Genomic DNA, 41,817 nt, shown 5'->3' with positions numbered 1-41,817 from the left:
CCATCACAAACATGACAGCAGTGAAGAAAATGTAATCTCGTCCGCTGCTCCAACGCTCTTAGAAGTTCTTCAGGAAATTACCGCCAGAATCAGGAGTTTTCTATGAATGAACTAAAAGGAATCAGTATCAATAAACTGATTCAATATCTTTCCACCAACACTTTAGCCGAATTTAATGCCTATACTAGATTTAAGGAAATGGCAGCTAATGGCAACCCAGAAGAAGGATTGAAAATCTTGGCTAAATTTGATAATTAATATACAGTATAAAGCATTAATTATCATCAAAAAATCGCCAAACTAGAAGCGTAGGTGAAGGGATTTATGGTCTGCGTCGCGCTTTAGTTATTGCTGGAGCAGAAAGCCAACTAATTAGCCTTTGGAAAGTATCTGATGACGCGACTAAAGATTTAATGGTCGCCTATTATGGACGCTTACAAAAAGGAGAAGGACGCAGTGAAGCTTTACGACAAATTCAATTAGGAATGCTCAAGGGTGAGAAGCAAAAACATCCTTTTTATTGGTCAAGTTTTATTCCTTCTGGTGATGCAACTTCGATGCAATTTGACTGATTAAGGGTTAGGAGTTAAACTTAGTAGTAAAATTATTGGTAAGTAAGTAGGTAGGCACAATTATTTGTAGGATGGGTTAGCGGTAGCGTAACCCATGCGGGCGTTGGGTTTCATGCTTCAACCCAACCTACGTTTATTTTATATTTAATTCCACCCACCTACTTACCTAAGCAAAATTAATTACACATCCAAACCGTCAGCAGTTACTCCGTCAGCTTTTTGCTGTGATCAGTAAACAGTGAACTAAAAACTCAAATCTGATCCCGTCTCCCGTCTCCCGTCTCCTGTCTCCTGTCTCCTGTCTCGACTGGGAAATTAATTTTGCACGACTACTTATCACAAACAATTACTAGGAGAGTCACACAATGGCAACATTTACAGAAAACGACCTCAAAGAATTAAAAGACTTTATTGTAGGACAATTCAAAGAAGTTAATGACAAAATAGACAAGTCATCTGAACAACTTAATGGCAAAATAGACAGATTATCTGAACAACTTAATAGCAAAATAGACAAGCTATCTGAAGAAGTGAATAACTTAAGAGTTGACATAGCAAATATTAAAGGAGAATTAACAGGCGTGAATAAACGACTAGATAACTTGGAATTTACTAATCGAATCATCTTTGTTGCTATTGTTGCTGCACTAATGGCAGGATTAGTTAAGTTATTTTTACCAAACCTTCCTACTAATCCTTAACTGTGATTCAAAAAGAAAACGGGTTTTTTCAAAAAACCCGTTTCCTGAAATCGAATTCAAAATAAGAAATAGCGTTGGGCCATGGGTAAAACCGTAGCGGGTTCACAGATTAATAATTCCCCGTCAGCACGCACCTCGTAGGTTTCGGGATTAACTTCCATGCGCGGTAAAGCGTCATTAAGCTTCATACTAGCCTTACTGATATTGCGCGTATTCGACACGGCTACGGCGGTTTTTTTCAGCTTTAACTTCTCAGGAATGCCCGCTTTCATAGCATATTTAGAAACAAATGTCAAGGAAGTTTTGGCGATCGCAATGAAAAAAGCTCCCCACTTCCCCAACAGTGAATAATAGGTTCCCATCTCAGGGATCTGTGTTACCATGCGGGGTAAATTCAAGCGATCTCCAGACACCTATGAGCAAGGTTCTCGTGTTGAATGCCTCCTACGAACCGCTAAATATTACCAGTTGGCGGCGTGCGATCGTTTTATTGTTGAAAGGAAAAGCTGAATCCCTAGAACATAACGGAAAAGTTGTTTGTCGTGACTTACCCCTACCCTCCGTTATCCGTCTTAGGCAATACGTCCGTGTTCCCTACAAGGAAATTCCTTTAACCCGTCGTAATATTCTTGAACGAGATCATCACACCTGTCAATACTGTCTCTACCGAGGTGAACAATTAACCATCGATCATGTGATTCCCCGTTCTCGCGGAGGGGGTGATACCTGGGAGAATTTAGTGGCGGCTTGTGTGCGTTGTAATGTGCATAAAGGCAATCGTACACCAAAAGAGGCCAATATGTCCCTGCACGCCCAACCCCGTCGTCCCTACAGCAGTCTCCACTTTGAGCTATTAAAGCACACCAGGGGCAATCACAATCACGAATGGCGTAAATATGTCATCGGTATTTAGGGTGAAAAGGGCATGGTGAAACCAAGACCAAAATTGATTCCCATGCCATTATTATTAGTCTGGGTGCGAGGATTGGCAACTCCCGTGCCTAGATAAACCGCACAACCAGGACAGGGGGAATTGACTCGGTAGCGCACCGCCATGGGATCATTGGGATCGGTGATAGTTACTCCCTGATGGTTTAAATCTTTAATTAGATTGGTGACGGGTTTGAAAAAATCGGCGCTGGGGGGTTGACTTGGTTGCAGTTCTAGGGTTTGTTCTTGGGAAGCAAGAACGATTTCCGAAGCGATAATTAGCAGCACAGAGGTAGTTAAGCCAAATAAACCCAGATTATTTTTGATCTTCATCTTTTTTATCACCGAGAGATTGTTAATTTCTTCTGGTGATAATTCTAGCGTTTCCTCACCGGAAAGGAACCTAATCAGTAAAAAAATTTACTAATTTCTACCATACTTATAATAAGCGGCACAAGCACCTTCACTAGAAACCATACAAGTACCGATGGGATGTTCGGGAGTACAAGCAGTCCCAAATACTTTACATTCCCAGGGTTTTAAAACACCTTTAAGAATTTCGCCACACTGACAAGCTTTGTGATCTTTAACGCGCTGATTGGGTAGGGTAAATTTTTTCTCCGCATCAAAATTACTGTACTCATCTCGCAGTTTTAACCCTCCTTGTGCAATTTCTCCTAAACCTCGCCATTCAAACTGATCCCGCAGTTCAAAAACTTGGTCGATTGCCGATAAAGCGACTCTATTTCCTTGATTTTGTACCACTCGATCGTACTGATTTTCGATCTCACATCTCTGCTCATCTAATTGTTTTAATACCATCCAAATTGATTGGAGAATATCCAAGGGTTCAAACCCAGAAACTACCACAGGTTTATGATATTCTTGGGCAATAACTTGATAGGGTTCTGTGCCAATTACCATGCTAACATGACCGGGACCAACAAAACCGTCTAACTGTAGATACGGGTTATCTAACAAAGCTTTCAGAGCGGGAATAATCACCACATGATTAGAAAATAAACTAAAATTAGTGATACCATCTCTTTGGGCTTCTAAAACGGTTAAAGCTGTGCTAGGAACGGTTGTTTCAAAACCTAATGCTAGAAATATTACTTCTTTATCGAGATTTTCTCTGGCAATTTTTAAGGCATCGCGAGGAGAATAAACCATGCGAATATCATCACCTTTTGCTCGCGCTTGCAGCAGACTCAAATGGGAACCGGGGACACGCATAGTATCGCCAAAAGTTGTCAGAATTACGTTCGGTTGTTGTGCGAGAAAAATGGCATCATCTAAACGACCTCGCGGCATTACACAAACGGGACATCCAGGACCATGAATTAATTCGATAGTTTCCGGAAGTATGGCCTCGATACCGTATCTAAAAATTGAGTGGGTATGACCTCCACAAACCTCCATAATTTTAGTAACTTTTTCCCGCTTTTCAGAGATTCTTATCGATAATTGTTCAATTTGTTGAATTAATGCTGCCGCTTTAACGGGATCACGAAATTCATCAACGTATTTCATAACAAGCTTTCTCTCTATAAGTGGTTGGACAAAAGTAAAGTTAATTGTGGAGCCGGTCGTCGGTCGTCAGTAATAATTAATTGCCGTAATTTACATTTCTTAAGATAGACAACAGAATTAATTTGTGGCTAACTAATTAAGAACATTAATTATGATTAAATTCTTCCTCTAATTCCAATAATTGTGTTAATAAATTTAAGGTTTCTTGCGCCTCATCTTCATCGATTCGATTCATGGCAAAACCCACATGAACTAATACCCAATCCCCTACACAAGTATTAGCGGGATGGTCTTCATCAACAATACAAGCGATATTTACTTCTCTTTTTACACCCCCCACATCGACGAGAGCCAGATGATGGTTTTCATCAATAATTGCCGTAATTTGTCCCGGTATGCCTAAACACATAGTTTTTACCTTAAATCTAGTTTTTGTTAATTATGGGCTGATTTTTTGGCTAGAGATTGCAGTAATATCAACCGAGAATCAGGTCATACTTCATCCCTCTAAGAAACGCTATACAGTCAAAGGTTATCCTTTTTACTTTTTCCTTTCCCCTTTCCCCTTTTTACTCGGTCTTAGCTGCCATTCTGGACCATTGCCCTCAAGAACAGCTTTTTTTCCCGTATCTTTTTTAAGATTTCCCCCGTCCCGCACCGTGGACGCTATCCCAGCAGGGGTAAAACTTTTGTATTAGGGACTACATCAATGATAAGAAATTATTCAATCAATCGATCGGGTGACATTCTAGGCTATGATTTCCCTGACTATAGTTATTTCTCTACATTAAGGAAAATCTACGATGACAACCTTTCCCATCGATTTGAGCGCCTATAAACCCATCAGTCTCGACCCCAGTAACCCCACCCTCACCGACGACCAAAGAAGCGCCCTAAAAGCCAATATCCAACTCTGTCGCGATGCTATCATCTTTTTTACTGCCACGGGTGCGGCCCGGGGTGTGGGTGGACACACCGGCGGCCCCTACGATACCGTCCCGGAAGTGGTGATTCTCGATGCTCTTTTCCGCGGTCAACCTAGTCAATTTGTACCAATTTTCTTCGATGAAGCGGGACACCGCGTCGGTACTCAATATCTCATGTCTGCGTTAGAAGGTTCTTTACCCCCAGAACAATTAATGCACTACCGCGAGGCTAATTCTAAACTCCCCGGACACCCGGAATTAGGATTAACCCCCGGCGTAAAATTTAGTTCTGGCCGTTTAGGACATATGTGGCCCTACGTTAACGGTGTCGCTTTAGCTAACCCCGGAAAAACCGTTTTTTGTTTAGGTTCCGATGGTTCTCAACAGGAAGGCAATGACGCAGAAGCTGCCCGTTTAGCCGTGGCTCAACACATCAATGTTAAGCTGATTATTGATGATAATGATGTGACGATTGCTGGTAATCCTTCCAAATATTTACCCGGTTATGATGTGGCCAAAACTCTCGTTGGCCATGGTCTAAAAGTGTTAGTGGGAGATGGGGAAGATATCGATAGTTTGTATCGCAATATCTGTGAAGCAATTAATACTCCTGGCCCGATTGCGATTATTAATAAACGTCCCATGTGTCCCGGTATTGAAGGTTTAGAAGGTTCTAACCACGGTCATGATGTGATTTCTGTACCCTTGGCTTTGAAATATTTAGAGGCAAAAGGACACAGTGCCGCCGTGGAATATCTCAACAGTATTAAGAAGCCTTCTAATGACTATAAATTCCTCGGTTCTGGGGATAAATGGGGTTCTAACCGCAACGTTTTCGGTGAAGCAGTAGTCAGTCTTTTAGGCAAAATGAGCGAGGAAGAACGCAAGGCTAAGGTATTAGTAGTAGATAGCGATTTAGAGGGTTCCTGCGGTCTGAAAATTATCCACGATAAACATCCCGAAGTGTTTATTCCTTCCGGTATTATGGAACGGGGCAATCTTTCGGCAGCCGCTGGTTTTGGTATGGAAAAAGGTAAACAGGGAATTTTCGCCACCTTTGCCGCTTTTCTAGAAATGTGTATTTCTGAAATCACCATGGCCCGCTTGAATTATTCTAATCTTTTATGTCATTTTTCCCATTCTGGTATCGATGACATGGCGGATAATACCTGTCACTTTGGTTTGAATAATTTCTTTGCCGATAATGGACTGGATGACGGTTACGAAACCCGTCTTTATTTCCCGGCCGATGCGGCACAAATGACCGCTTGTGTTGAGGCAACTTTCCATCAACCCGGTTTACGTTTTATCTTCTCGACTCGTTCTAAAACTCCCAATATTCTTGATACTAACGGTAATAATTTCTTTGGCGATGGTTATACCTTTGTCCCCGGAAAAGATGAAGTAATTCGAGAAGGCACTGCCGGTTATATCATCAGCTTTGGCGATGGTTTATACCGCGCTTTAGATGCAGTGGAACGCTTAAAACAAGAAGGTATTGACGTGGGTTTAATTAATAAACCGACTCTCAATGTGGTGGATGAAGAAATTATCGCTAAAGTTGGTAATTCTCCCTTTGTTTTAGTGGTAGAAGCATTTAACCGTCGTACGGGTTTAGGTAGCCGTTATGGTTCTTGGTTACTCGAACGCGGTTTAACTCCTAAATACGCCTATATCGGTACTCACCATGAAGGTTGTGGCGGTTTATGGGAACAATTCCCCCACCAAGGTATTGACCCAGTTGGTATCATTAGTAAAGTTAAATCTTTAATCGCTTAGAGAGTATTTTAGGGGGGAATTAATCAGTCATCAGTTATCAGTAAACAGTCATCAGAACGTAGGTTGGGTTGAAGCATGAAACCCAACGCCTGCATCGGTTACGCTACCGCTAACCCATCCTACAAATAATTGTGCCTCCCTACTTAGGTTTTAGATTCGGCCCTTGTAAACAGTCATCAGTAATCAGTAATCACTGGACATCTTTAATAATTAAGATTTTAGCTTGGTTGAGAGATTGAACATTTGTACTAAAATTTCCCCGAAGCAGTTTAAATCCATTACAGCTGATCAACTTTAGCGGCTTAAATCGCACCATTGAGGGGAAATCCCCCTTAACTAGGTACGGTAAGCCCCTAGAAGCCAACAAACCGGTCAATCTAGAATAGTCTCAAGGGTATAAAAGTAATCTCTTATAGAAAATGCAGCCAACCAATCCACAACAATTTACAGAAAAAGCTTGGGAGGCAATCGTCAAAACGCCGGACATTGCCAAACAGAACAGCCAGCAACAAATCGAAAGCGAACATCTAATGAAAGCCCTACTGGAACAGGAGGGATTAGCGGGCAGTGTCTTTAGTAAAGCTAATATTAGTCTAGCCCGTTTGCGGGATCGAACCGATGATTTTATCCGTCGTCAACCGAAAATCTCTAACCCCGGCGACTCGATTTATTTAGGTCGTAGTTTAGATAGTTTACTCGATCGAGCAGAAAATTATCGCCGAGAATTTGGAGATGACTTTATCTCGATCGAGCATTTGATTTTAGGTTACGCTAAAGATGATCGCTTCGGTAAAAATATTTTTCAAGAATTCGGACTTACCGAAAACAAACTCAAGGAAATTATTCAACAAGTCAGAGGTAGTCAAAAAGTGACCGATCAGAATCCAGAAGGCAAATATGAGGCCCTAGCAAAATACGGACGGGATCTCACCCAATTGGCACGGGAAGGTAAATTAGACCCCGTAATTGGACGGGATGACGAAATCCGTCGCACCATTCAGATCCTCTCGCGTCGGACTAAAAATAACCCAGTTTTAATCGGGGAACCGGGAGTAGGAAAAACAGCCATTGTCGAAGGATTAGCCCAGCGGATTATTAACCGTGATGTGCCAGAATCTCTGTTAGATCGGACTCTCATTTCTCTCGATTTAGGTGGCTTAATTGCGGGAGCAAAATATCGCGGAGAATTTGAGGAAAGATTAAAAGCTGTCCTCAAGGAAGTCACCGATTCCCAAGGCAATATCATCATGTTTATTGATGAAATTCATACCGTTGTCGGTGCGGGAGCCACTCAAGGGGCAATGGATGCGGGCAATTTATTAAAACCAATGTTAGCCCGGGGTGAATTGCGTTGTATCGGAGCCACTACCCTCGATGAATACCGCAAATATATCGAAAAAGATGCGGCATTAGAAAGACGCTTCCAAGAGGTTTTAGTGGATGAACCAAATGTGGTCGATACTATTTCGATTCTTCGCGGTCTCAAAGAACGTTATGAGGTGCATCATGGGGTGAAAATTGCCGATAATGCTTTAGTGGCAGCGGCACTGCTTTCTAATCGTTATATTAGCGATCGCTTTTTGCCAGACAAGGCCATTGATTTAGTTGATGAAGCGGCGGCAAAATTGAAGATGGAAATCACTTCTAAACCAGAAGAACTCGATGAAATTGATCGCAAAATTCTCCAGTTAGAAATGGAAAAACTTTCCCTACAACGGGAATACGATCCAGCTTCGCGAGAACGGTTAGAAAAGTTAGAAAAAGAACTGGCTAACCTCAAGGAAGAACAATCGGGATTAAATGCCCAATGGCAAGGGGAAAAAGAGATTATCGATAAAGTTCGTGGGGTTAAAGAAGCGATCGAACAAGTTAATCTGGAAATTCAACAGGCCGAACGAGATTATGATTATAATCGCGCCGCGGAATTAAAGTTCGGAAAATTAACCGATCTGCAGCGGCAAATGTCCGCCCTAGAAACTCAATTGGCCGACAAACAAACCACCGGTAAAAGTTTATTAAGGGAAGAAGTTCTCGAATCGGATATCGCCGAAATTATCTCGAAATGGACGGGAATTCCTCTCAATAAATTAATCGAATCGGAAAAAGAAAAACTCCTCAATCTGGAAGAGGAATTACACGAAAGTGTCATCGGTCAAGAGGAAGCGGTGACAGCCGTGGCCGAAGCGATTCAACGTTCCCGCGCCGGTTTATCGGATCCCAACCGTCCCACGGCCAGCTTTATTTTCCTCGGTCCGACGGGTGTTGGCAAGACAGAATTGGCGAAAGCTTTAGCGCGCAATCTCTTTGACACGGAAGAGGCTCTAGTTCGCATCGATATGTCGGAATACATGGAAAAACACAGCGTTTCCCGTCTCATGGGTGCGCCTCCGGGATACGTCGGCTACGATGAAGGGGGACAACTAACCGAGGCAATCCGGCGTCGTCCCTACTCTGTCATCCTCTTTGATGAGATTGAAAAAGCCCATCCCGACGTTTTTAACGTTATGTTACAAATCCTTGACGATGGGCGCTTAACCGACTCTCAAGGTCATCTGGTTGATTTCAAAAATACCATCATTATTATGACCAGTAATATCGGTTCTCAATACATTTTAGACGTGGCTGGTGATGAGTCTCGTTACGAGGAAATGCAGGCGCGGGTGATGGAAGCAATGCGGAATAGTTTCCGTCCCGAATTCCTCAATCGTATCGATGAAACGATCATTTTCCATAGTTTACAAAAAGCGCAACTGCGATCGATTGTCAAACTACAGGTAGCCAATCTCAGTGATCGCTTGATGGAACAAAAATTAGCCCTGAAACTTGCCGATATTGCCCTCGATTATCTAGCAGAAATTGGTTATGACCCAGTGTACGGTGCGCGACCCTTAAAACGGGCAGTACAAAGATATGTGGAAACTCCGATCGCTAAGGCAATTCTGCGCGGCGAATTCAAAGGGGGAGACACGATTTTTGTCGATGTGGCCGATGAAAGATTGACCTTTAAACGGTTAGCTTCCCCGGTAGTAACTGCTTAATTAAGTAGGGTTTGCTGAAAAAGTTTTTCGGTGGTGGCAGGGTGTGGGGTGTGGGGTGTGGGGTGTGGGGTTTTACTCATTTTCAGGTGGTCAATTACCTAATTTTCAGGAAAAAAGTCCAGGGATTTTCCCCCCAATCACTCCAAAGTTCGGCACTTTTTGAGGTCAAAAAAGTCTAAAAACCTTATCCAACAAGGTTTTTAGATTTATTCAGCAGACCCTAAGTAAGGGTGGGCCATGCTCACCCTTTGATTATTATAGAAGCAGGGTATTTTTGCTTGAATCTATGACTGTAACACTGCTCGCACCACCGGCTGAAATAATTCACCTGTCCGGGATTAGCTGGGAAACCTACGAAACGCTGCTAGAAGAAATGAGCGATCGCCGTCTGCGGCTGACCTACAATCGTGGCAATTTAGAAATCATGGCTCCTTCGACCGGACACGAATTTAGTAAAACCCTCATCGGTCGCTTTGTCGAAACCCTAGCGGAAGAATCAACAGTCCCGATTTATCCCCTCGGTTCTACCACCTTTAAACGCCCTCAATTAAGCGGTGCAGAACCGGATTAATGTTTTTACATTGATAATATTGAGGCGGTTCGGGGGAAAAAGCGACTGGACTTAAATGAAGACCCTGCACCGGATTTAGTCATAGAAATTGATGTCACCAGCAGTTCTCAAAATCGCCTTCAGGTTTATGCAGATCTAGGCGTGGCAGAGGTTTGGGTTTATAATGGGGAATCTCTGGTTATCCAACAATTACAAAATGGCAGTTATATCACCTCCCCAACCAGTCAATTTTTTATAAATATTCCTATTTCAGAGATTGCTATATTTTTACAACAAGCTGGCCAGACAGATTACCTAGAGTTAGTAAAAGCATTTCGGAATTGGGTAAGAAGTCAGCTGAAAAAATAAATCTGAACCGGAGTCTCAAAAATGGAAATTAACAAGTTTCCCCTTTTGGGTCGTCGGTCGTCAACACCAAATCAGGTTACACCTCATCGACCCGAAGGTTAATGCGGATGGAGGGACTCGAACCCACACATCGAAAAGATACTAGAACCTAAATCTAGCGCGTCTACCAATTCCGCCACATCCGCAAATATGTCAGCTTATTCCATCATAGCATAAGATACTATAGGAAAGATAAAATTTTTTATTCTTAATAATTTTATGCTCTTAGGTTTTGTCTTTCAGTCCCCCGGTCCGATCCTCTGGGAGATCGGACCGATTTCGGTGCGCTGGTATGGATTTCTCATCGCTATGGCGGTATTATTGGGTGTCACCCTCTCCCAGTACCTCGCCCAAAAAAGAGCGATCGATCCCGATTTAATCGCCGATTTGGCCATTTGGTTAGTAGTGGGGGCCATACCTGCGGCCCGTCTGTACTATGTTCTCTTTCAGTGGCAAGAATACGCGCAAAATCCTGCTGATATTATCGCCATTTGGAAGGGAGGTATCGCCATTCACGGGGCAATTATCGGGGGTTTGCTGGCAGCCCTAATCTTTGCCCGCATTAATCGGGTTTCTCTTTGGCAATTACTTGATCTGGTGGCCCCTTCAGTTATTCTCGGTCAAGCGATCGGACGTTGGGGTAACTTTTTTAATTCGGAAGCTTTTGGCAGTCCGACTAATTTACCTTGGAAGTTGTTTATTCCTCCGGCTAGTCGTCCTTTAGAATATATCGCCGTCGATTATTTTCACCCCACCTTTCTCTACGAATCTCTCTGGAATCTGGCAGTTTTTGCCCTACTCATCTATCTATTTTTCTGGGGTTTAAAACACCCTAGTAAATTAAAAATTGGCACCCTTACCCTAGTCTATTTTATCGCCTACAGTCTAGGTAGATTCTGGATCGAGGGGCTACGCACCGATAGTTTAATGTTTGGGCTTTTGAAAATGGCGCAAATAATTAGTTTAGGAGCGATCGCTATCGGTATTTTCGGTTTATTCTGGTTATATAAACTGCAGCGTCCTTTACCGGATGTGGTGGCGACCGTCAGTTATAATCAAAAGTTACCCTAGCTAACCCTGACAATGGATCTAGTAACGATTTTTCAACAGGTTTTAAACGGTTTATCGATCGGTAGTGTCTATGCTATTTTTGCCCTCGGTTACACTTTGATTTTTTCCATTTTAGGGATTATCAATTTTGCCCATGGCGCAATTTTTACCCTCGGTGCCTATTTTACCTACGCTCTAGCGGGGGGAGTTTTCGGTTTTAATGGTTTATTGGCTAATGCCAAATTACCCTTTTCCTTACCCTTTTTTTTGGCACTCTTGCTAGGCTGTATCCTTTCAGGTTTCACCTCGGTTCTTCTGGAAAGATTGGCCTTTAAACCCCTCCGGGTACGGGGTTCCGATTCTCTCTTAACTCTGGTTTCTAGCCTAGGGGCAGCCGTGGTGATTGTCAATGTCATTCAATACTTATTCGGGGCAGAAATTTATACTTTTCCCGATGGTATTTATGGCAATCTTCCCCCCGCAATTAATTTCGGTACAGCCGATCGCCCCGTGGCAATTCGCACAATTCAGATTATTATTTTTCTGGTTTCAGCAGTTATGGTGGCTTTGCTAACTTATTGGGTTAATTTCACCAAAATGGGCAAAGCTTTACAAGCGGTAGCTGAAGATGTCACCACGGCCAGTTTGTTGGGTATCAATCCCGAAAAATTTATCGTGATTACCTTTTTTATCAGTGGTGCCTTGGCAGGTTTAGCAGGAACTTTAGTCGGTTCTAGTGTTAGTATCGCTGGCCCCTATTTCGGTATTGCTTTCGGATTAAAAGGTTTAGGAGTGATTGTTTTAGGGGGATTGGGAAGTATCCCCGGAGCAGTAATCGGTGGTTTATTATTGGGTATTGCCGAAGCTTTTGTTCCCGCAGAATATTCCGGTTATCGAGAGGCGATCGCTTTTGCTATTCTCTTTATTATGTTGTTAGTTCGTCCCCAGGGTTTACTAGGCAGAAAGTTAATTCAAAAAGTCTAAGTCGGTTTAATTGGCCCGGAGAAAAACTGTTTTTCCCGACAAGGAAGATTGATAGGCAGCGTATGCCACTTCTAGGGCATAAAGACTGGCTTGGGGAGTAACATAAAGAGGAACCCGATCGAACAGATAATCTAGCACCATGGCGGTATCTTTGGCAAAAAGACCGCGACGGGTTTCCACTTCTAAAGCTTGGCTACCTTCACTATTAATTAACTGCCCTGTTTCCCCTTCAAAAATTAAGCTGCCCCCCTCGCCATGAATAGTGAAAGTTCGCTCATTTTGCCAAAAAACTTCGCCTTTACCGTAGGTAACTTCAGCAATTAAGCCATTTTTAAATAATAACTGCGCCTCACACAAACAGGCCAGAAAATAATCGGATTCCGGGGCATTCCAATAACGACAATGACAGGATACGGACTCCACTTCTCCAAATAAATTAGTAAAGCGATGGATACGAGAAAGGGCAGCGATCAAAGGAAAACCGAATAAATCCCGATGAAATGTCCAGCGCCGGGGTGCCGGTCTGCCGGGGGCGATCGTGGTATAACGGGCTAGGTGGATATTGCCGAGGCTGGCTAAATACTGCTGTTGGGTTTGATGCAGTCCCCCCAAAAGTTCAATATGTTCGACGTGCAGTAATTTGTTCTCGGTTTCGGCTAGGGTGATTAATTCTGCTGCCGCTGCCGGGTGAAAAGCTAGGGGATACTCGACGATAACGTGCTTACCGAATTTTAAGGCAGTACGGGCGATCGAGGCATGGGCCTGATTAACGTTGGCAACGACAATCAGATCGAGATCGGGATGGCTGGCCAGGCTTACTGCCGAATCTAGGGTAGAAATTTGGTATTTTTGCGAGAAATTAGCGATCGATTCGGCACTATTACCGCTAACATACAAAAGCTGGGCGCGATCATCCGCTTGCAAGCTTTCAGCGCGACGTTGAGCGGCGAACCCTGTCCCAACTATACCAATTTTCAGGGGATGATTAGAAGTCATCGGGGGCATTCTGGCGACATTAATTATCGGGAAGTGGGGTGCGGGGTGTGGGGTGCGGGGAGATAGGGAGATAGGGGAATTTCAACTAATACCCCAAAACCCTAAAACCCCAACTCTCAACTCCTGAGTACTTTCTACAGCAATTCTGCCTTTCCTAGCTTTATCTTGGCAATTAACTGATCTATTATCTCAAAAATAGCACTCTAAAAGATGTGGGAGGGTGAATTCATTCATATTTTTAATGGGCAACGCCAATTTTTTGCTCCTGTTTAGGCCCCAGATCTTCTAAACCGCGATCGGTTGTCGGGGAGCATGACGACTAGGGGAAACCACCACGGGAGTTGGCGACACTGTACAGGTTAATTCTAGAGACTGTTCTAAACTAACCACCCGATTGAGTTGTTGCCATTCAGTACTAAAAGGAGGCATCGCTAGAGCGCAGGCTTTCCAATGAGCTTCGACGGGAACATCTAGTTGTTGACAAGTGCCACCGCGCCGACCTTGGGTTTGATAGTATCGGCAGTATCGACAGGAAGAGGTAAGAAAGTTTGCGGCTTGCATGGGTTGGCTTTAAAAGGAAGATGATTATAGGGAACTCAAGGGATGACTCTCTTTTCGCTCTGTGTAATATTGTCCTACCCTGTGCCAAGGGTATTTTCCTGACTACCACAGCTAGAACTGATATGCCATATAGTTTTTAGTGATCCCCAAAAAAAATTTTGTTTTTAGAATCTTTTAATAGTTACTTTGCAAAAAGCAGCACTGTCTCAAAACAGAGGAGTTAAACTCAGTTGTGGCCGAGGTTATTGGGTCTAGTATCAGCAATAACAGAACGGGGATCAAGCCTTAGCTCGATAGAATTGATGAATACAGGTTCAATTAAGACAGAAAAGATCGGCCAATTGATTCCTGACTCAAAACCACTCTTTCCACAATACTATAAAAAAATTGCATCTTTTACCCCGCCCGACTGGGCAAAACAAAAAGCACAACATTGCCAACGCTCAAGCTCTCCGGAGGGAGTGGGAGACTGACAACGAGGGCAAATTGGCCAGGATCGGGTTCTATGACGTATTTTCTGGCTCCAAGTCTCTAAAATGTCCGGTTGCTGGGGATTTTCTGGCGGTTTTTCTGGGGTGACATAGCTAGGATGATCTCTGAGGGAATTAGGCGCGATCGCTTCTAGCGGAATTAACTGACTATCCTGCTGCCAACGGGCAGCAGAAAAGCGGATATCGCTCAAGGGAGTCTCTAACTGACTATTAAGCCGTTTTAATAAGCTATAGCGTTGTAAAGACAATTCCTGTGCTAAAGCGGCGCTATTGGTAGCCACCGATAAAACCCCGCGACTCAGGGAAAAAGGCCGGGTTTGCTCAAGCAGACGGGGATTAATAATTTTTGGCCACAATTGCAGCACTTGATCATAGTGGCGATATTCTTCCCAACCCGCCTGTTGAGTAATAACCGCCAAAATTTTGTCAAGAGAATGTAAAGACATCTGGAAAATCTAGGGAATACCACGGTACACTAGGACGAAAAAACCCCCTAACTTTTCAGCATAACCTTTAATACCCTCATGAAATCCGATCGATCCCCATCCCCCCAAGATTCCCCTCTCTCGATCGTTCATCAACCCAGTTCAGCCATCGATCCCGCTCGGGAACCAGAATACCTAGAAGCTGCTGTCATTAACGTCTATCCCCAAGCTGAAGATCTCTTTTTTACCCCTTGGGGTATCCGGGCAATGGTGATCTTTTTAATTGCTAATAGTCTCCTCAGTCTCAATCAATGGTTAACCAATACTACCCCCACCCCGAGGAAAACTGAGAATTCCCCCCTCGAGCAGCGCCAAAATAACTCCCGCCACCTCGATCGATTGATAGCGATCGCTCGTCCGGTACAGAAAACTCCTCAAACCAGTCCGATCGTTAATATTCCCGCTCCTCCGGTTAAAACTAGCCCGATCGCTAACATTCCCGCCCCACCAGTGGTTCAGAGTCCCCCCACCGCTATCAATCTGACTAATGCCCTCTTACCCCCGAATCCGCCACCATCCCCAATGCCGGCCCATCAATTACCCGTCAGTAAGATCAAGCAATCTTTACCCGTCGCCCCCCCGAACCCCAGCACCCCGCCCGTATCTTCCCTAGTTTCTGCACCACCGCCACCACCGCCCCAAGTCACCCCCGCCCCCTCGACCGCGATCATTAACGAACGAATGTTGGAGGAATTGCGTCAAAGAGAAGAATCACCCGCTAATTTACCCTTTTTTCAACGGGAAAAAGCCCGTCGCTTGGCCAATCAAAACCGACAGGAGGCGGTGGAGTTAATGAAACAGTTACCGCCAGAATTACAAGCATCCCCTTCTCCCAGTAGTCCGGCACCTTCAGAAACAGCCGATCCCTCCCAGTCCCCCGTCCCTAGTTCTATCATTATTGATAGGAGCGGCACTTCGGTAAACTATTAGGGTTGGTATCGGGAGGACGGCAATGGGTTTGTTAGATCGCATGGGTCAAGCAATTCGCGCCCAAGTCAATAGTCTGATTCAGGAAAATCAAGATCCAGAAAAACTGCTGGAAAAGGCGATCTTGGCGATGGAAGGGGAATTGATGCAAATGCGACAAGCCCTGGCGGCAGCCGTCGCTACCCAGAAACGTACCGAGCGCCAACGACAACAACAGGAAAAAGCGGCCCAAACTTGGCACGAACGCGCCCAATTAGCCCTACATCACGGTAACGAGGAACTCGCCCGCCAAGCTCTCAGCCAATGGCAAACCTATCAAAGTCAGATCGCCCCCCTACAAACCTCCCTGCAACAACAGACGGCTATTATACAAAAGTTAAAGAAAGAACTCTTGACAATTGAACGCAAATATGCTGAGATGAAAGCACAAAAAAGCCTTTATGTGGCCAGATTGCGATCGGCGAGTGCCAGTCAAAAAGCCCAAGAAATTATGGGCAGTTTGAACAGCAGTCAGATGGGAACTATTTTCGAGAAATTAGAAGCAAAAGTCCTAGAAGCCGAATCCCAAGCCGATTTAATCGGGTATAAAGACCCCTTAGAGCGACAATTCCAAGATTTGGAGGGACAAAAACAAATTGAAGCGGAATTACTCAAGTTAAAACAAGAAAACTTGGATGGGTGATGTGGGAAGTGGGGTGTGGGGTGTGGGGTGTAGGGTCTGGGGTGTGGGGTGTGGGGAGAAAAAAGCTGTCTCCTGACTCTTGACTCCTAACTCCTATCCCCTATCCTAGCTCTCGTGGTTTATATTGGATAATAAGCCGTTAGGCAAGATAGGAAATTTTAAGAACAGTTAACTGATTTAGTACACACCGAGAGGAACAAGAGCGTCATGGGTTTATTCGATCGCCTTAGCCGAGTTGTCCGAGCTAACCTCAATGATATGGTGAGCAAGGCTGAAGATCCAGAAAAAATGCTGGAACAAGCTGTCAGTGATATGCAAGAGGATCTAGTACAGGTACGTCAAGCGGTCGCTAGAGCGATCGCCGAACAGCGACAAACGGAACAAAAATACAGCAAAGACCAGTCAGAAGCCAATAAATGGGAACAAAGAGCCAAATTAGCCCTTGCTAAAGGGGATGAAACTCTCGCCAGGGAAGCTCTTAAACGCAAGAAAGATTTCACGGAAACCGCCGCCATTCTCAAAAATCAACTGGATCAGCAAACGGTACAGGTAGATAGTCTGAGAAAAAACTTGATTGCGCTCGAAAGTAAGATTTCTGAGGCAAAAACCAAGAAAAATATGTTAGTAGCTCGCTCCAGAGCCGCAAAAGCTAACGAAGAACTCCAAAAAACCCTCGGCAGTATCAATACCAGTAGTTCCGTGGGTGCTTTTGAGCGCATGGAAGCAAAAGTTATCGAGTTAGAAGCCACTAGTCAAGCTTACGGTGAATTGGGTGGCATCGGCATCGAAAATCAATTCGCTGCACTAGAATCGGGTAGCGATGTGGATGATGAATTAGCACTGCTAAAAGCACAAATGTCCGGGGGAGCATTACCTGGTACAGCTTCTAGTCAACCCACTTTACCCCAAGCAACCACCGTCAGGGATTCGGCAGTGGATGCGGAATTAGAGGAATTGCGATCGAAGTTAAAAGAACTGTAAAACTTTGAGAGCGTCGAGACGTACTATCTACGGTACGTCTCTATTTATTGAGTTTGTTGTTGAGATAGGGAATATTAATTGCTAGTCATAAAGAAAAAACATCCCCCATCTTTTGCGGGTAAAGTGGCGATCAACTGTCATTGATCGCCCCTAACCTGAATTTTCACTCGCTTAAGGGTTTGGTTGATCTGGGTCAGAAAGTCGGTGTTTGTTGGCTTCTTCAATGGCTCTCCTTACTTTTTCTCCTCTTCTTTCCGCTTCTCTTACCTGTTGCTCTAATTCTGGAAAGCTATTTTGAGAAGAAATGCTGATAACATTTCGACCTGCTTCTACGGCTAAAAATCCCAGTCCCAAAATCAAGGCAATTCGGACGATAATGCTGTCAATTTTTCGTTTTTCGTTGTCGTTCATAGTTTTAGGCAAATTCTAAAGTATTGACTAAAAATTTAATCAGAGCAATCTTTTCTGGATCGGGCAATTGAGCGGCGACTCGGAATAATATCCGCTGCTTTTGCCTTCTCTAATTCTAAAACCGATTCTACATCTTCTAATTGGGCGGTTAATTCTGCGAGGCTAATATTCAAAAATTTAGCAATTTTGCCAATATTCTCGCGTTATGGGCAAGAATACCTGCGAAAACAGGTTCCCAATGCCTGAGTCGGTAGAGCCATCGCTCTGGCTAATTCCGATCTGAAAGAGTGGTTAGCTGCGTTGGTACGGCTAAAAGCACAAATGTTACTGGGTAACACTGCCCATCCACCCACCGTCAGGGATTCAGCAGTAGATGCAGAATTAGCGGAATTGCGATCGAAGTTAAAAGAACTGTAAAACTTTGAGATTGTCGAGACCTATTACAGCCTTTCTCATCAATATGAAGTATAACCTAAATTGGTATCTACGACTGAAAACTGACTACTGTTAAACTTTCCAGCGTTTCCCAGAACAAAAACTTTGTACCTCATCATTAGAAAAAAATTCCCAAACAATGGCGCTCAAAACCCTTTAATTCTGAAGATAATCCTAAGATTCAGCCCGAAAAAGAGCCAGAAAGGTGAGGATAGCTAGGATGGAAGTGAAAAGCAATTTTGACTCGAAATTATCCCAGGGGATTGATCGCATTTAACGAAACCCTTACCCTAACACCATAAGACAAGAGAAGGACTTATTAAGGAGAAACCCAGCCATGAAAATCGGCGTAATCAAAGAAAGTGACCAAGGCGAGGCGCGGGTGGCGCTAGTGCCGGATACCGTCGCCCGTTTAGTCAAGGCGGGATTTGAGGTAATTGTCGAAAATGGGGCGGGAATTAGCGCTAACTTTGCCGATAGTGCCTATAGTGCCGTGGGAGCCGCCCTGAGCGAAAACAGCGAATATATCTATGAAACTGCCGATATTATTCTCAAAGTCGTCCCTCCTAGCGATAGCGAGATCGATCGCCTGAAAAATGGTGGTATTCTCATCGGCTTTCTCGATCCCCTGCGGCAACCCCGGCGCATTGCCAAATTAGCCGAGCGCGGGATCACCGCTTTGAGCATGGAATTAATTCCCCGCAGTAGTCGCGCCCAGAGCATGGATGCCCTCTCCTCTCAGGCTAACCTCGCCGGTTACAAAGCGGTACTCCTCGCCGCCGTGCAGCTGCCGAAAATGTTCCCGATGATGACTACCGCCGCCGGGACGATCGCCCCAGCCAAAGTGCTGGTATTGGGGGCAGGAGTTGCCGGATTGCAAGCTTGCGCCACCGCCCGCCGTTTGGGGGCAGTGGTGGAGGCTTTTGATATTCGTCCCCAAGTCAAAGAAGAAGTGCAGAGTGTCGGGGCGAAATTTATTGAAATGCCCCTAGAAGAAGATACCGTCGCCGATAACGGTTATGCCAAAGAGGTTTCCCTTAGCACACAGGAGCGCATTTGTCAAGCCCTAACGGAACCAATTAAGCGGGCTGATGTGGTGATCACCACCGCCCAAGTACCGGGGAAACAGGCCCCGCTGCTAGTCACCAAAGAAATGATCGCCACCATGAAAGCGGGGTCGGTAATCGTTGATTTAGCGGCGGAACAGGGCGGAAATTGCGCCTACACCCAACCGGGACGAGAAATCATCGTTAATGGGGTAAAAATCGTCGGAGCCGTTAATCTTCCTGCCACAGTGGCCACCAATGCCAGCCAGATGTACGCCAAAAACCTGCAAATGCTGCTACAGCTTCTAGTCAGCAAAGAGGGCAGTTTAAACCTCGATTTTGCCGATGACATCATTGATAGTGCCTGTGTCACCCACGCCGGCGAAATCCGCAACCAACGCATTAAATCCGCCCTCAGTGAACAGTTATCCGCTTTTTAGCTATCAGGAGGCAGGAGGCAAAAGGCAAAAGGCAGAAGGCAGAAGGCAGAAGGCGCAGCTTTATTCTCCCCACACCCCACACCCCACACCCCACACCCCACACCCCACACCCCACACCCCACACCCTATCCCCTTTTTACTTAACCAATGACTGCCCAACTTTTAACCGCTTTAGTGGTATTTGTCCTCGCTTCCTTTGTCGGTTTCGAGGTAATCAATAAAGTCCCTCCCACTCTCCATACACCCCTGATGTCGGGAGCGAATGCAATTTCAGGTATCGCCGTTGTCGGTGCGCTCCTCATCGCCGGAGGCACGGATTGGCACCAATTAACCGTAATTTTAGGGTTAATTGCCGTTATTTTGGCGATGGTTAACGTGGTCGGTGGTTTTGTCGTTACCGATCGCATGCTGCAAATGTTCAAGAAAAAAGAGGCTAAATCATGAATAATGCCCTTACCACAGGGATCGAGTTGTCCTATCTACTTGCCGCCATTTTATTTATCATCGGTCTTAAACAATTATCTTCCCCCGCTACCGCCCGTCAAGGCAATTTTCTGGCTGCCATCGGGATGCTAATCGCCATTATTGCCACCTTAATCAATCAAGAAATCCTCAGCTATGGTTTAATCGCCGTGGCGTTAGTGATTGGCTCGATTATCGGCCTAGTTTCGGCGCAAAAAGTCCCGATGACAGCTATGCCCCAAATGGTGGGGATTTTTAACGGTTTAGGCGGTGCTGCCAGTGCTTTAATTGCCATTGGCGAATACTGGCGTTTACTGCAAAGTGGTGAAAATATTGCCTTTGACTCGATACTGATCGCTATTTTGGGTATATTGATCGGCGGTGTCACTTTTACCGGTAGTGTCCTCGCTTTTGCCAAATTACAGGAATTAATCAGTGGCGCGCCCGTAACTTTTCCTTTCCAACAACCCTTTAACATTCTCTTGCTACTCACCTTTTTAGGGGGTAGTGTCTATCTCTTTTTTGATCCCACCTCGATCGATGTTTTCCTGACCTTGGTGGCACTTTCCTTAATTTTCGGGGCTTTATTCGTGCTTCCCATCGGCGGCGGCGATATGCCCGTGGTTATCTCGCTCTTAAACTCTTTTTCGGGACTTGCCGCCAGCGTAGTCGGTTTTATCCTGATGAATAGTATGTTGATCATCGCCGGTGCTTTGGTGGGTGCGTCGGGGATTATCCTGACTCAGATCATGTGTAAAGCCATGAATAGATCCCTGGCTAGTGTACTATTTGGGGCATTTGGTACAGGTGCTAGTGCCGGGGGCGAAGCGAGCGCCACTTCTAGCCTTGATAAATCGGTTCATGCGATCGATTCAGAAGAAGGGGCAATGATGCTCGGTTATGCGCGTTCTGTGGTGATTGTACCCGGTTACGGCATGGCGGTGGCTCAAGCACAACACGCAGTGCGAGAATTGGCTGAACAGTTGGAAAAAAATGGCGTTGAGGTTAAATATGCTATTCACCCCGTGGCGGGAAGAATGCCAGGACACATGAATGTATTACTGGCCGAAGCTAATGTTCCCTATCCGCAACTCTACGATATGGATGATATTAATCCTGAGTTTGAGCGCGTCGATGTGGCCTTAATTATTGGGGCGAATGATGTGGTTAATCCCGCTGCCCGTCACGATAAAGCTAGTCCCATTTATGGAATGCCAATCCTCGACGTGGATAAGGCACAGCACACGATCGTGATTAAGCGCAGTATGCGATCGGGTTTTGCCGGGGTAGAAAACGAATTATTCTACAATCCCAAAACCTTTATGCTCTTTGGTAGCGCTCAAGATGTGGTTGCACAATTAGTATCACAAGTCAAGGATTTGTCATAATTCTTGACAAATAGGACGGGGTGAAAACCCCGTCTTTTTTTATCTGATTTTCCAGAGTTTAAAGATAATCCAGAACTAATTCCCCTTTGGTGACTTTTTCGGTAATTAAAGTTCTGACTAACTCTAATTCTTCTAGGGTCACTTTACCATCAGATCTCATAGCTAGGGCGATTCTTTCCCTTTCCCCTTGAGTGATCACGCCATCAACACTAGCCTGTTCGATAATAGCTCGCAACTTTTCTAGTTCCTGTTGTTCTTCGGCGGTTAATTCTACTTGATTAGGACGAGATATTTCCATAAAAATTTCTCCTTGAGTGATCAACACAAACTTGGTAATTTTTTCTAAGTAGTAGAACCCCTGGCAGTTATCCCCAGTCAGCATCAGCAATCAGGGACAATGATTTTAGCAAGAGCTAGACCTTGATTCTTGACAGGGAGCCACTAAACCTCAACAGATGATCGATGATAACTGATAGAGCTTACAGTATAGTGATTAATAGAAGCAATTTGCAAAGAATTATCGAGATAAAGAATGGATATTCGATCGACTGACACCTCGCTCCTTACTTGGACAGGAGATACTTTAGCCCTAGGTTTACCAGAAGGAGCCATCGAGATTGCAGGAGAATTGGCAGAATTAAACGATAAACTAGGGGGAAACCTAGGGGATCTCATCTCCGAGACGGAATTCGAAGGAAAATTAGGCAGCAGTGCGGCGACTCGTCTAGGTGGTGGTCCGATTCGCAAATTAATCCTGGTGGGATTGGGAAAAACTGCCGATTTCGACCTGCAAACCCTGCGTCTAGCGGCTGCTGCGATCGCTCGTCTGGCCAAACAACAAAAAAGCCAAGCTCTGGCCATCAGTTTACCGGTAGTTGGTGATCAGTCCGCCACCGCCGGAGCAATCACGGAAGGACTACTACTGGCCAATCATCAGGATACCCGCTTCAAGTCCACTAAGGAGGAAAAAGGAGCCAAATTAGCAACCGTCGAGTTATTGGGTTTAGGAGAGCAAACATCTGCGATCGCCAAAGCCGAGCAAATCTGTTCCGGGGTGATTCTGGCCAGAGAATTAGTCAATGCTCCCGCTAACACCGTTACCCCCCTGACCATGGCAGAAACCGCCGAGCAAATTGCCGCCGAATACGGATTAAGTCTCAAAATTCTGGAACAGGAAGAATGCGAAAGCTTGGGTATGGGAGCCTTCCTAGGAGTGGCCAAAGCCTCGGATATTCCCCCGAAATTCCTTCATTTAATCTATAAACCCCAAGGAACCCCGAAACGTAAACTAGCAATCGTCGGCAAAAGTTTAACCTTTGATTCCGGCGGTTTGAATATTAAAGGGGCCGGCAGTGGCATCGAAACCATGAAAATGGATATGGGGGGTGGTGCCGCCACCCTAGGCGCAGCCAAGGCGATCGCCCAATTACAGCCAGAAGTGGAAGTACACTTTATCTGTCCGGCTACAGAAAATATGATTAGTGGTCGCGCTATGCACCCTGGGGACATTTTAACCGCTTCTAATGGCAAAACTATTGAAGTCAATAACACCGATGCCGAGGGACGATTAACCCTGGCCGATGGCTTGGTTTTTGCGGAAAAATTAGAGGTGGATGCGATCGTAGATCTAGCCACTTTAACCGGGGCCTGTGTCATCGCTTTGGGGGACGATATCGCCGGTTTATGGAGTAGCGATGAGAGTCTCACTGTTCAACTCCAAGAGGCCGCTAAATTAGCCGGCGAAAAATTCTGGCCAATGCCCCTAGAAGAAAAATATTTCGAGGGGATGAAGTCTCAAATTGCCGATATGAAAAACACCGGCCCGCGCCCCGGCGGTTCCATTACAGCCGCTTTATTTTTGAAGCAATTCATTAATAATACTCCCTGGCTCCACCTAGATATCGCAGGACCGGTCTGGTCCGATAAAGAAAATGGCGTTAATAATTCCGGGGCCACCGGTTTTCCCGTCCGCACTCTAGTTAATTGGGTAATGGCCAATAATTAAGTTATCGGTAAGCAGTAAGCGGTATTAGGTGAGGAGTATTTTCACTGTTTACTGTTTACCGATCCCTGAAAAATCTGCCCCACCCCTCACCCCTATCTCAAGGTCGCGAGAGGACTCCCGTTAAACTGCGTAGCGGTTAACGGGAGATGAATCGCGACCAGAATGAAACTAACGCAGTAGCCTTTCCACTTTTGGGGAGTTTTGGTTCTCGACGTATTTTTTTAGTTGTTCGACAGTAACGTCGCCACAACTAGCCACGAAATAAGCTCCCGCCCAAAAATAGGGTTTGTTGTCGAAATACTTTGCCGCCAAATCCGGAAATTCTTGTCTAATTAAGCGACTACTAACTGTTTTAAGGTTAGCGATTAGTTTGGTCCATGATTGTAATTAGTTGATATACTAGGCAGTAAGTGTTACAATTTAACTATACATCACATCACGAAACTAACGACAGTGATAACGCTTACCTACCAGTACAAACTAAAGGTAAACAAGAAACAGGAACGAGAGATTGTCCACATTCTTGATGTTTGTAAGAGCGTTTATAATTACGCGCTCTCGGAACGGAAAGATTGGTTAAACTCTCGAAAGTGTCTTGCGGATCGCTGTTCGCTAGTTTCTGAGTACATAATTCCTGCGGATCAACCCTATCCAAATTACTTCGTTCAAGCTAAAAATCTAACGGAAGCTAAAAAAGTTTACCCGATATTAAAGACGGTTAACGCTCAAGTCTTACAGCAAGTTTTAAAAACTGTAGATAAAGCGTTTGACCAGATAAAATCGAAAGGCTTCGGCTTTCCTAGATTTAAGAAAAAGATGCGGAGTTTTGTTTTCCCCGCGCTCTCGAAAAATTTTCTAGGTGACGAATACTTAAATTTTCCACAATTGGGAAAAATTCGGATTAGGAAATCTAGGGAGTACCCGTCTGGGTTTGAGCCTAAACAAGCTCGAATTATCCAAAAAGCGTCGGGATTTTACGTTTTGGTTTCTTTCCAATCTACGGAATTAGTTCCCGATATGACAGTAGGGAAGACCTGTTTAGGAATTGACGCGGGAATTGAGAGTTTTGTCGCTACTTCACGGGGAGATTTAATCAAAGCCCCTCGATTTTTGTTGAAAGTACAGAGTAAGCTTAAATTGCTACAAAGACGCTTGAAACATCAAGTCAAAGGCTCGAACAATTGGTTGAAACTCCAAGATAAGATGGCGAGATTACACGAAAAAGTGTCTAATACTCGTAGAGATTGGCATTTTAAGTTAGCTCATTACTTTTGTGATCTTGCTGATAATATTTTCGTTGAAGATATTAACTTCGTTTCTTGGTCTAGAGGGATCGTTAGAAAACAATCTCTAGATTCGGGCATCGGTAGTTTTATTAACGAGATACTACCGTTTGTTGTTTGGAAACGGGGAAAATAAGTAGCTGGTTATAATTAAATTAAAAATGAATTTTAGGTTCGATCCCCCCTGCCCCCCTTGATAAGGGGGGTGCCGATAGGTGGGGGGATCTGATAACTTTTAACGCCTACCTACTTAGGGTTAGCTGAATAAATCTTAAAACCTTGTTGGGTAAGACTTTTAGACCTTTTGTCAATCAAAAAGTACCGGATATGGGAGTGATCGGGGGAAATTTAGGCACTTTTTCCCTGAAAATTAGGTAATTGGCCACCTCAAAACTGGTAAAACCCCACACCCCACACCCCACACCCCACACCCTGCCACCACCGAAAAACTTTTTCAGCAAACCCTACTTATTATCTTAAAGTCGATAAAAACGGAACTTCCCAGGATTGTCCTAATTGTGGTGCGATTACCGGCAAAAAAGCGTTATCGGAAAGAGTCCACCGGTGTGATTCTTGCGGCCACATTGAACCAAGAGATACGGCATCAGCGAAGGTAATCGAGAACCGAGGAAAAAATGCGGTCGGACTGACCGTGTTAGAAAACGCTCGCGGAGGCGATTTGACGGGGGGCGTTCAGTTAAACCTGTTTGATCTAGTCAAGAGCAGATGAACCAAGAATCCCCCGCTAAACCGCGCGAGCGGTTTAGCGGGGGAGAGTCAAGCTTCCACTAAACGAAAAGCCGCACCCAAACCGACAGCGATCTCATCGGGAGAAATTCTGCCATCATGGTTAATATCGATCGCATCAAATACCGCATCGGTTCCCGCCCATTCTTCCCGGGTGATGAAACCATCCCCATCATGATCATAGACTCGGAAAATATCTTCGGCGGCGTGTTCTAGGGTTGACTGACCTTCCAACTGGGTTAAACGTTGAATCAGCAATTGTTCTAATAATTCTAAAGCTTTGGTAAAACCTTGAATACCTTCCGTTAGTTTTTCGGAAGCCATGGCATCTTCGGCGTGCATTTTCTCAAAAGTAGCTTGATCCATGGCAATTTTGAGAATATCAAGGGTTGCGGCCTGTGCTGGATCGAGCTTACGGGGTAAATCGGCTTCTGTCTCTTGCAATTGTTCGAGCAGTTTCGGAGAAATGGTTAAAAGATCACAACCAGCTAACTCGCAAATTTCACCGATATTGCGGAAACTTGCCCCCATAACTTCGGTTTTATAGCCAAACTTTTTATAGTAGTTATAGATCTGGGTAACGGATTGGACTCCGGGATCTTCAGCGCCAACGTAGTCTTTACCGGTTTCTTTTTTATACCAATCGAGAATCCGACCGACAAAGGGAGAAATTAAGGTTACTCCCGCCTCCGCACAGGCGATCGCCTGATGGAAACCGAATAATAGGGTTAAATTACAGTGAATTCCCTCTTTTTCGAGGACTTCTGCGGCTTTAATCCCTTCCCAAGTCGAGGCAATTTTAATTAAGACTCTTTCTCTAGAGATACCCGCTTTTTCATACTGGGAAATTAGATAACGGGCCTTGTCGATGGTAGCTTGGGTATCGTAGGAAAGACGAGCATCCACTTCGGTCGAGACGCGGCCGGGGACGATTTGCAGGATTTGCAGACCAAAACCGATCGCTAGGCGATCAAAAGCCAATTTGGCCACATCTTCCGGGGTGGCCTGCTTTCCCAATTCTTTTCTGGCCGCTTGCAGGGTTTGATCGACAATCGGCCGATATGGGGGCATTTGGGCCGCGGCCGTAATCAGGGAGGGGTTAGTGGTGGTATCCTGGGGTGTAAAAGCTTCGATCGCTTGGATATCGCCAGTATCGGCAACAACCACTGTAAATTCCCGTAATTGTTCTAGTAGGGTTTTAGCCATAACTTCTCCAGATGCGTGTTAACGCAAGACTTTATCTGGATCTTAGCGATTCGATCGAGAGGAAGGGGAAAATTCCCGATTGATTTAATTCCCACCCACAGACCTTGGCAAAGTGGGGATAAGCGCAGCAATCTTTTGGCCACTCCTTGCCCAAAGTCCTCTATTTGTGATAGTATTAGTGATTGTGTCGATTTAATAAAAGGGAGTTTATGCCCAAGCTAAAAACGCGAAAGGCGGCGGCCAAACGATTCGAGGCCACGGGAAGCGGCAAAAAAATCAAACGTCGCAAAGCCTTCAAAAATCATCTACTCGATCATAAAAGTGCCGAACGCAAGCGCCGTCGTTTGTCCCAGATTACCTTGGTACACGAGCGCGACGAGAAGGAAGTGCGCTTAATGTTGCCCTATTTGTAAATTTTCCAGAAAAATTGTCTAAAGGATCATCATGTCTAGAGTAAAACGGGGGAATGTCGCCCGCAAGCGACGCAAAAAAGTTCTCAAATTAGCCAAAGGTTTTCGCGGTTCTCACTCGCGCTTATTCCGTACCGCTAACCAACAGGTAATGAAGGCCTTGCGGAATGCCTATAGAGACCGTCGCAAACGTAAACGCGATTTTCGTCGTCTTTGGATTACCCGCATTAATGCCGCTGCTCGTCAACAGGGCATCAGTTACAGCCAACTGACCGGACAATTAAAGAAAGCTAATATCCTCCTCAATCGGAAAATGTTGGCCCAATTAGCTGTCCTCGATCCCGTCGCTTTTGCTAAAGTGGTAGAACTAGCCAAAGGATAATTTAGCCCCGAGCATGACGGAAACTTGGCAAACGATTCAATTCCCCAGTTCAGAAAGTGCGATCGCTTTAGCGGGTCATCAAGAAGCTAACCTCAAATTGATAGCCAGGCAAACTGGGGCGAATTTAGTCCTCAGAGGCATGGAATTGCGGATTGCGGGGCAACCGACCCCGGTGGAGCGTGCCACAGCGATTGTGCGCTCCTTAAGTATTTTATGGCAAGAGGCCAAGTTAATCGCCGAAGCCGATATTATGACCGCTATCCATGCCCTCGATACGGGGCGTTCTAGCGAGTATAAAGAACTACAGCAGGATATTCTCGCTCGTACCCGTCGCGGGGAGCTAATTCGGGCAAAAACCTTCCGTCAGCGTCAATATATCCAAGCGATTCAAAGTCACGATATCACCTTTTGTATTGGACCTGCTGGCACGGGGAAAACCTTTTTAGCCGCCGTTTTGGCCGTACAAGCTCTATTAGAAGATAAAGTAGAACGGATTATCCTCACCCGGCCGGCCGTGGAAGCGGGGGAAAAATTAGGCTTTCTCCCGGGGGATTTACAGCAAAAAGTCGATCCTTTTTTGCGTCCCCTCTACGATGCTTTATACGAATTTATCGAAGCGGCCAAAATTCCCGACCTGATGGAACGGGGTAAAATCGAAATCGCACCCTTAGCTTATATGCGGGGACGAACCCTAGCTAATGCTTTTGTGATCGTTGATGAGGCCCAAAATACCACCCCAGCACAGTTAAAAATGGTCTTAACTCGCTTGGGATTCGGTTCGCGCATGGTAGTAACCGGAGATGTCACCCAAACCGATTTACCGCAACAACAGGAATCGGGGTTAATTGCCGCTCAAAAAATCCTCAAATCAGTAGAAGGGATTGCTTTTTGTTACCTATCCCGGGCCGATGTGGTGCGTCATCCCTTAGTACAAAAAATCGTCTCAGCCTACGAACAGCACGAAAAATAACCGATTGTTGAGATAGTCGCTCTTGTACTCTTGCGAGAGAGTATAGAATTAGGGTCTGTTGAAAAAGTTTGTTGGTGGGGGCAGGGTGTGGGGTGTAGGGTGTAGGGTGTAGGGTTTTACCCATTTTCAGGCGGTCAATTACCTAATTTTCAGGGAAAAAGTGCCTAAATTTCCCCCCGATCACTCCCATATCCGGTACTTTTTGATTGACAAAAGGTCTAAAAGTCTTATCCAACAAGGTTTTTAGCTTTATTCAGCAAGCCCGAATTAGGTTAATTTAACGCGATGTGCAACTAAAAACGACAGAATCAGGGTTCCAGAGGATACTTTATCTCTGCTGATTTCTGAAAGCCTTGTTGTAAATCAAGACTAAAAATATAGTTGCACACCGAGTTTAATTTAGCTTTTTCCCCTTAAACTAAAACCGACAAAGACGTAGTTTAAAGCGTTTCGGTATCCCCAAACCTCAAGGAATTGATAACGCTGCCATCCTTTCACCGAGCCAGTCTGAAAAGCTCTTAGGGTGTATAGTTGATTAGCCCAGTTGTGATCGTTTGGTGTAGCATGGTGAACACAGTGCGCCCCTAGGCTAACTGGAAGGATGATTAGCCGAATAAAGACTGCTCCCACTAATTCCGTGGACCATTTTAACCACTCTAACCAGTGGTCCGAGTGCGGAGGATAAGCACCCAAATATAGGGCAAAAGATTTACCAATTACCTGAGATTTAGCTCCCTCATTCTCATCGGCTTCATAGGCCCAATTATGCTCCGGTAGCTGTTGCAAGAGTGCGGCCGCATAGGTTCCGAGTTGGGTAAATACCGCCCAGAGTAAGCAGATTAAACAAGAATGGGTTAAACCCGCACAAATAGAGGCCAAGAAAAGCACAATCAGGGTAGCTATTTGATAGTTAATGGGGGCTTTAAGGAGATTAGTCAGACGAGCAAGGAAGGTTTCTCCGTAAAACTTGGGAGAGAGTAATAACTTGCCCAAATTTTGCCAATAGAAGGCCTCTTCTTGGCCAAATTCAAAACCTAACTCTTCTACTAGGTAGGGGGTATTCCCCTTGTCATTCATGGTAGCTAGGTTTTTCGGCGGGTGGTGAATTAATAGGTGATCTTTTTTGAACAATGGAAAGGGCTTTTTCCCGGTAATTAAGGTAAGTAAACAACCTAAAAGATGGTTATAAGTGGGATATTGAGGGAAAAAAGCATTATGGGCGCAAAAGTGGGCTATTTCCTGCAATTGAGCCGCTCCAGCTACGGATAACACCCATACTAGGGGTATTAATTGCCAGTGGCTAAGAGCGATCGCTAATCCTCCTATATACTGGAGTATGCCATAGAGTAATTCTAAGGAGGGCGTGCTTTTCCAGAGAGGGGGGGTAAGGTAGTAGCCTGTTAGCCAGTCAAAGAAAGCTTGTACGAGACGATTATCGCTGAGTTGGAGCATCCCTAGGCGTGGATTATCCCTTAAAGCCGATGCTTGTGTTGGGGTGGGTTTTTTCAGTATCATGGCAGTAGAAAATAAGTTGTACTGTCCTGAAAATGGTTAAATAACCAAATTCAGGCGGTTTTATTAGCTGTGCAGCTGTTCGATTTCTCGGTAGTGCTGGACTAATTGCCCATCACTAAAAAACGGCTTTGGAGAGATTTCTATCTCGATGGCGAGATTAATTACCCAAGCTTCTTTGGGTACATACCCCAAGCGATTTTTTAGCCTCTGGGTTAGTGATTTAATCTGATCAGTTGATAAATACATAGGCTTAATTCCTCTGTTTTTTTTCATAATAAACTTGCAAAATAGAGGAATAGGTAGCATTTTGATCGTCTTTTTTAAAATCTCCAAGGATCTTTTTGCGTGCTTTTCAGTGGCTAAAATGATCTTTTTAGCTTTCTCAAGGATCTTTTTGTTACAAACCGATCTTTTTGTTACAAACCGTTGCTAGTGCCTAGACAGACTTAAGTAGCTGGTTATAATTAAATTAAAAATGGATTTTAGGTTCGATCCCCCCTGCCCCCCTTGATAAGGGGGGTGCCGATCCCCCCTTAGTCCCCCCTTTAATCCCCCCTTGTTAAGGGGGGCATCTGACAATTTTTAACGCCTAGACAGACTTATTGGCTCTTGCTTGGGAGTCCTGTGTGTGATAGGATTAGCTTTGAGTTACTTATCACTACAACTGTCTAAATTATGACTAAGGAAGAGTTGAAGGAAGAGTTTGTGGATAATGTCCGAGAATTGTTGCGCGAGGGAAAACAGAACCCAACTCTAAGTGAATTAGAATTAAAAGGTATTAAAGGATGTTATGAGGGATTAAATTATCGAAAAATTTTCAGTGATAGTGGTTACACTAATGAACATTGTAGAAGAAAAATGTCAGAAGATTTTTTTGAGAAAATCACCAACGCCTTTAATCATGTAACAGGAGAAAATAGAGAAAAAATACATAAAAACCAATTCGTCCCACTGATTACAGAATATATTAACTTAAAAAATAAATCGCAAATCATTAATAAGATTAACGTAGAGAATAATGATAAGATTAAAATCTTTGAAAAGTTAAATAATGAATTAAAGATAAAAAGACCGATGACTGCTGCTATAATCAAATCCTATTTATCTGATGATCCTAAAATACAAAATAGTAACCTTAAGGAATTGATTGAGAAGATTAAAGATTATGAAGAAAGTTTTTTGTTTAGCTTACTACATAACTTAGCTTATGATCAACGCCTTGATGATCCATTAATTCAATTAATTTTTGAGCAAACGGTCAATGATTTAAAAATGCAGACAAATATTAGTGACCTTGATTATGAGCAATTAACAAGCACACAATTGGAGCGGATTGAATTACCGAAGGAAGGGTTAGAAGCCTATTTAATTATAAAGGTGGACAGTAGCAAAAACATTCGGTATAAGAATATTACGACTATTGAAAATATCGAAAAACATCTAATACGAGCTTGGTTTTGGCGATTAAATCCTAACAACATTCAAAACAAAGATATTAAGCATATACCCCTGTATGATCATAACCATACTTTAACCCATATTATTAATGACTGTCGAGAACGGAGTGAAGAAATAACGTCCGTTGAGTTCTTCGCCGATGAAAAGCTATTATCTAGTGATTTTGAATCTTGGGAGTATAAAAGTGAATTTAAACCAAATACTAAACTAAAAGAAAATTACTTTGTTAATAGTCGTCTTTCAGCAAGGTCTTGTATAGACAAAACTTCTGACCCATACAAAAAATGGATAAAAAAATGGGAGAAATTACAAAATGAAGCAATAATCGTAGAAGACATACAAGATAATGACTGTAAACATCACTGCCGCCGACAAGAAAATTTAACCCTATGGATTAATCTTTGTGATTGTCAACAAAGTCATGAAGAAATGCTTATAGAAATAGCATCAGAAGGCATACCTTTAGCCCTTTGGTCACGCCGTTATAATTTATCGCCAACTCACAAAGATGAAATTAATGCCCTAGTTAGCAATCAACCCATCACCGAACTGCCAAAACTAATACATAAGGCAAGAAATCCACCTGAAAAACAGGAATCCCAATCTGACTATTTCGGGCATCATTTATCATTACTTCTAGAAGACCCTAATCGGATGCCCCCCTTCCACTACTTAACATCTCAGCACCTAGGTTAACTAACTATGAGTTCATGGAAAATCTTTCAAGGCAATCATGAAAAACGCTCAAGGGATAAGATTCCCTGGCCAAAAATCCCACCTTGGCGAAGCTTCGCCACCAACAAATCCGAGGAGCGGGGAAAACAACTCATAGTTAACCCTAAAACCATCGAAACCGTAAACGCAGCCATTCACCTACGCCGGCCTATTTTAGTCACAGGGAAACCGGGTACAGGGAAAACCTCCCTAGCCTACGCAATCGCCTACGAATTAGACTTAGGAGAAGTATTAGTCTGGCCAATTAATACCCGCACCACCCTACAAGAGGGATTATACTACTACGACGCGATCGCACGTTTGCAAGATTACCAACTAGAAGAAAAAAAAGACATAGGGCAGTATATCCGCTTGGGTCCCTTGGGGACAGCCCTCTGTCCGAGAAATTATCCCCGGGTACTGCTTATCGATGAGATAGATAAAAGTGACATCGACTTACCCAACGACCTCTTAAACCTTTTTGAAGAGGGAAGATTTGAAATCACCGAACTTTCCCGACTCGCGAAAGATACCGAAAACGAACCAATACCAGTACAAACCCATGACGGTGAATGGGAATCCATCCCCCAAGGTAAGGTAAGCTGCCAACAGTTCCCCATAGTGATTATGACGAGCAACGGCGAGAGGGATTTTCCCCTACCCTTTAAACGTAGATGTCTGCTCTTAGAAATTCCCGACCCCACCCCAGAGGAACTAAAAAAGATAGTAAAAAGCCATTTTGATTATAAAGAAGCCAGTCCCGAAAGTAAAAAAATAGAAGCAGCGATCGCAGAATATGTTAAAAAACGAGAAAAAGGGGAACTAGCAACGGACCAGCTTTTAAACGCCGTCTTTATGAGCATGGGCGAAAATAAACCCACAGGTGCAGAATTAAAGTCCCTTACCAACCTACTATTTACCTATCTCACCGACACAGGCAATACATGACCCAAACCCTTCCCACACCAGAACTGATTGATAAATTTATCACCTTTGTCAAGGGCAGGGGATGGGACCTAGACAGTTACCAGATAGCTGATAGTTTATGGTGGTATGTTCTCACCCAAGAAGAGGAAGGAAAACCCCAAACCCCTACAGAGCCTAGGGAAGAAAAGAAAGAAACCCCTCCCGCTAAAACCCCCCCCCAGGAGAGGAACAACGAAACCCAAGAGCCAGCAGCCCCATCCGATGAAGTTCCCTTAATACGCGAGACAGAAGCACAAAAACAGCCTGAGAAGATAGGCGCAGACACCCTACCCATTAGCATCCCCGATGCCAAATTCTGGCGAGAAACCCTAAAATTAGGGCGGGCAGTGCGTCCCCTCATCCAAAAGATAGACTCAGCCACCCAAAGACAAATAAACCTAAACAGCACCGTACAGAAATCGGCCGAGTATAGCATCGGCAAGAAAGATGGCAGTTTAGCCCTAATACCCGTTTACCAAGCCAAAAAAGTCCGTTCCCTAGAGGTAGTTTTACTGATTGAAGAATGGGCCTCCATGGTCTTTTGGAAAGAAATGGCCGGGGAAATCCGCGATTGGCTAGAACAAATCGGGGCCTTTCGGGATGTCAAACTCTACCGCATCGGATGGGACGAAGACAGGCAAAATTTAGCCATCCGTACCTACTCTAACGATACTTGCTCAATTCACCCAAAAGATCTCATCCATCCTCGCGGCGAAAGACTTATCCTCTTCTACAGTGATTGTACTTCCCCAGACTGGTATCAAGGACGCTATAACCAAGCTCTTCAGGACTGGGGAAAACACCAAATCGTCACCCTGCTTTCTCCCTTCCCCGAAGCAATGTGGGAAAGAACCGCCCTTAGTCGAGGTTGGTTCGTCTCCCTAGTCAACCAAACCCCCCGAAAACCTTCACAAAACTGGAGATTTACCTCTATCCCCCTGCTGCTACAAATTGAGAAGGAAGAGGAAAATCAACATATTCTCAGAGAAACAATCCAAAAAACCTACTTTCCCCTACCCACCATCTCCCTAACCCCTTCATCCTTAAAAGCTTGGGCGCTCGTTGTCAGTGGTGACAGCAACGCCACCTGTGCGGGGGTACTACTAGAAAAATCCCCCCAAAACAGAGAAATACCCGCAACTATTTCTCCGAAGATGTCTAGGAAACAAGCTCTAGAACTATTCGCCAGTACCGCCTCACCTCTAGCTTGGGAATTACTGAAAAAATTAGCCGCAGCCCCGGTAAATCTTCCCATCATCCGTCTTATCCAAAGCCAACTTTTAAGCGCCTCTAACCCCCTAAACATAGCAGAAGTCATCCTTAGCGGTTTTCTCAAAGTCTATCTAGGAGGGGAACCAGTGAAGTGGGACAAAGGAGGTAAATTTAACTTTCATACTCCCCCCAACAGCCTAGATTTTGAATTTGATGATGAGGTGAGAGAGCTTCTGCTCACTGAACTAGGGAATAGCCGCGCCTTAGAGGTAATTTTTGTCCTCTCGGAATACATCGCCCAAAAACTTAACCTGAGTACCACCACCTTTTTTGGTCTTATTCTTACCAATCCCCAAGTTCTCCTCGGCAAAGAAGCAGCTAATCTAGTTCGCGCCTTTGCCAAGGTGTCTGCTAAGGTTTTCCAAAAGCTAGGGGAAGCAAAGTACCAAGAAATTAGCCAAAAGCTGCAATCTATGGTTGACTCACCTCCACCCCCACCGGTTGAGGAAAAGTGGCTGAGGAAATATAAAACCGTAACCATAGCTAAGGTAAAAGAGCTTACGCGAGGAGAGGAAATATTGTTTCAACTGCTCAAGGATAGACTTAAGGATTTCAGCGTAGAAGATGGGGAACTGTATCAGCGTCTTCGTTTAACCCCTGAGCAGCTTAAAATTTTGGCAAGCGAAGAAATAACCGCCGAGACAATGCCAGTCCAGTTTAGGGAAGTCTTGGATAACACAGAAGAAGAAATCATCACCCAGAAATTTAACCTAACCCTGTTCAAGTCTGAAACCGTCTTTGTGGATGAGAGGGGACAAATTACCGCTAAAGAACCCGTGAGAGCCTTCTACTTTGAAGAAAATCCCCCCAGCTTAAAAATGCTCTATATTCCTTCGGGGGAGTTTTGGATGGGAACCGAAGCGGAGGAAATAGCGCGGCTACTGAAAAAATACAATGGGGATTGGTTCCAACGAGAATCCCCCAGACATTTAGTAAAAATCGCTCCGTTTTACCTAAGTCAAACTCCGATTACCCAAGCTCAATGGTTATATATTGCCCAAAGGGAAGATTTAAAAGTAGAGCGAGATTTAAACCCAGAGCCATCGCGGTTTAAAGGCAGCACAAACCCCGTTGAAAAAGTATCTTGGTTAGATGCCGTAGAATTTTGCCAAAGGCTCTCTAAAATGACCAAGAAACAGTATCGGCTGCCCAGTGAGGCGGAATGGGAGTATGCTTGTCGTGCTGGAACCACCACCCCCTTCCACTTCGGAGCAACCCTCACCTCAAATTTAGCTAACTACGATGCTACTAGGAAAGGCTTTGCTGAGCAACCAGCAGGAGAATATCGCCAGCAAACCACCCCAGTGGGGCAATTTCCCCCCAATGGTTTTGGTTTGTATGATATGCACGGCAATGTCTGGGAGTGGTGTCAGGATGACTTCTGGGAAAATTATCAAGGCGCACCTAGGAATGGTAGTGCTTGGCAAGAAAAGAGCAAAAAACAGCAAAATCAGGCAAATAAAGCTCTGCGGGGCGGTTCTTGGTACAACTATCCAGATTACTGCCGTTCTGCTTACCGCAACTTCAGCAGCCGCTGCGTCAGCTTCTACGACTTCGGTTTTCGGGTGGTGTGCGGTGCTGGGAGGACTTTGTAACCCTTTTTCTCTTTTTTCCCTTTTTTCCCTTTTTCTCTTTTTCGATTTTTTTGAACAAATGTACTATATGAGGTTGGCTGATCAGTAGCTGGTTATAATTAAATTGAAGACGGGTTTTAGGTTTTCCCCTTATCAAGGTAGGGTTGATTCATGAATCAACCCTACAATCAAACCTAGAATCAACCCTACAATCAAACCTAGAATCAAACCTATCAACCCTACAATCAACCCTACAATCAATTAATCCTAGGATTCATCATGTACCAAATCACTCTTTCCCTACCCGATGAAACCGCTCTCGCTTTACATCTCACCCCAGAACAACTAGCACAGGAAATCTCTCTTCTTGCTGCCATTAAACTTTATGAATTGGGAAAACTTTCCTCTGGCACTGCTGCCAACTTAGCAGGTATTCCGCGAGTTGTTTTTCTCTCTAAACTTGCAGACTATGGAGTTGATACCTTCCGACTCAAGGAAGCAGAATTAATCGAGGATCTGGCTAATGCCTAACGTCATGCCGATACATCACCGATTCAATACCTCTATCAGACTAACTTACTTGACTTACTACCGAACTTTTACGGACAGATAATTATTCCTTTTTCAGTAGCTCAAGAGTTAGCCGTTGGAAAAGCTTCTGGAATCTCTTTACCTGATATAACCTCCTTAAGTTGGATAATTATTCAACAAGCAAAATCAGTTTCTCTTTTACCCCTTGTCACTGATTTAGGAAAAGGAGAAAGAGAAGTATTAGCTTTAGCAATAGAAATTACCGATTCTCTCGCTTTACTTGATGATGGTTTGGCGAGACGATATGCAAATTTATTAGGAATAAAACTCACTGGCACAATGGGAATATTATTAAAGGCTAAACAAAATGGTTATATACACCGTATTGAGCCAATTCTTAATCAACTAGAATTGCTGAAGTTTCGCTTAGATGCCACTACTCGTACTTCTGTGTTAAAATTAGCTGGTGAAGGATAGAGTATAAAATCAATTTTTAATTTAATTATAATCACTTACTTAGGGCTTGCTGAAAAAGTACGGGCGAAGCATTCGGATAGAAAATCTACGGTTTCACCGATAGGTTATTACCCGAATGCTTCGCCCCTACAGGACGCGGGCCGATACAGAACACTAAAACCCTTACCTCGTCTATATTTCACATTTATTCAGCAAACCCTACTTATGCCTACAATAATCATCCAAAAGACCCAAAAACGTCTTTTAATCTATAGAGAAAAACTCACCGATGACCTAGACATAGAATTAGTCAAAATACCATCGGGAACCTTTACAATGGGTTCTTCAGAACAAGAAAGTGGTAATACAAGTGAAAAGCCGCAACACAACGTCACCCTGAAAAACTTCTTGATGGGTATTTATCCCATTACCCAAGCTCAATGGTTATATATTGCCCAAAGAGAAGATTTAAAAGTAGAGCAAGATTTAGAACCAGAGCCATCGCATTTTAAAGGCAGCACAAACCCCGTTGAAATGGTAAGTTGGTTAGATGCCGTAGAATTTTGCCAAAGGCTCTCTAAATTAAGTAAAAGAAAATATAGGCTACCAACGGAAGCTGAGTGGGAGTACGCTTGTCGAGCGCAAACCAAACCCTTAAATCTCCACAAAGGAGAAACCTACCCCCCCTACCACTTTGGGGAAATTCTTACCCCAGATTTAGCCAACTATTATAATAACAATCTCCAAAAAACCACCCCTGTTGGGCAATTCTACGCCAACGACTTTGGTTTATATGATATGCACGGAAATGTCTGGGAGTGGTGTCAAGATGATTGGCGCGAAAACTATGAGGAGATAAAAAAGAGCAAAAAACAGCAAAATCAGGCATATAAAGCTCTGCGGGGCGGTTCCTGGGGCAGCAATCCTTATGACTGCCGTTCCGCGATTCGCAGCATCAGCTTCCGCCGCGTCGACCGCGACGACTATATCGGTTTTCGGGTAGTCTGCGTATTCGGGAGGACTTTGTAACCCTTTTTCTCTTTTTTCCCTTTTTACCCTTTTTCGATTTTTTTGAGCAGATGTACTATATGTGTACTATAAAGGATTGAGAGAATTATCATGAGTAGAAAAAGGGTTTCTCCGAGAAACCCTTTTTCTGTGGGGTATAAATTGCTTGTTGAGACGAGACAAGAGGCAACAGTAAAGGGATTGGGGGAAGTTCAACTAATCTAAGAATAAGCGGTTTAAATGCGTCTTAGCTTACATCAACAGCTGCTCAGTTATTAGTATTCTCCCCCATCATTTTTTTTCTGGTCTAAAAGATGATTATAGATCACACTTTTGAGAGATTGCCAAAAAGGAACTAATAAAATATTCAGAAGTAAGAAAATAGTAGTCAGACCATAGGGAAACATCGCCATTTGTTGTAAAAAAAGAGGATTTTCCGTGAGCGTTTGCCAGTCCTCCGAAGAATTGAACCAAAAGGGAATTGAAGCCAAAGCTACTGACAGAATATAAACTGGAATAATTAATAAACTGGCAATAAATATCACTCCCACAATTCTCCAAGCCGAGTTTTTAGTTAAATGCCAACCTCTCTTGATTGCTTGCCAACTGCCTAAATTATCTTCAATTACTAAGGGCAATTCGGCAATGCAAATGCGAGCAGATAACCAAAGAAAGAAAACAGGAAGACAGAAAGAAGCCAGTAAAATAAGCAATACACCAAGGATGGGGATAAAACTGACTAGCACCAGAGACAGCGTTATCGGCAAGATTATTGCCGCTCCCAACAAACCGAGCAAAACCTGCATCCACCACAAGCGCCACATTTTCGGCTTAACTTTTTTTTCCGCTTGTCCGGCAGTTTCTGGCTGATAAATAATGTCTTGAAAAGCTAATCGTGAGATAACCGCATTATTGAAAAGAGACTTAGCAGCCGAGAAAATTTGTACTGGGAAAAGAAATAAACGTAAACCAATATCGCTGCCTTCTTCGGGGGTAATTGTTTGATAAAGTAATTGACTGAGAATTAATTGCAAAATTAAGGGAAGAAGCGACCACAAACAGGCGCGGACAGCAAAGAATACATAAGTTGGGAAGCGATCACGATAAAGACGGAAGGCAGTATTAATGGTATTTCCAATAGTTAAAGGCTCGATGGAATTGTTAGTCACGGTGGGACTCCTTACAGAATGCCACCACTATATTAGGTTAGGTAACGAATCACAGCTAAAAAACTTCCAATTTAATCAATATTTCCAGCTAAGACAACAATTTTGCTAAAGTGGTAGAATTTGGCCAACGATTCAATTCCCCAGTGGAGAAAGGGCGATCGCATTAATGGTCTTAACTCCCTTGGAATTCGGTTCGCGCATGGTAGTAACCGGAGATGTCACCCAAACCGATTCACCGCAACAACAAGAATCGGGGTTAATTGCCGCTCAAAAAATCCTAAAATCAGTAGAAGGGATCGCTTTTTCTTACCTATCGCGGGCCGATGTGGTGCGTCATCCCTTGGTACAAAAAATCGTCTCAGCCTAGGAACAGCACGAAAAATAACAGATTATGGATATTAAAAATGGTTTCGTCGATGCGGTGGGTAATACTCCCCTAATTCGTCTCAATAGTTTTAGCGAGGAAACCGGCTGCGAGATTCTCGGTAAGGCCGAATTTCTTAACCCCGGTGGTTCGGTCAAGGATCGGGCCGCTTTATATATTATTCAAGAAGCGGAAAAAGCCGGTACTCTCCAACCGGGGGGAACCGTTGTCGAAGGAACCGCCGGCAATACTGGCATCGGTTTGGCCCATATCTGCAATGCTAAAGGTTATAAATGCCTGATTATCATTCCCGATACCCAATCCCAAGAGAAAATCGACCTATTGAGAACATTGGGTGCAGAAGTGCGTACTGTTCCCGCGGTTCCCTACCGAGATGCCAATAATTACGTTAAATTATCGGGGAGATTGGCCAGTGAGATGGAAAATGCTATCTGGGCCAATCAATTCGATAATCTGGCTAATCGTCGCGCTCACTACGAAACCACCGGCCGGGAAATCTGGGAACAAACCGACGGTAAAATTGACGCTTGGGTGGCTGCCACGGGAACCGGGGGAACCTACGCGGGGGTGGCGATGTTTTTAAAAGACCAAAATCCCCAGGTGCGCTGCCTGGTGGCGGATCCGATGGGTAGCGGTTTATATAGTTATGTGAAAACCGGGACAATTACCCTGGAAGGTAGTTCAATTACCGAAGGGATTGGTAATAGTCGTATTACGGCTAATATGGAAGGCGCACCCATAGATGATGCCATTCAAATTGATGATCCCACTGCCATCAAAGTTGTTTATCAACTATTACAAAAAGATGGTTTATTTATGGGGGGTTCTGTGGGTATTAATGTCGGTGCTGCCGTGGCTTTGGCTAAACAAATGGGACCGGGCCACACCATAGTTACTGTTCTTTGTGATGGTGGGTCCCGTTATCAATCTCGTTTATATAATCCTCAATGGTTGGCTGAGAAAGGATTGGCTTAAATTCTTGTTAGGGTTAAGTCATCTGTCAGCTAGATTAAGGTGATGAACCCGGAATTTTACAGGAAAATCAGAAATTATCGGCTCATAAATTAGTGGAGATCATGGTAGCGGTAGGGCAACAATTAGAGAAGGCAGCAGGGGAAAATGAGGCGCAATGTTTGGCAAGCACTTGAGACAAGATAGACAATAATACTGATAACTATCATTATTAGGAGAATCATCAGATGTCAGTTACTATTGAACAAGACCTCAAAGAAATTTTAGGTTCAATTAATCAGAAGTTAGATAATCTGCAAAAAGATGTTATGGATATTAAAATAGTACAGGCAAGATTAGAGGAAAAAGTCGATAGTTTAGAAAAAGATATTGAAGGAGTAAAAGAAGATACAAAAGAATTAAAAGGCTCTCAGAAAGCCCAGATTTGGACGTTAATCGGCATCTTGGGAACAGCTTTAATAGGAACAGTTATTCGCTATATTATTCTCCCTTTTCCTCAATCATAATTAAGACAATGAATTTGGAACCGCCTTTTGCAACAGTTATTCCTCAATTACAGAAAATCACTGTAGGGGTGAAGCATTTGGGCATAACTTATCGCTGAAATCCTAGATTTTTTATCCGAATGCTTCGCCCCTACCCATCAATTTCCCATCTACCACGCACCACGCCACCACGCCCAACCTACAACCTAACCTAACCTACGGCTGATTGAGCAGAATCAGGCAGTTTAGGTGATGGCACGTTTTTAGGCAGATGAATTGCATCATTCAACCTTTATTTTATCTCAGAGAATAAAGAGCGTAGGTTGGGTTGAACGATAGTGAAACCCAACACTTTTAAATAATTGGGTTGGGTTTCGTTCCTCAAACCAGCCTACTTAGGGCTTGCTGAATAAATCTAAAAACCTTGTTGGATAAGGCTTTTAGACTTTTTTGACCTCAAAAAGTGCCGACCATTGGAGGGATCGGGGGTAAAATTCAGGTACTTTTTCCCTGAAAATTAGGTAACTGACTAC

General features: G+C 44.1%; 41 protein-coding genes, 1 tRNA gene and 6 pseudogenes. 31 read left to right on the top strand and 17 right to left on the bottom strand.

Going from position 1 to position 41,817, the window contains the following annotated elements; all coding sequences use genetic code 11:
* Positions 1-102: 102 nt before the first annotated feature.
* The 3 genes from O9295_RS12810 to O9295_RS12800 all read left to right on the top strand — a co-directional run bounded on the left by O9295_RS12810 (position 103) and on the right by O9295_RS12800 (position 1,273).
* Positions 103-258: a DNA-binding protein gene (locus O9295_RS12810; RefSeq protein WP_288033176.1), complete on the top strand. Its 156-nt coding sequence runs from the start codon at positions 103-105 to the stop codon at positions 256-258.
* A gap of 62 nt (positions 259-320) precedes the next feature.
* The gene (locus tag O9295_RS12805; RefSeq protein WP_341275483.1) at positions 321-572 is read left to right on the top strand and encodes a CHAT domain-containing protein; all 252 of its coding nucleotides are present in this window, start codon (positions 321-323) and stop codon (positions 570-572) included.
* Positions 573-937: 365 nt separating this feature from the next.
* Positions 938-1,273, top strand: coding sequence for an LPP leucine zipper domain-containing protein (locus tag O9295_RS12800; protein WP_149978404.1), 336 nt, complete (start codon positions 938-940; stop codon positions 1,271-1,273).
* Between the two features lie 56 nt (positions 1,274-1,329).
* Here O9295_RS12800 and ureC read toward each other — a convergent pair.
* A pseudogene (ureC, locus tag O9295_RS12795) lies at positions 1,330-1,596 on the bottom strand (urease subunit alpha); the annotation flags it as partial.
* Between the two features lie 92 nt (positions 1,597-1,688).
* Between ureC and O9295_RS12790 the strand changes: the two are divergent.
* Positions 1,689-2,186, top strand: coding sequence for an HNH endonuclease (locus O9295_RS12790; protein ID WP_002759301.1), 498 nt, complete (start codon positions 1,689-1,691; stop codon positions 2,184-2,186).
* On the opposite strand, the gene O9295_RS12785 is transcribed toward O9295_RS12790, so the two are convergent.
* From O9295_RS12785 to O9295_RS12775, 3 genes are all read right to left on the bottom strand, one after another.
* The gene (locus O9295_RS12785; RefSeq protein WP_288033174.1) at positions 2,183-2,536 is read right to left on the bottom strand and encodes a hypothetical protein; all 354 of its coding nucleotides are present in this window, start codon (positions 2,534-2,536) and stop codon (positions 2,183-2,185) included. The genes O9295_RS12790 and O9295_RS12785 overlap by 4 nt on opposite strands.
* A gap of 90 nt (positions 2,537-2,626) precedes the next feature.
* Entirely contained in the window at positions 2,627-3,736 is a 1,110-nt protein-coding gene (hypD, locus tag O9295_RS12780; protein WP_288033171.1) for a hydrogenase formation protein HypD, read from the bottom strand.
* A gap of 145 nt (positions 3,737-3,881) precedes the next feature.
* Positions 3,882-4,145, bottom strand: a complete 264-nt coding sequence (locus tag O9295_RS12775; protein WP_002797289.1) for a HypC/HybG/HupF family hydrogenase formation chaperone — start codon at positions 4,143-4,145, stop codon at positions 3,882-3,884.
* A 394-nt stretch (positions 4,146-4,539) separates the two neighbouring features.
* Here O9295_RS12775 and O9295_RS12770 point away from each other — a divergent pair, with 394 nt between their 5' ends.
* The 4 genes from O9295_RS12770 (at position 4,540) to O9295_RS27840 (ending at position 10,398) form a co-directional block, all read left to right on the top strand.
* Positions 4,540-6,441: a thiamine pyrophosphate-binding protein gene (locus tag O9295_RS12770; RefSeq protein WP_288033169.1), complete on the top strand. Its 1,902-nt coding sequence runs from the start codon at positions 4,540-4,542 to the stop codon at positions 6,439-6,441.
* A gap of 419 nt (positions 6,442-6,860) precedes the next feature.
* Positions 6,861-9,479 carry an ATP-dependent chaperone ClpB gene (clpB, locus tag O9295_RS12765; RefSeq protein ID WP_288033167.1) on the top strand — a complete coding sequence of 873 codons (2,619 nt, stop codon included), beginning with the start codon at positions 6,861-6,863 and terminating at the stop codon, positions 9,477-9,479.
* Positions 9,480-9,765: 286 nt separating this feature from the next.
* The gene (locus O9295_RS27845) at positions 9,766-10,050 is read left to right on the top strand and encodes a PDDEXK family nuclease (RefSeq protein WP_288033165.1); all 285 of its coding nucleotides are present in this window, start codon (positions 9,766-9,768) and stop codon (positions 10,048-10,050) included.
* A 9-nt stretch (positions 10,051-10,059) separates the two neighbouring features.
* Complete coding sequence (locus tag O9295_RS27840; protein ID WP_502846501.1) at positions 10,060-10,398, top strand: Uma2 family endonuclease; 339 nt, start codon at positions 10,060-10,062, stop codon at positions 10,396-10,398.
* 102 nt (positions 10,399-10,500) lie between these two features.
* Here the strand turns inward: O9295_RS27840 and O9295_RS12750 are convergent.
* Positions 10,501-10,583, bottom strand: a tRNA-Leu gene (locus tag O9295_RS12750).
* A gap of 73 nt (positions 10,584-10,656) precedes the next feature.
* Here O9295_RS12750 and lgt point away from each other — a divergent pair.
* Positions 10,657-11,508: a prolipoprotein diacylglyceryl transferase gene (gene lgt, locus O9295_RS12745; RefSeq protein WP_288033163.1), complete on the top strand. Its 852-nt coding sequence runs from the start codon at positions 10,657-10,659 to the stop codon at positions 11,506-11,508.
* 12 nt (positions 11,509-11,520) lie between these two features.
* A complete protein-coding gene (locus O9295_RS12740; protein ID WP_002757675.1) occupies positions 11,521-12,471 on the top strand; it encodes a branched-chain amino acid ABC transporter permease in 951 nt (316 codons plus the stop codon).
* Between the two features lie 6 nt (positions 12,472-12,477).
* Here the strand turns inward: O9295_RS12740 and O9295_RS12735 are convergent, their stop codons facing one another.
* From O9295_RS12735 to O9295_RS12725, 3 genes are all read right to left on the bottom strand, one after another.
* Positions 12,478-13,476: a Gfo/Idh/MocA family protein gene (locus O9295_RS12735; RefSeq protein ID WP_288033162.1), complete on the bottom strand. Its 999-nt coding sequence runs from the start codon at positions 13,474-13,476 to the stop codon at positions 12,478-12,480.
* Between the two features lie 276 nt (positions 13,477-13,752).
* A complete protein-coding gene (locus O9295_RS12730) occupies positions 13,753-14,028 on the bottom strand; it encodes a hypothetical protein (protein ID WP_045356513.1) in 276 nt (91 codons plus the stop codon).
* Positions 14,029-14,404: 376 nt separating this feature from the next.
* Entirely contained in the window at positions 14,405-14,965 is a 561-nt protein-coding gene (locus O9295_RS12725; RefSeq protein WP_061431476.1) for a DciA family protein, read from the bottom strand.
* Between the two features lie 78 nt (positions 14,966-15,043).
* On the opposite strand from O9295_RS12725, the gene O9295_RS12720 reads away from it, so the two are divergent.
* The 3 genes from O9295_RS12720 to O9295_RS12710 all read left to right on the top strand — a co-directional run bounded on the left by O9295_RS12720 (position 15,044) and on the right by O9295_RS12710 (position 17,594).
* Complete coding sequence (locus tag O9295_RS12720; RefSeq protein ID WP_002757679.1) at positions 15,044-15,934, top strand: hypothetical protein; 891 nt, start codon at positions 15,044-15,046, stop codon at positions 15,932-15,934.
* 22 nt (positions 15,935-15,956) lie between these two features.
* A complete protein-coding gene (locus tag O9295_RS12715) occupies positions 15,957-16,613 on the top strand; it encodes a PspA/IM30 family protein (RefSeq protein ID WP_288033161.1) in 657 nt (218 codons plus the stop codon).
* Positions 16,614-16,820: 207 nt separating this feature from the next.
* Complete coding sequence (locus tag O9295_RS12710; protein WP_147073245.1) at positions 16,821-17,594, top strand: PspA/IM30 family protein; 774 nt, start codon at positions 16,821-16,823, stop codon at positions 17,592-17,594.
* Between the two features lie 171 nt (positions 17,595-17,765).
* Here the strand turns inward: O9295_RS12710 and O9295_RS12705 are convergent, their stop codons facing one another.
* Complete coding sequence (locus O9295_RS12705) at positions 17,766-18,005, bottom strand: hypothetical protein (protein ID WP_147073243.1); 240 nt, start codon at positions 18,003-18,005, stop codon at positions 17,766-17,768.
* A 35-nt stretch (positions 18,006-18,040) separates the two neighbouring features.
* Positions 18,041-18,178 carry a hypothetical protein gene (locus O9295_RS12700; protein WP_186814375.1) on the bottom strand — a complete coding sequence of 46 codons (138 nt, stop codon included), beginning with the start codon at positions 18,176-18,178 and terminating at the stop codon, positions 18,041-18,043.
* A 599-nt stretch (positions 18,179-18,777) separates the two neighbouring features.
* Here O9295_RS12700 and O9295_RS12695 point away from each other — a divergent pair.
* The 3 genes from O9295_RS12695 to O9295_RS12685 all read left to right on the top strand — a co-directional run bounded on the left by O9295_RS12695 (position 18,778) and on the right by O9295_RS12685 (position 21,776).
* On the top strand, positions 18,778-19,926 hold the full coding sequence (locus O9295_RS12695; protein ID WP_288033159.1) for a Re/Si-specific NAD(P)(+) transhydrogenase subunit alpha: 1,149 nt from the start codon (positions 18,778-18,780) through the stop codon (positions 19,924-19,926).
* A 147-nt stretch (positions 19,927-20,073) separates the two neighbouring features.
* On the top strand, positions 20,074-20,370 hold the full coding sequence (locus O9295_RS12690; protein WP_002785583.1) for an NAD(P) transhydrogenase subunit alpha part 2: 297 nt from the start codon (positions 20,074-20,076) through the stop codon (positions 20,368-20,370).
* Entirely contained in the window at positions 20,367-21,776 is a 1,410-nt protein-coding gene (locus O9295_RS12685; RefSeq protein ID WP_190357668.1) for an NAD(P)(+) transhydrogenase (Re/Si-specific) subunit beta, read from the top strand. The genes O9295_RS12690 and O9295_RS12685 overlap by 4 nt, the downstream gene beginning before the upstream one ends.
* Before the next feature lie 58 nt (positions 21,777-21,834).
* Here O9295_RS12685 and O9295_RS12680 read toward each other — a convergent pair whose 3' ends face one another.
* The gene (locus O9295_RS12680; RefSeq protein WP_287658352.1) at positions 21,835-22,074 is read right to left on the bottom strand and encodes a hypothetical protein; all 240 of its coding nucleotides are present in this window, start codon (positions 22,072-22,074) and stop codon (positions 21,835-21,837) included.
* 234 nt (positions 22,075-22,308) lie between these two features.
* Between O9295_RS12680 and O9295_RS12675 the strand changes: the two genes are divergently transcribed.
* Positions 22,309-23,781: a leucyl aminopeptidase gene (locus O9295_RS12675; protein ID WP_288033157.1), complete on the top strand. Its 1,473-nt coding sequence runs from the start codon at positions 22,309-22,311 to the stop codon at positions 23,779-23,781.
* A gap of 168 nt (positions 23,782-23,949) precedes the next feature.
* On the opposite strand, the pseudogene O9295_RS12670 reads toward O9295_RS12675, so the two are convergent.
* Positions 23,950-24,156 (bottom strand): annotated as a pseudogene (locus tag O9295_RS12670) (IS200/IS605 family transposase); the annotation flags it as partial.
* Positions 24,157-24,234: 78 nt separating this feature from the next.
* Between O9295_RS12670 and O9295_RS12665 the strand changes: the two are divergent.
* Positions 24,235-25,197, top strand: a pseudogene (locus O9295_RS12665) (RNA-guided endonuclease InsQ/TnpB family protein); the annotation flags it as partial.
* A gap of 113 nt (positions 25,198-25,310) precedes the next feature.
* On the opposite strand, the pseudogene O9295_RS27390 reads toward O9295_RS12665, so the two are convergent.
* Positions 25,311-25,495, bottom strand: a pseudogene (locus O9295_RS27390) (hypothetical protein).
* A gap of 53 nt (positions 25,496-25,548) precedes the next feature.
* Here O9295_RS27390 and O9295_RS12660 point away from each other — a divergent pair.
* A pseudogene (locus O9295_RS12660) lies at positions 25,549-25,794 on the top strand (zinc ribbon domain-containing protein); the annotation flags it as partial.
* 47 nt (positions 25,795-25,841) lie between these two features.
* On the opposite strand, the gene O9295_RS12655 reads toward O9295_RS12660, so the two are convergent.
* Complete coding sequence (locus tag O9295_RS12655; protein WP_288033156.1) at positions 25,842-27,017, bottom strand: transaldolase; 1,176 nt, start codon at positions 27,015-27,017, stop codon at positions 25,842-25,844.
* Between the two features lie 209 nt (positions 27,018-27,226).
* On the opposite strand from O9295_RS12655, the gene rpmI reads away from it, so the two are divergent.
* The 3 genes from rpmI to O9295_RS12640 are packed head-to-tail and all read left to right on the top strand — an operon-like array spanning position 27,227 to position 28,779.
* Positions 27,227-27,430, top strand: a complete 204-nt coding sequence (gene rpmI / locus O9295_RS12650) for a 50S ribosomal protein L35 (protein ID WP_002781071.1) — start codon at positions 27,227-27,229, stop codon at positions 27,428-27,430.
* A gap of 31 nt (positions 27,431-27,461) precedes the next feature.
* Positions 27,462-27,809 (top strand): 50S ribosomal protein L20, encoded by a 348-nt coding sequence (gene rplT, locus O9295_RS12645; protein WP_002791991.1) that lies wholly within the window; start codon positions 27,462-27,464, stop codon positions 27,807-27,809.
* 13 nt (positions 27,810-27,822) lie between these two features.
* Positions 27,823-28,779: a PhoH family protein gene (locus tag O9295_RS12640; protein WP_002772048.1), complete on the top strand. Its 957-nt coding sequence runs from the start codon at positions 27,823-27,825 to the stop codon at positions 28,777-28,779.
* A 399-nt stretch (positions 28,780-29,178) separates the two neighbouring features.
* Here O9295_RS12640 and O9295_RS12635 read toward each other — a convergent pair whose 3' ends face one another.
* Together O9295_RS12635 and O9295_RS12630 are read right to left on the bottom strand one after the other, a co-directional pair.
* Positions 29,179-30,294: a fatty acid desaturase gene (locus O9295_RS12635; RefSeq protein ID WP_288033154.1), complete on the bottom strand. Its 1,116-nt coding sequence runs from the start codon at positions 30,292-30,294 to the stop codon at positions 29,179-29,181.
* A gap of 63 nt (positions 30,295-30,357) precedes the next feature.
* Entirely contained in the window at positions 30,358-30,540 is a 183-nt protein-coding gene (locus O9295_RS12630) for a hypothetical protein (RefSeq protein WP_128575192.1), read from the bottom strand.
* 429 nt (positions 30,541-30,969) lie between these two features.
* Between O9295_RS12630 and O9295_RS12625 the strand changes: the two genes are divergently transcribed.
* The 6 genes from O9295_RS12625 (at position 30,970) to O9295_RS12600 (ending at position 38,294) form a co-directional block, all read left to right on the top strand.
* Complete coding sequence (locus O9295_RS12625) at positions 30,970-32,448, top strand: VMAP-C domain-containing protein (RefSeq protein ID WP_288033153.1); 1,479 nt, start codon at positions 30,970-30,972, stop codon at positions 32,446-32,448.
* Between the two features lie 6 nt (positions 32,449-32,454).
* Positions 32,455-33,414, top strand: a complete 960-nt coding sequence (locus tag O9295_RS12620) for an AAA family ATPase (RefSeq protein ID WP_288033151.1) — start codon at positions 32,455-32,457, stop codon at positions 33,412-33,414.
* Positions 33,411-36,299, top strand: a complete 2,889-nt coding sequence (locus tag O9295_RS12615; RefSeq protein ID WP_288033150.1) for a formylglycine-generating enzyme family protein — start codon at positions 33,411-33,413, stop codon at positions 36,297-36,299. Before O9295_RS12620 ends, O9295_RS12615 begins: the two co-directional genes overlap by 4 nt.
* A gap of 258 nt (positions 36,300-36,557) precedes the next feature.
* The gene (locus O9295_RS12610; protein ID WP_002739985.1) at positions 36,558-36,809 is read left to right on the top strand and encodes a UPF0175 family protein; all 252 of its coding nucleotides are present in this window, start codon (positions 36,558-36,560) and stop codon (positions 36,807-36,809) included.
* A 21-nt stretch (positions 36,810-36,830) separates the two neighbouring features.
* Positions 36,831-37,286, top strand: coding sequence for a PIN domain-containing protein (locus O9295_RS27835; RefSeq protein WP_149107512.1), 456 nt, complete (start codon positions 36,831-36,833; stop codon positions 37,284-37,286).
* Between the two features lie 204 nt (positions 37,287-37,490).
* Entirely contained in the window at positions 37,491-38,294 is an 804-nt protein-coding gene (locus tag O9295_RS12600) for a formylglycine-generating enzyme family protein (protein WP_288033147.1), read from the top strand.
* A gap of 254 nt (positions 38,295-38,548) precedes the next feature.
* Here the strand turns inward: O9295_RS12600 and O9295_RS12595 are convergent, their stop codons facing one another.
* Positions 38,549-39,442: a hypothetical protein gene (locus O9295_RS12595; RefSeq protein WP_288033145.1), complete on the bottom strand. Its 894-nt coding sequence runs from the start codon at positions 39,440-39,442 to the stop codon at positions 38,549-38,551.
* A gap of 166 nt (positions 39,443-39,608) precedes the next feature.
* On the opposite strand from O9295_RS12595, the pseudogene O9295_RS12590 reads away from it, so the two are divergent.
* The 3 genes and pseudogenes from O9295_RS12590 to O9295_RS12580 form a co-directional block, all read left to right on the top strand.
* A pseudogene (locus tag O9295_RS12590) lies at positions 39,609-39,809 on the top strand (PhoH family protein); the annotation flags it as partial.
* A 24-nt stretch (positions 39,810-39,833) separates the two neighbouring features.
* On the top strand, positions 39,834-40,802 hold the full coding sequence (locus O9295_RS12585; protein ID WP_287733090.1) for a cysteine synthase A: 969 nt from the start codon (positions 39,834-39,836) through the stop codon (positions 40,800-40,802).
* Between the two features lie 224 nt (positions 40,803-41,026).
* Positions 41,027-41,305: a hemolysin XhlA family protein gene (locus O9295_RS12580; RefSeq protein ID WP_004162819.1), complete on the top strand. Its 279-nt coding sequence runs from the start codon at positions 41,027-41,029 to the stop codon at positions 41,303-41,305.
* Positions 41,306-41,817: the final 512 nt, after the last annotated feature.

The sequence above is a fragment of the Microcystis sp. LE18-22.4A genome, from assembly GCF_027531105.1.
Lineage (GTDB): Bacteria > Cyanobacteriota > Cyanobacteriia > Cyanobacteriales > Microcystaceae > Microcystis > Microcystis aeruginosa.
This window is presented reverse-complemented; position numbering and strand designations above follow the sequence as displayed.

Coding starts and splice junctions, on each gene's coding strand:
- rplT (WP_002791991.1), top strand. CDS start 27,462: ATGTCTAGAGTAAAACGGGGGAATGTCGCCCGCAAGCGACGCAAAAAA.
- O9295_RS12810 (WP_288033176.1), top strand. CDS start 103: ATGAATGAACTAAAAGGAATCAGTATCAATAAACTGATTCAATATCTT.
- O9295_RS12685 (WP_190357668.1), top strand. CDS start 20,367: ATGAATAATGCCCTTACCACAGGGATCGAGTTGTCCTATCTACTTGCC.
- O9295_RS12735 (WP_288033162.1), bottom strand. CDS start 13,476: ATGCCCCCGATGACTTCTAATCATCCCCTGAAAATTGGTATAGTTGGG.
- O9295_RS12770 (WP_288033169.1), top strand. CDS start 4,540: ATGACAACCTTTCCCATCGATTTGAGCGCCTATAAACCCATCAGTCTC.
- O9295_RS12740 (WP_002757675.1), top strand. CDS start 11,521: ATGGATCTAGTAACGATTTTTCAACAGGTTTTAAACGGTTTATCGATC.
- O9295_RS12690 (WP_002785583.1), top strand. CDS start 20,074: ATGACTGCCCAACTTTTAACCGCTTTAGTGGTATTTGTCCTCGCTTCC.
- O9295_RS12730 (WP_045356513.1), bottom strand. CDS start 14,028: ATGCAAGCCGCAAACTTTCTTACCTCTTCCTGTCGATACTGCCGATAC.
- O9295_RS12625 (WP_288033153.1), top strand. CDS start 30,970: ATGACTAAGGAAGAGTTGAAGGAAGAGTTTGTGGATAATGTCCGAGAA.
- O9295_RS27845 (WP_288033165.1), top strand. CDS start 9,766: ATGACTGTAACACTGCTCGCACCACCGGCTGAAATAATTCACCTGTCC.
- O9295_RS12710 (WP_147073245.1), top strand. CDS start 16,821: ATGGGTTTATTCGATCGCCTTAGCCGAGTTGTCCGAGCTAACCTCAAT.
- O9295_RS12785 (WP_288033174.1), bottom strand. CDS start 2,536: ATGAAGATCAAAAATAATCTGGGTTTATTTGGCTTAACTACCTCTGTG.
- rpmI (WP_002781071.1), top strand. CDS start 27,227: ATGCCCAAGCTAAAAACGCGAAAGGCGGCGGCCAAACGATTCGAGGCC.
- O9295_RS12695 (WP_288033159.1), top strand. CDS start 18,778: ATGAAAATCGGCGTAATCAAAGAAAGTGACCAAGGCGAGGCGCGGGTG.
- O9295_RS12775 (WP_002797289.1), bottom strand. CDS start 4,145: ATGTGTTTAGGCATACCGGGACAAATTACGGCAATTATTGATGAAAAC.
- clpB (WP_288033167.1), top strand. CDS start 6,861: ATGCAGCCAACCAATCCACAACAATTTACAGAAAAAGCTTGGGAGGCA.
- O9295_RS12720 (WP_002757679.1), top strand. CDS start 15,044: ATGAAATCCGATCGATCCCCATCCCCCCAAGATTCCCCTCTCTCGATC.
- O9295_RS12675 (WP_288033157.1), top strand. CDS start 22,309: ATGGATATTCGATCGACTGACACCTCGCTCCTTACTTGGACAGGAGAT.
- O9295_RS12640 (WP_002772048.1), top strand. CDS start 27,823: ATGACGGAAACTTGGCAAACGATTCAATTCCCCAGTTCAGAAAGTGCG.
- O9295_RS12790 (WP_002759301.1), top strand. CDS start 1,689: ATGAGCAAGGTTCTCGTGTTGAATGCCTCCTACGAACCGCTAAATATT.
- O9295_RS12715 (WP_288033161.1), top strand. CDS start 15,957: ATGGGTTTGTTAGATCGCATGGGTCAAGCAATTCGCGCCCAAGTCAAT.
- O9295_RS12615 (WP_288033150.1), top strand. CDS start 33,411: ATGACCCAAACCCTTCCCACACCAGAACTGATTGATAAATTTATCACC.
- O9295_RS12800 (WP_149978404.1), top strand. CDS start 938: ATGGCAACATTTACAGAAAACGACCTCAAAGAATTAAAAGACTTTATT.
- lgt (WP_288033163.1), top strand. CDS start 10,657: ATGCTCTTAGGTTTTGTCTTTCAGTCCCCCGGTCCGATCCTCTGGGAG.
- O9295_RS12600 (WP_288033147.1), top strand. CDS start 37,491: ATGCCTACAATAATCATCCAAAAGACCCAAAAACGTCTTTTAATCTAT.
- O9295_RS12680 (WP_287658352.1), bottom strand. CDS start 22,074: ATGGAAATATCTCGTCCTAATCAAGTAGAATTAACCGCCGAAGAACAA.
- O9295_RS12580 (WP_004162819.1), top strand. CDS start 41,027: ATGTCAGTTACTATTGAACAAGACCTCAAAGAAATTTTAGGTTCAATT.
- O9295_RS12655 (WP_288033156.1), bottom strand. CDS start 27,017: ATGGCTAAAACCCTACTAGAACAATTACGGGAATTTACAGTGGTTGTT.
- O9295_RS12725 (WP_061431476.1), bottom strand. CDS start 14,965: ATGTCTTTACATTCTCTTGACAAAATTTTGGCGGTTATTACTCAACAG.
- O9295_RS12610 (WP_002739985.1), top strand. CDS start 36,558: ATGTACCAAATCACTCTTTCCCTACCCGATGAAACCGCTCTCGCTTTA.
- O9295_RS12630 (WP_128575192.1), bottom strand. CDS start 30,540: ATGTATTTATCAACTGATCAGATTAAATCACTAACCCAGAGGCTAAAA.
- O9295_RS12585 (WP_287733090.1), top strand. CDS start 39,834: ATGGATATTAAAAATGGTTTCGTCGATGCGGTGGGTAATACTCCCCTA.
- O9295_RS12620 (WP_288033151.1), top strand. CDS start 32,455: ATGAGTTCATGGAAAATCTTTCAAGGCAATCATGAAAAACGCTCAAGG.
- hypD (WP_288033171.1), bottom strand. CDS start 3,736: ATGAAATACGTTGATGAATTTCGTGATCCCGTTAAAGCGGCAGCATTA.
- O9295_RS12635 (WP_288033154.1), bottom strand. CDS start 30,294: ATGATACTGAAAAAACCCACCCCAACACAAGCATCGGCTTTAAGGGAT.
- O9295_RS12705 (WP_147073243.1), bottom strand. CDS start 18,005: ATGAACGACAACGAAAAACGAAAAATTGACAGCATTATCGTCCGAATT.